The following is a 55,349-nucleotide window of genomic DNA, read 5'->3' as shown; positions in this document are numbered from 1 at the left end:
CGTACCCCGGGGTGGGGGCCCAGCGTTCGTCCACCTCGCCGTCGGGGGCCAGCAGGCCTGCGGTGTAGGCGAGTTCGAGCCAGAAGGCGGTCTGCTGCTCGGTGTTCTCCAGGGCCTGGGCGGTGCGCTTGAGGTCGCGGACGCCGAGGCCGCCGGCGCGCAGGGTCAGCGGCGGGGTGAGGCCCCAGCCGTCCAGCAGCTCCTCGACGGTCTTGACGGCGGTGTGCGCCTGGCCGGCCGCGGCGGCGTCCACGGCCTGCGGGTCGCGCGGGGCGGCGGCGGGCGCGGGCTCGGGCTGGACCGGTTCGACGGTGCGGTGGGTGCGGCCGCCGCGCAGGTGCAGGGCCAGCTCGCGGGGCAGCACGACGCTGCCGGGGCTGCTGGGCAGCAGCAGGCCGCGGGCGAGCAGCCACTCGACGGGGCTCTGCGCGTCCTCGGCGGTGACCGGGCGGGTGGCGTCCGGGACGGTGCCGGTGGGCGGGCCCCAGACCAGCCGCTCCAGCAGCCGCAGCGCGGCCTCGGGCGCGGTGTCGAGCAGTGCGGCGCAGCGGGCGCGGTCGGTGAGCAGCGCGGTGAGCGCGGCGACGGCGCTGACCGGGTCCGGGGTACCGGGCTCCCCGGCCGAGGCGAGCAGCTGCTGCAGCCGGGCCGGGGACATGCCGACGGTGGCGTCGGCGAGGGTGGGGCCGAGGCCGGTGCGGCCCGGGTTGACGGCGGTCGGGGCGAGCGCCTCGCGGACGGCGAGGACCAGCCGCAGCCCGTTGTCCGGGCCCCAGAGCAGCGCCCGGTCGCGCAGGGTGGCGAGCGCGCGCGGCAGGGCGGTGGCGACGGCGGACCGGTCGGCGGGGGTGAGCGGGGTGGCGCCGGGGTGCGGCTTGACCTTCGCCGGGCCGGTCAGCAGGGTGCGGACGGTGCTCAGCGAGGTGCCGTCCGGGGCGGTGGCCAGGGCCTCGGCGACCTGGAGGGTGAAGCGGTCGAGCCGCTCCAGGGCGCGCAGCGCGGAGGCGCGCGAGGAGAGCCGGGCGGACAGCTGGGTGAGGTCGCCGGGGACGGGGTTCAGCAGGTCGGGGCGGGAGCGGAGCAGGGCGGCGAGCGCGTCGTCGGGACGGGCGCGCAACTCCTCGGCGAGGGTGCGCGGGCCGGTGGCGGACCTGCCCCGGCGTTGAGGGCCCTGCTGTGTGGTCATTCGACCTAGGTTAGTCGGGCGCGGGGACGACGGGGTGTCCGTCGTCCGGGCGCACCTCCGGCGCTCCGCCGTACCGGCGGACGGACTCGCGCGGGCGGGGGCGGGGTGGGTAGCGTCACGCCGAGGGCGGTTCGGTGGGCGGCCGGTACGGGCGAGGCGGGGTGGTCGGTGATGACGGACGGCGAGTGGTGGCGCAAGAGCGGGCCGTGGAGCGAGCGTTCGGTCGGCGGCCCGGACGCGGGCCCGGACGCCGCTTCGGACACCGGCTCGGGTTCGGGCTCGGGCGCCGGTTCGGGTGAGGCCGCGTCCGGCGGCGCTCCGGAGGCTCCGTCCGCCGCCGTTCCCGCTCCGGACTTCGACCCCGACAGCGTGTACGACCCGCCGGCGCCGAGCGCGGGCGGCATCCCATCCGTGCCGCTGCACCTGCCGGAGACCGTCGCCGGGGACCGGCCGGACGGGCCCCCGCCGACGACGGTGTCGAGCACCGGCCCGTGGACGATGACGCTCTTCGACTTCTCGGACGGGCCGCGGCCCGCGCCGAAGCCGATCCCCGGGCAGCGCACCGCCGAGGAGGCCGCCGAGCAGGCGGCGGCGGAGGCGGCGGAGGCGGCGGCGCCCGCCGCGGACCTGACGAAGAAGCCGCGCAGGGGCTGGCTCAGGCCGGCCCCCGCCGCCCCTCCCGCGCCGCCCGAGCCCCCGGCCGGGAAGGCCGGGGGCAAGGCCAAGGCGAGAGGGAAGGGGAAGGCCAAGGGGAAGGGCCAGGAGGCGGAGAAGGAGGCGCCCGCCCGCAAGCCCTCCCCGCTGATCCTGCTCTCCTGCGCGCTGCTGGTCGGCGGAGCGGTCTCCGGCTTCCTCCCGGCCATGCTGGCCGGTTGGGGCCTCGGCTACCTGTCCCGCCAGATCTCCGACCTGATGCGGAAGTTCGTGATCCTCGGCATCCCGCTGGTCACGATGAGCGTGTCCACCTTCTACTCCATGCAGCAGGCCAAGCAGGCCGGCGGACAGGGCGGCGGCCTCCAGTCGGGCTCGCCGCTGGGCGCGATCAGCTGGTCGTCCGCCCCGAACGTGCTGCGGCTGTCCGCCGTGCTGTCGGCGGTGGTCCTGCTGCTGCTCGCCCTGCGCCGCCGCCCGCCGCAGCAGCAGGGCTGAGCGCGGGGGCCGGTCCGGTCCGGCCCCGCCGGGCAGGGCTACTTGCGGACGAAGCAGCCGGAGCCGTCCACGACGGCGTGGGCGCCGCCGTTGTGTGACGGTGCCGCCGGGGCGCGGGCGGGGCGTCAGTCGTCGGCGAGGTGGACGAGTCGGCGGAAGGTCGTCGGGTCGCCGAGGTGGTCGACGATCCAGTGGGCGACGGTGGCGCGGGTGGCGGTGCCGGCCCGGGGGAGCGGACGGTCGTACGAGACCTGCGGGCCCGGGGACGGCGGGCCGTCCTTGAGCATCGGCACGCGGACGACCGTCCAGGCGGTGTCGGAGCCGGCGAGCACCGCCTCCATCCGGGCCAGGTCGTGGTGGACCTCCCGGTACAGCCGGTCGACCACCAGCCTGGCCACCACCCGTTGGGCGCGCGGGAGCCGGCTGGTGTCCAGCCCCGCCGAGCTCATCGTGACCAGGTGCCGGGCGCCGCCGTCCCGCAGTGCCGCGGTCAACTCCCGGGCGCCGTCGGAGAAGACGGTGGTGGCGGTCCGGCGGCCGGTGGTGCCGAGGGTGGCGACGACGGCGTCCTGGTCGCTCAGCGGCCCCCGCAGGGAGCCCGGCCGGCCGACGTCGGCCCGGGCGGTGAGCGGGGTGCCGTGCGCGTACTCCGGCAGCCGGGCGGGGTCGCGGGCGACGGCGGTGACGGTGTGTCCGGCGGCCAGTGCGAGGTCGACCACCAGACGGCCGGTGCGTCCGGTGGCACCCACGACTGCGATCCTCATCGGTTCCCTCCTCGGGATGGTTCGGGATGGTTCGGTCTCGGATGGCGCCTTGTTATTCATTCAGACGGACTGTATGAATGAAATCAAGTGAACCACGGCGCACCGCGCGTGCGAACCCGAAGGAGCGATGGAACATGGGAGTTCGGCAGGATCGGTACCCCGACCTGGACGGCCGGGTGGTCGTGGTCGCCGGCGGCAGCCGCGGCATCGGCGCGGAGACCGCCCGCGCCTTCGCCCGGCAGGGCGCGGCCGTCGCCGTCCTCGGGCGCGACGCGCAGGCGCTGGCGGAGGTGGCGGAGGGCCTGCGGGCGGAGGGGGTCCGGGCGCTCGGACTGGTCGCCGACTGCACGGACGCGGCGGCACTCGGCTCCGCCGCCGCCCGGATCGAGCGGGACCTCGGCCCCGTCGACACCCTGGCCGCCTTCGCCGGTGGCGGAGGCTACCCGGTGCCGACCGTCCGCGAGACCGAGGAGCACTGGCGGGCCGTGCTCGACGGCAACCTCACCGCCACCTTCCTCGCCGTCCAGGCCTTCCTGCCCGGCCTGCTGGCCCGCCGCGGCGGTTCGATCGTCACCATGGCGTCCACGGCCGGCCGGCTGGCCGGCGGCGCCTCCGCGGCATACGCCACGGCCAAGGCGGGGGTGCTGATGTTCACCCGGCACCTCGCGCTGGAGGTCGCCGGTGAGGGCGTGCGGGTCAACGCCATCGCACCGGGCGCCGTCCGCACCGAGCGGACCGCCGCGCAGATGCCGCCCGAGGTGCAGGCCGCGGTCGCCGCCGCGCACCCGCTGGGCCGCCTCGGCGAGCCGGCGGACGTCGCCTCGGCCACGCTCTTCCTGGCCTCCGACGCGTCCTCCTGGATCACCGGGCAGACCCTGGACGTCAGCGGCGGGCGGGTCATGATCTGAGCGCCGGGCCCGCTCCGCCGGGCGCCGGGCCTTCCCCGCCCGGGTGAACCGATCGGCGATACTGCCAGTTCACACGGAACGAGTGGAGGCGAGCGGGATGAGCCCCCGGTCCTACCGGATGGGACAGCGGCAGGCGGAGGTCGACGAGACCCGCGCCCGGATCGTCGCGGCCGCCCGCGCGCACCTGGCCGAGACCGGCGGGGTCTCGCTGGACGCGGTCGCCCGCCGCGCGGACGTCGCCCGGGCGACCGTCTACTACCAGTTCGGCTCCAAGGCGGGCCTGCTGGAGGCGGTCTGCGACGCCCTCGCCGAGCAGGGCGGCATGGCCCGGCTCGCCGAGGCCTTCACCCAGGCCGACCCCTGGGCGGCGGTGGACCGCTTCGTCGAGGTGATGGGCGGCTTCTGGGCGGTCGACCGGGTCTGCACCCGCCGCCTGCGCGCCCTCGCCGCGCTCGACGAGGAGGTCGGCCGGGTCATCGCCGACCGCGACGCCCGCCGCCGGGAGGGCGCCGCGGTGCTGGCCGGCCGGCTGCCCGATGCCCCGGCGGACGCGGGGCGCCTGCTGTTCGTGCTCACCGCCTTCGAGACCTACGACGCGCTGGCGGCGGAGGCGGAGGCGGCGGGAGCCGTGGGCGGCGGGGCCGACCTGGCTGTGGCCACCCCGGCGGTCACCCGCCTGGTCCGCGCCGCCCTCGGCGGGCCGGTCGACGGGTCGTAGGCCCCGGGTCAGCCGGCCTGCCGCGCGGCCGTGCCGAGGATGCCGGCGGTGACGGCCGCCGGGTCGTCGGTGGGCAGTGCGTGGCCGGCGCCGGGAACGATCTCGACCCGGGCGGTGGGCACCAGCCGGTGCAGGCGGTCGGCGACGGCCCGGGCGTCGTGCAGGGCGCTGCGTTCGCCGAGGAGGAAGAGGGCGGGGGCGGTGAGCCGGCCGAGTTCCCGGTCGGTGAGGGTGGCGGCCGGGGGCAGGCGGCGGCGGAAGCCCATCGAGGCGCGGACCAGCGCCATCAGTTCGGTCTCCAGGACGGCGCTGTTGCCGACCAGCCGGGCCAGCCGGGGGCGCAGCGGGCGCGGGGCCGTCGCGGCGAGGCCGCCGAGGACGAGCCAGGTGTAGAAGCGGCGGTCCAGGTCGGCGAGGCCCGCCGTTTCGACCAGGGTGAGGGCGGCGGTCCGTCCGGGGTGGTGGATCTGGTGGTTGAGGGCGATCCAGCCGCCGTAGGAGCAGCCGACCAGGTGGGCGGAGGGCAGGTCGAGGGCGGTGAGCAGCTCCTCCAGCCAGGCGGCGGCGTCGCGGCCGTCGGTGACGGGGGCGCTCTGCACGCTGGCGCCCGGTTCGCCGACGGTGTCCACGGCGATCACGGGATGCTGTGCGGCGAGGGCGTCGAGGTGGGCGTGCCACATCAGCGCGTTGCCGCCGGAGCCGGGCAGCAGCACAATCGGCCGGCCCTCGGCGCGGCCGGTGCGGTACACCCGGGTGGTGCCGTAGCCGGTGGGCACGTCGAGCGGTGTCCAGGGCCCCGGCCGGAGTTCGGTCAGCGCGCGCTCGTAGGCGGCGCGGAAGCGGGCTTCGGCCTTGCCGTTCTTGAACTCGCTGATTCGCATGGTACATGTGTATCACATGCATGATACGGGTGTACCAAGTGAAGCGGGACGAACAGACGGAGGCCGGAATGACCGCGAAGGTCGACCACGAGGAACGCCGCCGGCAGATCGCCGAGGCCCTGCTGCGCATCGCCGACACCCAGGGCCTGCAGTCCGCCAGCATGCGGGCCGTCGCCACGGAGGCCGGGGTCTCGCTGCGGCTCGTCCAGTACTACTTCACGACCAAGGAGGGCCTGCTGCTGGACGCCCTGGCCAGGCTCGGCGCCCAGCTCCAGGCCCGGATGGAACGGTGGATCGGCCAGGCCCGGGCCCCCCGGGAGGTGGTGACGGCGATCCTGTCCTGCATCCTGCCGACGGACGCCGAGAGCCGCCGGATCACCAGGACGTACGCGGCGTACTACGCGCTGGTGCTCGGCGACCCCGAGGTGCTGGCGAAGCAGGCCGCGCAGCCGCCGGTCGTCCTGGAGGGCTTCCTAGTCAAGCAGCTCCGGGCGGCGCAGCAGGCCGGGGGGATCGGGCCGGAGCGGGACGTCGAGGCGGTCGCGGCCGGGCTGCTGGCGATGGTCAACGGGCTCGGCTCCAGCGTGCTGGGCGGCCAGCGCACCGGTGAGCAGGCGCTCGCGGTCCTCGCGTACCACCTGGACGAGCTGTTCGGGCGGCCGGAAGCGGGCTGACGGCCGGTGCCGTCGACCGTCGCGACGGCCCTCCGGTCCGCCGGTCCGGCCCGCCGATCGTCGCGGCAGGCGGGCACCCCTCGCGGCAAGGGGGCTAACACCCGTACGGGGCGGGTGCTTTCCCCGTTCCGCTGGAGGGCCTGTCACTGACAGACTCCGGGGTATGTCCGCGCAGCCCGTGATGACGACCGAAGCGCCCGAAGCCCCCTCCTCCCGGTCCGGGAGCGGCGGCAGCGACTTCGCCCAGTTGACCCGCCGAATAGTCGACGAGGGCCTGCTCGACCGGCGCCCCGGCTACTACGCCGCCCGCATGGCCCTGGTGTTCGCCGCCTTCCTCGGCGGCTGGTACGCCCTGTTCGCGCTGGGCGACACCTGGTGGCAGCTCGGCCTGGCGGCGGCGATGTCCGTCGTCTTCGCCCAGATCGGCCTGCTCTCCCACGACCTGGCGCACCGTCAGGTCTTCGACCGGCGGGTGCCGAGCGAGATCGGCGGCCGGATCGCCGCCAACCTGCTGATGGGCATGAGCTACGGCTGGTGGATGAACAAGCACACCCGCCACCACGCCAACCCGAACCACGAGGAGCGGGACCCGGACGTCGCCCCCGAACTCCTGGTGTGGTCCCAGCGGCAGGCCCGGAAGGCGAGCGGCGTCGCCCGGTTCATCGGCCGCCGGCAGGCGTACCTGTTCGTGCCGCTGCTCCTGCTGGAGGGCCTCAACCTCAGCTTCAACAGCTTCCGCGCGCTGCGCGGGCCCGTGGTGAAGCGCCCGGTGCTGGAGGGCGTGCTGCTGGTGGTCCACTTCCTCGCCTACTTCGGCCTGGTGTTCGCCGCGCTCCCGGCCGGCAAGGCCGTCGCCTTCATCGCCGTGCACCAGGCGCTGTTCGGCGTCTACCTGGGCAGCGTCTTCGCCCCGAACCACAAGGGCATGCTGATGGTGACCCCGGAGATGAAGCTCGACTTCCTGCGCCGCCAGGTGCTCACCTCGCGCAACGTCCGCGGCGGGCTGCTCATCGACGCGGTGATGGGCGGCCTCAACTACCAGGTGGAGCACCACCTGTTCCCCAGCATGCCGACCCCGGCGCTCGGGCGGGCCGCCCGGATCACCCGGGAGTTCTGCGCCGAGAAGGGCGTCGCGTACTACGAGACGGGCCTGTTCCGCTCCTACCGGGAGATCTTCACCCACCTGCACCGGACGGGCGAGCCGATCCGCTCCGGCGGGTGACCGTCACGTCCGGCGGGTGACCGTCACGCCCTGGCGCCGGGATCCGTCGCCGGGACGGCCCTTCGGCGGCATCGCCCGTCCGCCGGCGCGTTCGCGCCCGTACGATGCCCGAGCGGGGTGGGTGGAGACCGGGGGTGGGTGTGGTTCGGTTCTGGCTGAGGTGGGCGCTGATCGCGCTCCTGGGAGTGGCGGTCGTGTTCGGCGGCTGGGCCGGGTGGCGGTTCTACCGCGACACGGCCATTCCGGCCCCGCCGGACGTCCCGGGGCTGGCGCGGGCGCCGGAGACCGAGGAGGCCCGCCTGGCGGCCGAGCGGCGGATGGCCGACCGGATCGACCGGCTGCCCGAACTGCTGCCGTGGGCCCAGGGGTTGGGGCGGTCGACGGTCGACGTGTGCCGCACCGACTACCGCGGCGGCCTGTTCCTCCGGGGGCTGTGGCTGCCGGTGGCCTGCGAGCGGACCGTGAACGTGTACCTGGCCTTCGACGGCGGCGACGTCCGCTCCCGGCTGGCCGATCTGGACCGGTACCTGGACGCCGAGGGCTGGCGGAGCTCGCAGCGGTGGAGCGGCCTGGTCGCGGCCGATGAGTACGCCCACCAGCCGCCCGCCGACCCGACCCCGGAGGAGGTGGCGGAGGCGGCGGCCCGGCCGATCGCGCCGTCGGTGGAGTTCAGGCCGGCGACGGACGAGGCGGTGCGGACGGAGCTGGTCGTGAGCGTCTCCCGGCCGCCGGGCCCCGAACTCCTGACCTCCGGCGAGGACTACTGGTACGAGAAGTACGGCGGCCGGCGCTACCGGAACGACGAGGGGCAGCGGTCCGAGTACCTGGCCTGGCAGCCGGTGCGGCCGAGCGAGGTCACCGGGCCGGCCGAGGGCCGGTACGTGGCGGTCCTGGGCTTCACGACCAGGTACGCGGAGCAGCAGGAGGCGCCGTGAGGCCGGGAGCCGCCGTGGCCGGTCAGCCCGCCGTGCCGGGCGGCGGGGAGGGCGGCGGGGAGAGCGGCAGGGTGGCGGTGACCCGGAAGCCCGTGCGGTAGGGCGAGGCGGTCAGCTCGCCGCCGAACAGCGCGATCCGCTCGGCGAGTCCGAGCAGGCCGTGCCCGGTGGACAGTCCCCGGCGGGCCTCGGGGCGGCGGCCCGCGCCGTCGTCGACCACGTCGAGGGTCAGCACCTCGGACCAGCTGATCCGCACCGAGGCGTGGCTGCCGGCGCCGGAGTGCTTGATGATGTTGGTGACGGCCTCCTGGACCAGCCGGTAGGCCGTCAGGTCGACGCTGTCGTCGAGGTGGGCCGGGGTGCCGCGCACCTCCAGGTCGATCAGGATGCCGGCGCGTCGGGCGTCCTCCAGCAGCGGGCCCAGGTCGGCGAGCCCGTGGCGCCCGGTCCCGTCCGTCATGGGGACGTCGGCGGTGCGCAACAGCCGGAGCATGCGGCGCAGTTCGGCCATCGCGTTGCGGCCCAGTTCCTCGATGTCGCGGAGGGTGCCGGCCAGTCGGTCGGCGTCGCCGGGCGCGGTGCAGCGGGCGGTGTCGGCCTGCATGACGATGACGGCCACCGCGTTGGCCACGATGTCGTGCAACTCCCGGGCGATCTGGACGCGTTCGCCGAGGACGGCCTGGCGGGCGCGCGCGAGTTCGCGCTGGTCGCGCTCGGCGGCGAGGGCGGCGGCCCGGACCCGGCGGCCGGCGCCCCAGGCGACGGCGGTGATCGGCAGGAAGTAGGCGATGCCGCTGACGAGGTACGACGCCCGACGGGAGGGAGGCACCGCCCCGTCGGCGATCGGGTACCAGATGGCCAGGGCGATCGGCAGGGCCGTCAGCACGAGGGCGGCGACGGAGGCGGGCCGGCCGCTCAGCCGGGCCGCCGTGTACAGCGCGAGCAGTACGCCGAAGAAGGGGGTGAAGGCGAAGCCGCTGTTCAGGGAGAGCAGGGCCGCGCCCACGGCGGCGGCCCAGACGACGGCGAACACCGCCTCCGGCCACCGTCGGCGGAAGGTCAGCGCGACGGCCTCCGGGACGGCGAACGCGGCCAGCAGCAGCTGGTCGCGGACGTTCGTCCCGGTCGCGAGCGGGGCCGCGTAGAAGAAGACGTCGGGGACGGTGACCGCCAGTGCCAGCGCGGCGTCCGCCGCCGTGACGGTCGGTGACCCCCGGCGGCGGACGCCGTCTGTCGCGACCTCCGTCACAACCGGAGTTCCCGGCAGCACGAGGTGTTCGAGCCGAGGCAGCACCAGTTGTCGTCGAACTCCCGGAACCCCTCCACCGGGATGTCGGACCACCACGGTTCCGGCGGGGCGGCGCGCTCCGGTGGACGGACCGGATAGCCGAGGGCGGCGTGGGCGGCCCACAGGTCGCCGTGGTACTGCCGCAGGGTGTCGTTGAGCCGGTCCCGGGTGACCTCCCCGGGGGCGGGCGCGTGCCGTGACGGCGTGAGCAGGGTCAGGAAGGCCGCCGCGCCGCGGACGTCGTCGGTGGCGAAGGCGGCCAGGCTGATGCCGGCCACGCGCAGGGCCTCGGTGCCGTCGCCCGGGTCGGGGGCGACGGTGATGCGGACGGCGAGGCTCTGCCACGGGTCGCCGACCGTGCGCGGCGGATCGGGCACCAGGAGAGTGCGGGGGCCGATGAGGATGCCGTGGGCGAGGGCCGGACCAGCCTTCCCGTCCGACTCGACGTGGTGCACGGTGGCACCGACGGTGGGCGCGGGGATCGTCGATTCGCTCATGGTGGGGCTCCCGGAGGGGAGTGGGGGCTTTCACCCAGTGGTAGCGCGCCCCGTCCCGCGTCGCCTGCGGGGGATGACTGCTCGGGTGAGTGACCGAGCGGGGTCGGTCGCGGCCCCCGCGCGCGTCCCGCGGGCGGCCGCGAGGCCCCTCAGCCGCCGAAGCCGGCCAGCAGCCCGCGCGGGTCGAAGGTCACCCGGATCCGGCTGATCCGCCCGTCCTCGACGTGCATCCAGTTCGCCGTCGGCGCCGGCGGGGCGATGCTGGTGCGCAGCTCGAACCAGGTGATCACCTCGTCGCCCTCGGCCACCCGGACCTTCACGTCGATCTTCTCCAGCACCTGTCCGAGCCCCTTCAGCCCGGCCAGCGCCTCCTCCACCCCGGAGGCCGTCCCCAGCGCGCCGACGAAGTCGACGTCGTCGGCCAGCAGGCCCCGGACGGTCTCGAAGTCGCCCGCCTCCCAGGCGGTGAAGTAGGTCTCGGCAAGCTCACGCGCGGTCTTCGTCGTCGTCATGCCGCCATCCTCCCGAGCATCCAACCCATCCGTCCAACAGATGGATCGGATGGAGTCCATCTCTTCTGGTTATGCCGCAGGGGTCCGGTCGCCTATCGTCGTCGCCCATGGAGATGCACCAGCTGCGCTACTTCGCCGCCGTGGTCGACGAGGGCACCTTCACCGCCGCGGCCGCCCGGCTGCACGTGAGCCAGTCCGGCGTCAGCACCCAAGTGGCCAAGCTGGAGCGCGAACTGGGCCAGCAGCTGCTCGACCGGACCGGCCGGCAGGTGCGCCTCACCCCGGTCGGCGAGGCGGTCCTCCCGCTGGCGAGGAACGCCCTGGCCACCCTCGACGCCATCCAGCACACCGCCGCCGAGTTCGCCGACGCCGTCCGCGGCCGGGTCCGGCTCGGCATGATCATGGGCTGCTCGATCCCGCCCTTCCTGGACACCGTCGCCGACCTCGGCCGAAGCCACCCCGGCATCGAACTCAGCCTGCACGAGGGGCACTCCGAGGACCTCCAGGCGCAGGTCCTGGCCGGCTCCCTCGACCTGGCCCTGATCGGCTACACCGGCGAGGCCGCCCCGGGGCTGGAGGACACCGTCGTCGTCGACGAGCCGATCGCCGCCGTCGTCCCCGCCGGGCACCCCCTCGACCGGGCGCGGCTCCGCCTCGCCGACCTGCGCGGCGAGAAGGTCCTCTGCCTCCCCCCGGGCACCGGCCTGCGCGCCGCCTACCAGGACTCCTGCCGCCGGCTCGGCCTCGACCCGCGGGTCGACATCGAGGCCAGCTCCCCGGCCGCCCTGCTCCGGCTCGCCGAGCGCGGCGCGGGCGTGGCCGTCCTCAGCGCCTCCTCCGCCACGGGCGCCGGGCTGCGGGCCGTCCCGCTGGCCGACGCCGCCACCTGCGCCCGGCTCGGGCTGGTCGTCCGCCGCGACCAGCAGTCCCCGGCGGTACGGCTGTTGCGCGCGAAGCTCGCCGCGGCGATGCGCCCGGCCTGAGCGCCGCCCGCCGCAGTGATGCGCCCGGCCTGAGCGCCGCCCGCCGCCCGCGCCGTCCCCCCGTACCGGCGCGGGCGGGCCGGCGGGCCCGTCGACCGGAGCTCAGGCCTTCCAGCGCGGATCGCGCCCCGAGACGGCCAGCGCGCGGTCCCACGCGGAGGCGTCCTCCGGCAGCGCCACCGACTCGGCGAAGCCCGCGTACCGGCGGTACAGCTCGGCGTTCTCCGCCACGATCTCCCCGGCCAGCAGGGCGAGTTCCTCGTCGACCCCGATGCGCCCGCCGGTCGCCCGGGCCACGTCCCAGCCGTGCAGCAGCAGCTCCAGGACCAGCATCCGGGCGATCCCGACCGCCGGTACCGGGGCGCCGCCGAGGTCGACGTCCCCCTCCCAGACGGCCGGGTCCGCCCAGGCCGCGACCGCGCGCTCCAGCTGGGCCGCGTAGCCGGAGCGCCAGTCGGCGTCGGCGGTGAAGTCCCGCGCGCCGAGCTCCTCGGGCAGTTCGACCCGCCGGGCCCGGTGCTCCAGGCCGTGCGAGGTGTAGAGCACCCAGTGGTTGATCAGCGCACGGGTGTCGAACTCCGTGCAGGGCGTCGGCGCGTCCAGGGGCTGGTCGGCCGGGACGGCGGTGGCGACAGCGGCGGCGGCGGAGGCGGCGCGGGCCAGGAGCGGGTGCAACGGGTGGGCGGTCATGGCGCCGATTCTGCGCGGGGCCGTACCGGCCGGTCTTGAAGAAACGCGACGGCTAGCCTGGCGGCATGGGCACGGACCCGCTGGACCCCCTGGACCCCCTGGACCCCTTGGACCCCTTGGAACCCCCGGACGCTCCCGGCCTCGGCCGCGGCGTGCTCCACCCCGCCCGGGCGGCGGAGCTGATCACCGTGGACCGGCTCGTCCCCGACCCGGCCGTGGCCCGGTTCGTCGAGTACTACTGGCTGGTCCGCTGGGACCTGTGCGGCCTGCCGCCGTACGAGCAGAAGGTGCTCGCCCACCCGAACGTCCACCTGGTCTTCGAGGCCCCGCGGGCGCGCGTGTACGGGGTGGACCGCTCGCTCTTCGTCCGCCGTCTGGAGGGCGCGGGGCACGTGCTGGGCGCGCGGTTTCGGGCCGGCGCCTTCCGCGCCCTCGCCGGGCACCCGGTGAGCGGGCTGGCCGACCGGTCGGTGCCCGCCGCCGAGTACTTCGGGCCCGGGGCCGACCGGTTCAACGCGGAGGTCCTCGGGGCGTCCGGCAGCCCCGCGGCCCTCGCCGACGCCTTCCTCCGCCCCCGGCTGCCCGAGCCCGACCCGGTCGCCGCCGAGGTCGCCGCGATGGTGGACCGGATCACCGGCAGGCCGGACCTGTGCCGGGTGGACGCGCTGGCCGCCGAGCTGGGCCTGACGGTCCGCCGCCTCCAGCGCCTGTTCGCCGAGTACGTCGGCGCCTCCCCGAAGTGGGTGCTGCGCCGGGCCCGCCTCCACGAGGCCGCCGAACGCGCCGGGACGGACGGCGGGTTGGACCTGGCCGCGCTCGCCGCCGAGCTGGGGTACGCGGACCAGGCGCACCTCACCCGGGACTTCGCCGCCGCCGTCGGCGTCCCCCCGGCCCGCTACGCGGGGGCGGGTCAGGCCCCGAGGAAGCGCTGCAGCTCGTCCAGGACGTAGTTGGCCCCGGTGTACCCGATCCCCTGGAACCACAGCTGGTCGTCCACCGGGAACGCCCGGTGCCCCTTGACCGCCCCCAGCGCCTGCCAACCCGGGCTCGCCAGGGCGGCGTTGGCCCCGGACAGCTCCGGATCGCCGTACGTCGCGTAGAGCAGCAGGTCGCCGTCGGCCTTGGCGAGCTGGTCCGGCGGGATCTCGGTGTCGGACTGGTCGACGTTCTGCGCGTCCGGCCGGCCGACCTGGGCGTCGGCGAGCACCGTGCCGGGGAAGCTCTGCCGGCCGAACAGCCGGATGCCGCCGCCCTCCACGAACCGCACCAGGCTCACCTTGCGCCCGGACAGCTTCGCCGCCGCCAGCGCCTGGGCCACCTGCCCGGCGTGCTTCTGGTACGCGCCGGCGAAGGCCGCCGCGGCCGCCTCCCGGTTGAGCGCCTGGGCGTGCAGCTGGAAGTCGGCCTTCCACGGCGCCCCGGCGGTCTGGGTGAGCACGGTCGGGGCGATCTCGCGGAGCTGCTCGTAGCGGTCGCCGTCGCGGGTCTGGTTGGAGAGGATCAGGTCCGGCCGCAGCGCCCGTACGGTCGGCAGGTCGGGCGAGCCGGCCGGGCCGACCAGCCGGATCCCGGCCGTCCGGGAGGTCGGCCAGTACTCGGGGTAGCGGGTGTCGCGGGCCGGGAGCGCGGCGCCGACCGGGGTGATGCCGAGGGTCAGCGCGGAGTCGAGCACGTCGGTGTCCAGCACGACCACCCGCATCGGCGCGCCCGGCACCACGACGGGGCCGGTGGCGGCGTTCACCGTCACCGGCGGCACCGGAGTCGGGGACGGCGAGGCGCCGGCGGCGGGGCCGTCCGCGGTCGCCGGGGCCGGCCGCCGGGCGGCGGTGCAGCCGGTGGCCGCCGCGAGCGCGCCCGCGCCGAGGCCGGTGAGGAGGGTGCGGCGGGAGATCCGGGGCATCGGCGGTCCTCTGGCGGCGCGGTGGGGTCGGGGCGCCGTCGATTATGTCCGAAATGGCACTTAAAGTGCCGTTAAGCGCGGGCCGTCAGGCGCGAGTGGCGTCCGGGGCGAGCGCCGCCCACGGGGCGCCCGGCACGACCAGCGGCGTGCCGGTCACCGGGTCCGGCACCACCACCGAGTCCAGTCCGAACACCTCCCGCACCAGCTCGGCCGTCACCACGTCCCCGGGCGCGCCCTGCGCCACCACCCGGCCGTCCCGCATCGCCACCAGGTGGTCGGCGTACCGGGCGGCCTGGTTGAGGTCGTGCAGCACCGCGACGACGGTCCGGCCGCGCTCGACGTTCAGTCGGCGGACCAGGTCCAGCACCTCCACCTGGTGCGCGATGTCCAGGTAGGTGGTCGGCTCGTCCAGCAGCAGGATGTCGGTGCCCTGGGCGAGCGCCATCGCGATCCAGGCGCGCTGGCGCTGGCCACCGGACAGCTCGTCCATGCTCCGCTCGGCCAGCTCGGCGGTGGAGGTGCGCTCCAGCGCCTCCGCGACCGCCGCCTCGTCCTCCGGCGACCACTGCTGCCACCAGCTCTGGTGCGGCTGGCGGCCGCGCGCGACCAGGTCCGCCACCGAGATGCCCTCGGGGGCGGACGGCGACTGCGGCAGCAGGCCGAGCCGCTGGGCGATCCGCTTGGTCGGGATCCGCGCCAGCTCCTCGCCGTCCAGCAGCACCGCGCCCCGGACCGGCTTCAGCAGCCGGCCGAGGGCCCGCAGCAGGGTCGACTTGCCGCACGCGTTCGGGCCGACGATCACCGTCACCCGCCCGTCCGGGACGGCCACGTCCAGGTCCTCGACGACCGTGCGCGCCTCGTAGGCCAGGGTGAGGCCCCGGGCCTCCAGGCGGTGTTCGGACATCAGGAACCTCCACGGCGGGATCGGATCAGCAGCCACATCAGGTACGGCGCGCCGACCAGGCCGGTCACCACGCCCACCGGCAGCTCCGTCGGAGCCAGCAGCCGTCGGGCGACCAGGTCGGCGAGGACCACCACCAGCGCGCCGGTCAGCGCCGAGCAGAACAGCGGGACCTGCGCCGAGCGGGCCAGCCGCAGCGCGATCTGCGGGGCCATCAGCGCGACGAAGTCCACCGGCCCGGCGGCCCCGGCCGCGCACGAGGCCAGCACGATGCCGAGCAGCGCCATGCCGAGGCGGATCCGGTCCAGGCGCAGGCCGAGGCCGACGGCGGTGGCGTCGTCGAAGGAGATCGACCGCTGGGCGCGGGCGGCCCACAGCGCGACCGGCACGGCGGCGAGCAGCACCCAGGCGAGCCAGTCGGCCTGGTCGTAGCCGGCGCCGTTCAGGCTGCCGGTCATCCAGACCTTGGCGGCCTGGGCCTGGAAGCCGTCGCCCTTGGTGAGGAAGACGGAGGTGAGCGAGGACAGCGCGACGCTGATGCCGATGCCGATCAGCACGAAGCGCTGCGCGTGCAGGCCGCGCCGCCAGGCCAGCGCGTACACCAGCAGCCCGGCCACCAGGCCACCGGCCACCGCCGCGTACGGGGCCTGGCCGGTCGAGCCGACCACGCCGTACGCCATCAGACCGACCACGGTCGCGGTCGCGCCCCAGGTCACGCCCACCACGTCGGGGCTGGCCAGCGGATTGCGGGCGACGGTCTGGATCAGCGCCCCGGCCAGCCCGAGCGCCAGGCCGACCAGCAGCCCGACCACGACCCGGGGCAGCCGGAACTCGCCGACCACCAGCTCGTGCGGGCTCGGCCGGCCGAGCACCACCTTGACCACCTCGGACGGCGCGACGGTGGACTCGCCCAGGCAGAGCGAGGCCACCACGGTCGCCGCCAGCGCCACCAGCAGCCCGACGGTGACGGCCAGCGAGCGCCGGTGCACCAGGAACGACGCCCGCCCGGCACGGACGACGGTGTAGCCGCGCAGCGAGACCTTGCGGGAGACGGATGCCGTGCCGGGGACGGGAGTCATGCCGCCACCACCTTGCGGCGGCGGACCAGGGCCACCAGCACCGGGACGCCGACCAGCGCCGTCATCACGCCCGCCGGGACCTCGGACGGCGGGAACAGGACCCGGCCGAGGGTGTCGGCGAGCAGCAGCAGCGCCGGGCCGAGGACGGCGGAGAAGGCGAGGATCCAGCGGTGGTCGGCGCCGGCCAGCGCGCGGGCCGCGTGCGGGACGGCGAGGCCGACGAAGGCGATCGGGCCGGCCGCCGCGACCGCCGAGCCGGTCAGGACGGTCGCGCCGAGCGCACCGACCGCCCGGACCAGGCCGGTCTTGGCGCCCAGCCCCTTCGCGGTGTCGTCGCCGAGCGCCAGCGCGTCCAGTCCGCGCGCCACCGCGACCACCAGCACCGTGCCGACGGCCAGGAACGGCAGCAGCTGCCAGGCCACGTCCGAGGTCCGCCCGGAGAGCGAGCCGACGTGCCAGAAGCGGAACTGGTCCATGGTGGCCGCGTCGGTGGTCAGCACCAGGGTGTTGAGCGAGGCGATGAAGGCGGACGTCGCCGAGCCGGCCAGCGCCAGCTTGATCGGCGTGGCCCCGCCCCGGCCGCGACCGGCGAGCCCGTACACCAGCACGGTGGCGATCACCGCGCCGGCGAAGCCGAACCAGACGTACCCGGTGAGGGTGGAGACGCCGAAGCCGGAGATGGCGACCACCACGCCGGCCGCCGCGCCCTGGGAGACGCCGAGGATGCCGGGGTCGGCGATCGGGTTGCGGGTCAGGCCCTGCATGACGGCCCCGGCCAGGCCGAGCGCCGCGCCGACGGCCAGTCCGACGACGGTGCGCGGCACCCGCAGCTCGCGGACCACCACGGCGTTCGCGGTGTCGCCGCCGTGCAGCAGGGCGTCCAGCGTGTCGCCGAACGGGATGGTCCGGCTGCCGACCGCCAGGCTCAGCAGCACCGCGGCGGCCAGCACGACGAGTGCGGCGGCCAGCCACAGTATTCGGCGCCGCGGCGCGCGGTACGGCGCGCGGGGCGCACCGGGCGGTGCGCTGGTGTCGGTCATGGGCCCTCTCCGCTGACAACTCAGGTAAACCTAAGTTCCGCCGTGAAGCCCGGGCAAATCGCCTCGTGGCCCGGGGCACCCGTTGGGTAGCCTGGCGGCATGCCCGCGACCTCACCCGCCCCGCTCACCGTCGGCTTCGACCTCGACATGACGCTGCTGGACACCCGGCCGGGTATCCGCGCCACCTACCTGGCGCTCTCCGCCGAGACCGGCACCCCCATCGACGCCGACCTGGTGGTCACCCGGCTCGGCCCGCCGCTGCTGGACGAGATCCGCAACTGGTTCCCGGAGCACGAGGTGGAGCGGGCCGTCACCCGCTACCGCGAGCTCTACCGCGACCACGCCTTCGCCCCGACCGTGGCCCTGCCCGGCGCCCACGCCGCCGTCGAGGCGGTCCGCGCCCACGGCGGCCGGGTCGCGGTGATCACCGGCAAGTACGAGCCGAACGCCCGCCTCCACCTGGAGCACGCCGGGCTGGCCGCGGACACCGTGATCGGCGACCTGTGGGCGGAGACCAAGGGCGACGCGCTGCGCGAGCACGGCGCGAGCGTCTACGTCGGCGACCACCTCGGCGACATCCGCGGGGCCCGGCACGCCGACGCCCTCGCGGTCTGCGTGCCCACCGGCCCGTACAGCGCGCGGGAACTCCACGAGGCGGGCGCGGACGTGGTGCTGGACGACCTCACCGGCTTCCCGGACTGGCTCGCCGGCCACCTGGCCGACCGCTAGGGCGGGCGCCGGAGCAGGCCCGCGGGCCTCAGGAGCCGGAGGGCCTCAGGACTCGACCGGCTCGATCCGGCGGCGCTGGGCCCGCGCGTTCAGCAGCAGTCCGGTCAGCGCGGCCAGGAAGCCGGCCGGCATCAGCATGCTCAGCCAGTACGCGGCCGTCGGCAGCGGCGTCAGGTGCAGGAACAGCGGGACGAAGGTGACCAGGGTGGCGAGCGCGCCGAGACCGAAGACGATCACCCCGGCCTTGACGTACACGTCGCCGGGGTCGGCGCTCTGGCTGCTCACGTCTACTCACTCCTACGGGCTGGTCGGAACTGCCCCCAGTCTGGCAGAGCGGCCGCCGGGGAGGCCCACCGGAGCGGGCCGGTCACGTTGCGCAGTTTCCCGGCAGCTGAACGTTTTGATCCCTGTTGAGCGGGGGTATGCACGGGGTGCCGAGGGGCGCTACAGGTGCGCCCCGCGTCCTCAGACCCGGGGGTGTGAGCCGATGGACCGCGCGGAGCCGCGCCCCGGCCGTGCCAGTGCCGGGTCGCCCGTGACCGCGAGATCCCGTTCCCGCCGCCCCCACCGGGCCTCGGAACGCGGGTCCCTCGCGGAACGCGGATGAGGCAGTGACGGACGGTTAGTCTGCTCCTGACCGCGTGCCGGCCACGAGCGCCCACGGGCGCCGAGCCGAGGTCGGCCGCCTTTCCCCACCACCCAGTGATCCCCGGCCAGGGCCGGGATCCCTCACACCCATTCGAGGACTGTTCGAGATGCCCACCGGCCAGGTCAAGTGGTTCAACGAGACGAAGGGCTTCGGCTTCCTGTCGCGCGACGACGGCGGGGACGTCTTCGTCCACACCAAGGCGCTGCCCGACGGTGTCACGTCGCTGAAGCCGGGTCAGCGGGTCGAGTTCGGCGTGGTCGCCGGCCACCGCGGGGACCAGGCGATGGCCGTGCAGCTGCTGGACGCACTGCCCTCGGTGGCCGCCGCCCAGCGGCGGAGCGCCGACGACATGGCGCCGATCGTCCAGGACCTGATCACCACGCTGGACGCGGTGCTGCCCGGCCTCCAGCGCGGGCGCTACCCCGCCAAGCCGACCGGCCAGAAGCTGGCCGGCCTGCTGCGCGCGGTGGCCGACAACTTCGACGTCTGACAGGGAGCCGGACAGCCCTGGAGCCGGAACGCGCTGAAGTCGGAACGCTCTAGAACGCCAGCGCACCCGGGTCGAGCGGGGGCACCAGCCCCTCCGCGGCGGCCCGGGTGAGCAGCGCGCGGACGGCCGCGTAGCCCTCCTCGCCGAGGTCCTCGGTGAACTCGGTGACGTACAGCCCGATGTGCTGCTCGGCGACGTCCAGGTCCATCTCCTGGGCGTGCGCCAGCACGTACCCGCGGCTCGCGGCCGGGTCCGCCCAGGCCTGCCGGACGGAGGAGCGGATCGCGTCGGCGATCTCCCGCAGCCGCTCGGCGCCGAGCGAGCGCCGGGCGACGATCGCGCCCAGCGGGATCGGCAGGCCGGTCTCCCGCTCCCAGGCCTCGCCCATGTCGGCCAGGCTGTGCAGGCCGTACTGCTGGTACGTGAAGCGGGCCTCGTGGATGACCAGGCCGGCGTCCACCCGGCCGTCCCGGACGGCGGGCATGATCTCGTGGAACGGCAGGACGACGATCTCGCCGAAGCCGCCCGGCACCGCCTTCGCCGCCCAGAGCCGGAACAGCAGGTAGGCGGTGGAGCGCTCGGAGGGGACCGCGACGGTCTTCCCGGCCAGGTCGGCGGGGGAGTCCACGCCCGGCAGGGTGAGCACCAGCGGGCCGCAGCCGCGGCCCAGCGCGCCGCCGCAGGGCAGCAGCGTGTACTGCTCCAGGACCCAGGGAAGCGCGCCGTAGCTGATCTTCAGCACGTCCAGCTCGCCGCGTTCGGCCTGCCCGTTGGTGATGTCGATGTCGGCGAAGGTCACCTCGGGGGCGTCCGCCCCGGGCACCAGGCCGTGCGCCCAGGCGTGGAAGACGAAGGTGTCGTTCGGGCAGGGCGAGTACGCGATGCTCAGCCGTTCAGCCACGGCCGGCCTCCTCAATCGGTTCGTGGAGCGGATGCCAGCTCGTGGACGGGCAGGGCGGCGAAGGCCCGTTCCAGGGCGGCCAGGGCCTCGCCGATCCGCCAGGCGGCCCGGTCGCGCGGGCCCACCGGGTTGGACACGGTGCGCAGTTCGAGGGCCGGCACGCCGTACCGGGCGGCGGCCTCGGCCACGCCGAAGCCCTCCATCGCCTCGGCGACGGCGCCCGGGTGGCGGGCGGCCAGCGCGGCGGCGCGCTCGGCGCTGCCGGTGACGGTGGAGACGGTCAGCACCGGGCCGGTCACGGCGTCCAGCGCCCGTGCGGCCAGCGCGACGGCGGCCGGCGGCGGGGTGTGCCGGACGGTGCCGAAGCCCAGCTCGGTGACGTCGGCGAAGCCCTCGGGGGTCTCGGCGCCGAGGTCCGCGGCCACGATCGCGTCGGCCAGCACGGTGGCGCCGACCGGGGCGAGCGGGGCGAAGCCGCCGGCGATCCCGGCCGAGACGGCCAGGGCGTACGGGTGGGCCGCCAGCGCGGTGGTGGCGGCGGCCGCGGCGGCGGCCGGGCCGACCCCGGCGGCCAGCACGTCCACCGGCACCGCCAGGGCCCGGTGCAGCGTGCCGCCGGGCAGCGGCAGCGCGGCGGACCCGCCGGGCAGGCCGCGCAGCACCGCCTCGGCCTCGGCGGCGACCGCGACGACGACGAGCAGCCGGGCCCCCGCGGGGTCCGACCGCTCGCCCCGGCCGTCGGCGACGGCGTGCGCGGTCATCGCGGGACCGTCAGCTGTCCTGGGTGTTCAGCTGGAAGTACCAGACGGCGATCGGGGCCTCCTGGTTCGGGTCGCCCTCGACCACGGTCACCACGGTCTTGCCGCTGGAGTTCAGCAGCTTGCCCGCGGCCTGGGCGCCGGACCAGGTCTGGCCCTTGGCGGCCGAGAACAGGCTGTAGCGCCCGCCCTGGTTGGCCGAGCCGCCGTTGGTGAAGGCCCACCAGCCCGTGTCGGCCACGTTCGGCGAGACGCCGACGCCGACCCGGTCGCTGCCCACGACGTCCGAGGAGGGCAGCGAGCCGTCCTTCAGCGCCTTGGTCGCGTCCTCCTGGCACTGCTGCTGCTGGTCCTCGGTGAGCGGGCTGCCGCCGTTCCAGCACAGCGGCTGCGCGACGACCGAGGAGTTGCCCACCGTGAGCGTGGCCTGGTGGGAGATGTGCTCGGTCTGGCCGGCGGCGATGGCGACGGAGGTGCCCACCGTGGCGGCGCCGACCACGACGACGGCGCCGAGGGCGGCGATGGCACGGGAATTGAGGCTCATGCGTCAGAATCTACCGGGCCGGGCCGATCACGCGACGCGGGGGTAGGCACCGCGTGTTGCCGCACCGCCCCGTTCAGGCCACCCGGGGGGTCGCCGGGTGCCGCCGCAGGCCCACCCGGAAGAGCGAGCGGAGCGTCCACAGCAGCGCCAGGCCGACCACCCCGGCGGCGATCGACAGGCCCAGCTCCCCGTTCAGCGGCAGCAGGATGCCGACCGCGCCGCCGGCCACCCAGGACACCTGCATCAGGGTCTCCGACCGGGCGAACGCCGAGGTCCGCACCGCCTCCGGGACGTCCCGCTGGATCAGCGCGTCCAGCGCCAGCTTGCCCAGCGAGGCCGCCATCCCGGCCACCCCGGCGACCAGAACCACCGTCACCACGCCGTACCAGAGCGCGGCCGCCGCCGTCACGCAGGTCGCCAGCAGCAGCATCGCGGCGACCGTCGCCTCCGGGCCCCGGGTGCGCAGCCAGGAGCCGAGCACCGAGCCCAGCGCGTTGCCCGTCCCGGCCGCCAGCGCCACCAGGCCCAGCGCCACCGTCGGCCGCAGCCCGCCGATCGGCTCCTCCCGCAGCAGGAAGGCCAGGAACATCACCAGGAAGCCGACCAGCCACTTCATCGCCGACATCGCCCGCAGCGCCAGGATCACCGAGGGGCCGACCGTGCGCAGCGAGGCCTTGACCGGCGGCGGCCGGTGGTGGATCAGGTGCGAGCCCTCGCCGTGCACCTCGGCGTGCAGGACGGCCCGCTGCTCGCCCTTGGCGGAGTCCACCGTGGGCGGCAGGTGGAAGGCCATCAGGGTGCCGACGACGAACACCAGGAAGGCGCCGCGCAGCGGCCAGCCGGGCCCGATCAGGTGCAGCAGCCCGCCCACCGCGGCGGCCACGCCGGTGGCCAGCAGCCCGGCCAGGGTGACCCGGGAGTTCGCCTTCACCAGGGACAGCCGGCTCGGCAGCAGCCGGGGCACCACCACGCTGCGCACCACCCCGTACGCCTTGGACGCGACCAGCACGCCGAGCGCCTCCGGGTAGAGCGCGATGCCGCCGCCGGCGATCACCCCGGCCATCGTCCAGGCCAGCACGGCGCGGGCCAGCATGGCCATCGCCATGGCCGCCCGGCGGCCGTGCGGGAGGCGGTCCAGCAGCGGGCCGACCACCGGGGCGAGGAGGGCGAACGGGGCCATCGTGATCAGCAGGTAGAGCGCGACCCGGCCGCGGGCCTCGCCGGTGGGCACCGAGAAGAAGATGGTGGACGCCAGCGCGATGGTGATCAGCATGTCGCCGAAGGAGTTGAGCGCGTGCAGCTCGATCAGTTTGGCGAGGCCGGATTCGCCCGCGCCCTCGGCGGCGGTGGCCCGGCGGATCCGCCGGCCGGTGCCGTGCACCACCTTGCCGGTGCGGGAGCCGGCGGCGGAGGCGGTGCGGACCAGGAAGTGCCGGCGGGGCTCGGGGACCTCGTCCCCGAACTCGTCCTCGTCCCCGTGCCCGTCCGGCTGCCGCGCGGTCCGGTCGGGGGCTCCCGGCGTCTCCGGGGCCTCGTTCCCGGGCCGGTCAGGGGGGCCGGCGGGCGCCTCGGGGCCGTCCGCCGGCTGCGGTTCGTCCGCGCCGGGGACCGGGGGCTGCTGTCGCGGCACGGCGTCCGCCTGGTCGGGGCTGCCGGCCTGCGGGGCGCGCAGTGCGTGCTGCGACGGGTCGTGGTCCGCCACAAGCCCATCCTGCCCCAGAAACGCCGAGCCGACGCGGGACCGGACTCCGCTCGGCGCGGCCCCGGAGCGGCCGTGTCCGCCCCGGACTGTGCCGGGGCACCGGCCGACGGGTAGCCTGCCCAAGGTCGACCCGCCGGAGCGCCGGGGCGCCGGCAGGCCGGTCGAGCGGCGCGGCCGGTACCCGAGGGGGCTCCCGGTCGCGCAGAATGGACGAGGGACACCGAGCCGCGACGGAACAGGCAACACGCCGTGGGCGACAGAAGAACTGGGAGAGAATCGACGCCGTGAGTGCTGCGATGCGAAGCCGTACCCCCGACCGGCTCTGTGCCGAGGCCGTCGAACTCGCCCGCCAGGCCGCCGAGGAGGCCGTCGGTGCGGAGGCCGTCGGGCCGCACCTGGGCGTCCAGGCCGACGCCGACCGCGTCGTCACCCACACCTTCGAGTGCCTGGACGCGGCCTACCGCGGCTGGCACTGGGCGGTCACCGTCGCCCGCGCCCCGCGCGCCAAGAACGTGACCCTGGACGAGGTCGTGCTGCTGCCGGGCGCCGACGCGGTGCTCGCCCCCGAGTGGGTGCCGTGGAGCGACCGGCTGCGCCCCGGCGACATGGGCCCGGGCGACCTGCTGCCCACCGGCGCCGACGACCTGCGGCTGGAGCCCGGCTGGACCGGCGAGGACGAGCCGGCGCCGAACTCCGCGGTCGCCCTGGTGGACGACGAGGACCTGGTCGTCACCGACCCGCACGTCCAGCCCGCTCCGGCCCGCGCCCGGATCAACGCCGTCGCCGAGGAGCTGGGCCTCGGCCGCAGCCGGGTGCTCTCCCGGCTCGGCCTGCACCTGGCCGCCGAGCGCTGGGAGAAGTCCCACGGCCCGCAGACCCCGATGGCGCAGGCCGCCCCGGCCTCGTGCGCGAGCTGCGGCTTCCTGGTGCCGATCGGCGGCTCGCTCGGGCAGGCCTTCGGCGTGTGCGGCAACGAGTTCGGCCCGGCCGACGGCCAGATCGTCTCCTTCGCGTACGGCTGCGGCGGGCACTCCGAGGCGGCCGTCATCCCGGCTCCGCCGGCGCCGTCCGAGCTGATCCTGGACGAGCTGGTGGTCGAGCCGCTGCCGCTGCACCCGGACCGCGCCTCCGGCTCCGTCGAGCCCGACGGCCCGGCCGAGGAGCTCGGCCACTCCTGAGCCCCGGGCCTTCCTGAGCCCAGGCTTCCGCGGCCCGCCCGGTCACCGACCGGTGCGGGCCGCGGTGCTGTCCGGACGGTTCCGCGCGGCTCCGGGCGGGTGGCGGGGGGCGCCGTCGGCGCCGTCCCGGGGCCGACGCCGGCGGGGTCCGTGGTCGGGAGCAGTCGGTGGGGCAGGGAAGAATGCCCTACGACGAACAGGGCAGCGGAAGGTGGCAGGTCCAGTGGAACCTCGGATCATCGGCAGCGGCACGGACGAGCACCTCGCGGACCCCTTCGGGAGCGCCGCGCTGCGCCGGCGGGTGCTGGACGCCTGGGCCGCCTCGCCGTCCCGGTTCCGGGAGGACGCCAACGCCGAGGAGGAGCTGGCGCTCGGCGGCTACCGGGACCGCCTGGTGGTCGAGTTGGCGCAGAACGCGGCCGACGCCGCGGTCCGGGCCGGCCACGGCCCCGGCCGGCTGCGGCTGACCCTCGCCGACGGCGTGCTCGCCGCCGCCAACACCGGCGCCCCGCTGGACGCGGCCGCCGTCGAGTCGCTGTCCACCCTGCGCGCCTCCTCCAAGCGCGGCGAGGCGCCCGCCGTGGGCCGGTTCGGGGTCGGCTTCGCCGCCGTCCTCGCGGTCACCGACGAGCCCGCCGTGCTGGGCGCCGGCGGCGGGGTGCGCTGGTCGCTCGGCGAGGCCCGGTCGCTGGCCGGGGCCCAGCCCGAGCTGGCCGAGGAGCTGCGCCGCCGGGACGGCCACGTGCCGCTGCTGCGGCTGCCGTTCGCGGCCGAGGGCACCGCCCCGGAGGGCTACGACACGGTGGTCGTGCTGCCGCTGCGGGACGCCGCCGCCGAGGACCTGACCCGCCGTCTGCTGGCCGGGATCGACGACGCGCTGCTGCTCACCCTGCCCGGCCTGCGCGAGGTCGTGGTGGAGACCCCGGACGGCGTCCGGACGCTCACCCGGGACGCCGCCGAGACCCGCCCGGACGGCGTCACCGAGGTCACCGTCACCGACGACGCGGACGGCCGGCCGCGGCGGACGGTCTGGCAGACCGCCGGCGCCTCCGGCACGCTCGCCGCCGAGCTGCTGGCCGACCGGCCCACCGAGGAGCGCGCCCGCCCGTACTGGACGGTGACCTGGGCCGTCCCGGTCGGCGAGGACGGCGCCCCGCAGCGGCCCCGGATCGCCTCCGTGCTGCACGCGCCCACCCCCAGCGACGAGCCGGTCGGCCTGCCCGCGCTGCTGATCGCCTCCTACCCGCTGGACTCCACCCGCCGGCACGTCGCCCCCGGCCCGCTGGCCGACTTCCTCACCGAGCGGGCCGCCGACAGCTACGCCGAGCTGCTGCGCGCCCGCGGCGCCGACCTCGGCTCGCTCGGCCTCGTCCCGGCCCCGCTCGGCCAGGGCGCGCTGGACAACGCGCTGCGCGCCGGGGTGCTCTCCCGGCTGCCCGACACGCCGTTCCTGCCGCACCCGGCACCGGTCGAGGAGGGCACGCCCGCGCTGCGGCCCCGGGACGCGACGCTGCTGGAGGGCGCGGACGGCTCGGTGGTCGAGGCGCTCTCGCCGATCTTCCCCGGGCTGCTGCCGGCCGGCCTGGAGCGCCGTACCGAGCTGCGGGTGCTGAACGTGCGCCGGGTGCCGCTGGCCGAGGTGGTGGACCAGCTCGGCGGCCTGGACCGCGAGCCCGCGTGGTGGCGCAACCTGTACGCGGCGCTCGGCGCGGCCGACCCGGAGGCGCTCGGCGCGCTGCCCGTCCCGCTCGCCGACGGGCGGACGGTCACCGGGCCGCGGCGCGTCCTGCTGCCCTCCGAGGACGCCGACTGGGCGGCCTTCCCCGGCTACCCCGGTTCGCTCGCGGGCGCGCTCGCGGCGCTCGACCTGCGGCTGGCCCACCCCGAGGCCGCCCACCCGCTGCTGGCCAGGCTCGGCGCCGGCACCGCCACCCCGGCCGGGGTGCTGGACACCCCCGAGGCGCGGGCAGCCGTCGCCCGCTCCTACGAACTGGCCGAGGACGACCTCGACGCGGCGCTCGAACTCGCCGACGCCGTCCTGGCGTTGGTGAAGGCCGCCGCCCCGGAGCCGGGCGCCCACCCCTGGCTGGCCCGGCTGGCGCTGCTCGACGACGAGGGCGAGCCCGCCCGGGCCGGCGAACTCGTGCTGCCCGGAAGCCCGTTCGCCGCGCTCGCCCGCGAGGAGGACGCCGGCTGGGTGGACGACGAGCTGCTGGAGCGCTGGGGGTCCGAGGTGCTCGCCGCGGTCGGCGTGCTGGCCGACTTCGTGCTGGTGCGCGCCGAGGACGTGGTGCTCGACCCGGACGACCTGGAGCGGCTCGACCCGACCGTCCCCGCCGACCGCGCGGCCGGCGGCCACCCCACCGGCCTGCTGGACGAGGCGCCGGACGGGCTCGCCGAGTGGGCCGAGGACGCGCTGGAGGCGCTGCAGGCCGACGAGGCGGTCGGCGTCCCGCCGGTCGCCGCCGAGCTGCTGGCCGTGCGCGACCTCGACCTGGTGGACGACGACGCCTGGCCGGAGGCGCTCGCCGCGCTGGCCCGCCCGCCGTACCGGGAGGCCGTGGTCGGCCCGGTGCGCACCCTGCTGCCGGACGGCTCGTACGCAGACCTGCCGCCGTACACCGCCTGGTGGCTGCGCGACCATCCGGTGCTGGCGGGCCGTGAGCCGGCCGGCCTGCGCGCCGCCGGGGCCGACCCGCTGCTGCGCGGCCTGTACGACGAGGCCCGCACCACCCTGGACGAGCAGTTCCTGCACGCGCTCGGGGTGCGCACCACGCTGGCCGCGCTGCTCGCCGAGCCGCACGGGCCGGACGAGGTGCTGGACCGGATGACCGACCCGGACGCCGAGGTCGGCCACCGCCAGCTGCACGGCATCCACACCGCGCTGGCCCGGGTGGACCGCGAGCGGATCGAGCCGCTGGACGTGGTGCGGGCGCTGCCGCCGATGGACCCGGACACCGGGCGCCGGCCGGCCCACACCGTGGTGGTGGACGCCACCGAGGCGGTCGTCGCCGACGCCCCCGACCTGGTCCAGCTGCTGCACCCGTACCCGCTGCTGCCGGTCGCCCCGGCGCTGGCCGCCGACCTCGCCGAGCGGCTGCACGTGTCGCTGGCCAGCGAGGTGGCGGGCGGCCGGGTGCTGTCCGAGGGCGTGCTGCACCGGGTCCCGGCGGTGGTGCGGGAGCTGCTGCCCGGCTGCCCGGTCGCCTACGAGGAGCACGAGGAGCTGCTGGTCGTCGGGCCGGACGGCGGCGAGGCGGCAGTGGACTGGCGCTGGGACACCGGGGCGGACACCCCGGAGCCGCCGTACGACCCGGAGCTGGCCGAGGCCGGCGACGAGGACGACGAGTTCGAGGTCCCGCCGGTGCCCGGCCTGCTGCACGCGGCGACCCCGGAGGGCCTCGCCGCAGGGCTGGCCTGGTCGGTCGGGCAGTGGCACCGCCGCTTCGAGGTGCTGGCCGCGCTCAGCGAGCCCGACCGCGCCTACGAGCTCTCGGCCGCCCGGGACTTCGAGGGCTGAGCCCCGCGGCGCGCACCGGTCGGCCGGTCGGTGCGCGCCCGCAGCCGCCGGTAGACGGCGGTGGTGGCGGTCAGCCAGACCGCGCCGAGCGTCACCAGCGCGGCGGTCCGCAGCGCGGGCGTGGGCCGGACGGTCAGTCCGACGCCCGCCATCGCCAGGGCGGCCAGTCCGGCCGCCGCCAAGCCGCCCAGGAAGGCGATGAACGCCTCCAGGTCCCCACCCCTGCGTGCCATTCGGCACCCCCTTCCGGGGTCATCATCGGGTGTGCGCGGGGGGCTTGTCACGCGGTGGCGCTGCTGGCCGGCGGCTCCGTCACTCCATGCCGCGGCGCTTCATCACGCGCCAGGCGATCTCCAGGGCGATGCCGCAGACCACCGCGACGGCGACGCCCGTCAGCGGGTCGCGGTAGCCGACCAGGGAGAGGTCGAAGAACGACTTCAGCGGGGGCACCAGCAGGACCAGGGCGAACGCGCCGCCCATGGCGCCGATCAGCAGCAGCCGCCACCAGTTGTACGGGCGGGCGACGATGGCGAGGACCCAGATGGCGATCAGGAAGAGCGTCAGGGTGGCCACGCTGGTGTCGGCCTTGAGGTCGGTCGCGTGGTCGGTGCGGGCGAGCGTGTAGGCGACGAAGGTGCCGGTGCCGGCGATGGCGCCGCCGGGGACCGCTAGCCGCAGCACGCGCTTCACGAAGCCGGTGCGGGCCCGCTCGTTGTTGGGGGCGAGGGCGAGGAAGAAGGCCGGGATGCCGATGGTCAGCGAGGACAGCACGGTGGAGTGCCGGGGCAGGAACGGGTACGGCGAGTGGGTGAAGATCACCAGGAGCGCCAGCAGGACCGAGTAGACGGTCTTCACCAGGAAGAGTGAGGCGACCCGCTCGATGTTGCCGATCACCCGGCGGCCCTCGGCCACCACCGACGGCAGCGAGGCGAAGGAGTCGTTCAGCAGCACGATCTGGGCGACCGCCTTGGTGGCGTCGGAGCCGGTGCCCATCGCCACGCCGATGTCGGCGTCCTTGAGCGCGAGCACGTCGTTGACGCCGTCTCCGGTCATCGCCACGGTGTGGCCGCGGGACTGCAGCGCCCCGACCAGCCGGCGCTTCTGCTGGGGGGTGACCCGGCCGAAGACGCTGGTCCGGTCGGCGGTCTCGGCGAGCTGCTCCGGGTCGGTGGGCAGGGAGCGGGCGTCCAGCGGGTGGTCGGCGCCGGGCAGGCCCAGGTGGCCGGCCACCGCGCCGACCGAGACCGCCGAGTCGCCGGAGATGACCTTGGCCCGGACCCGCTGGCCCTCGAAGTAGCGCAGGGTCTCGGCGGCGTCCGAGCGCAGCCGCTGCTGGAGCACCACCAGGGCGAGCGGGGTGAGGCCGGCCGCCGGGTCGGGGGAGTCCAGCGGGACGGGGGTGCGGCCCAGCAGCAGCACGCGCAGGCCCTGGGCGCCCAGTTCGTCCACCTCGGCCAGGGCCGGGTGCCCGGCGGGCAGCAGCACGTCGGGCGCGCCGAGCAGCCAGCTGGCCTCGCCGCCCTGCGGCTCCAGCAGCTGCACGCCGCTCCACTTGCGGGCGGAGGAGAAGGGCATCGCCTCGATCACCCGCCAGCCGTTCCGGCCGGAGGCGGCGCCGTCGTCGCCGCGCCCGTACGCGTCGATGACCGCCTGCATGGACGGGTTGGGGCGGGCGTCGGCGCCGGCCATCACGGCCAGCGCGTGTTGGACGGTGTCCTTGTCGACGGCGGCGGGCTCCCCGTCGGAGAGCACCCGCAGGTCGACCACGTCCATGCCGCCCTCGGTGAGGGTGCCGGTCTTGTCCAGGCAGACGGTGTCCACCCGGGCCAGGCCCTCGATCGCCGGGAGCTCCTGGACCAGGCACTGCTTGCGGCCGAGCCGGACCACGCCGATCGCGAAGGCGACCGAGGTCAGCAGCACCAGGCCCTCGGGGACCATCGGCACGATGCCGGCCACCATGCGCCGGACGGCCTCGCGCCAGTCCCGGCCCTCGACGGCCAGCTGGCTGATGATCAGGCCGAGGGCGGTGGGGATCAGCAGGTAGGTGATGATCCGCAGGATGCTGTCGATGCCGGTGCGCAGCTCCGACTTCACCAGGGTGAACTTGCTGGCCTCCTCGGCGAGCTGGGCCGCGTAGGCCTCGCGGCCGACCTTGGTGGCGGTGAACGCGCCGGCCCCGGCCACCACGAAGCTGCCGGACATCACCTGGTCGCCGGGCTGCTTGAGGACCGGGTCGGGTTCGCCGGTGAGCAGCGACTCGTCGATCTCCAGGCCGTCCGCCTCGGTGACCTCGCCGTCCACGATCACCTTGTCGCCGATGCCGAGCAGCACGGTGTCGTCGAGGACGATCTCGGAGACGCCGACCTGCCGGGCGGTGCCGTCCCGGCGGACCTGCGGGCGGGCCTCGCCGATCAGGGCCAGGCTGTCCAGGGTCTTCTTGGCGCGCAGCTCCTGGATGATGCCGATCGCCGTGTTGGCCACGATGACCAGGCCGAACAGGCCGTCCTGGATCGGACCGACGATCAGGATGATCCCGAACATCACGCCGATGATCGCGTTGAAGCGGGTGAAGACGTTGGCGCGGACGATCTCCCGGGTGGACCGGCTGGACCGTACGGGGACGTCGTTGACCTGGCCCCGGGCGACCCGTTCGGCGACCTCGGCGGTGGTCAGGCCGCCGCGTCGGCCGGGCAGCAGGCCGAGGGGGTGGGCTCCGTCCGGGCGGTCTCCGTCGGCCGGCTGCTCTTCCGCCGGCTGGGCAGGCTGCGTCATGGCACCGACTCTACGGGCGCCTTATGTCCGGTGCGTGCTACTAAAGGACTATTCAGTCCGACCGAGTGGCCGGGTCCTGGCCGTCGTCGCCGGTCGTCCGTTCGGCCGTGTGCGCGGCCGCCTCGGCCGCCTCGGCGGCGCGGCCGCGGGCGATCGCGTCCCGCCGGGCGCGGCAGTACCAGAGGCCGATCAGGCCGAGCAGGCCGCCGGAGAGGCAGATCCACGGCCAGGTGCCGTGGCCGTGCGCCGAGAGGCTGCCCTGGAAGGGGAGCAGGGCGAGGAAGGCGATGAACCACAGCACCGTGCCGCCGCCGACGATGGCGACGTCGTTGGCCTCCAGCGGAGGGGGCGAGGGGTGCAGTGGCGTCTTGGGCATGGGGCCTAGCGTACGGTGCGGTGGGGCGGCTGCGCGGGTGCCGTGACCCCGCGCGGGCTCTACGCGCGAAGATAGCGCGTGTGCGATCGGGAAACGATACTTGAGGCCCTGCGCCCGGCCACCGTCGCCCCGGGCGTTCCCACCCCCTCCTCAGCTCCCCCACAGAGGACGCACGCATGCCTGTGGTCCAGCCGACCACCGAGTCGCCCGAACCCGCCGACGCCGCGCCGCAGCCCCCCACGAGCGCCGTCGACCGCTTCTTCCGGATCAGCGAGCGGGGCTCCACCCTGCCGCGCGAGATCCGCGGCGGTGTCGCCACCTTCTTCACCATGGCGTACATCCTGGTGCTGAACCCGATCATCCTGGCCAGCGGCACGGACGTCACCGGGGCTCACCTGAACAGCGCCCAGCTGGTCACCGCCACCGCCCTCACCGCGGGTCTCACCACCCTGCTGATGGGCGTCATCGGCAACGTCCCGATCGGCCTGGCCGCCGGACTCGGCGTCAACACGATCGTGGCGCTCCAGCTCGCCCCCAAGATGACCTGGCCGGACGCCATGGGCATGGTCGTGCTGGCCGGTTTCGCGATCATGCTGCTGGTCGCCACCGGGCTGCGCGAGCGGGTCATGAACGCCGTCCCGCTCGGCCTGCGCAAGGCCATCGCGATCGGTATCGGCCTGTTCATCAGCCTGGTCGGCCTGGTCGACTCCGGCTTCGTCAGCCGCATCCCGGACGCCGCCCACACCACCGTCCCGCTCCAGCTCGGCGGCAACGGGCACCTGCTCGGCTTCCCGGTGCTGATCTTCGTGATCGGCCTGGTGCTCACCCTGGTCCTGCTGATCCGCAAGGTGCCCGGCGCCATCCTGATCAGCATCGCGGTCTCCACCGCGCTCGCCGCGGTCATCGACAAGGTGGCCGACGTCCCGGCGCTCAAGTGGGGCCTCACCGTCCCGACCTGGCCGGGCAACCCGGTCTCCGCGCCGGACTTCGGCCTGGTCGGCAAGGTCAGCCTGTTCGGCGGCTTCGAGAAGGTCGGCGTGCTGACCGGCCTGCTGTTCGTCTTCACCGTGCTGATGTCCTGCTTCTTCGACGCGATGGGCACCATCCTCGGCGTGGCCGACGAGGCCCACCTGCTGGACGAGAAGGGCGACCTGCCCGGCATCAACAAGGTCCTGATGGTCGACGGCATCGCCACCGCGGCCGGCGGCGCCACCTCGGCCTCCGCCAACACCTGCTTCGTCGAGTCCACCGCCGGCGTCGGCGAGGGCGCCCGGACCGGCTTCGCCTCGATCGTCACCGGCCTGCTCTTCGTGGTGGCGCTCTTCCTCACCCCGCTCGCCACCATGGTCCCGGCCCAGGCCGCCACCCCGGCCCTGATCACCGTCGGCTTCCTGATCCTGGCCAACTCGATCAAGGAGATCGACTGGGCCGACTACACGATCGCGATCCCGGCCTTCCTGACCATCGTGATGATGCCGTTCACCTACAGCATCACCAACGGCATCGGCATGGGCTTCATCGCCTTCTGCGTGCTGCGCCTGGCCGCCGGCCGCGGCCGCGAGGTCCCCGTCCCCATGTACGCGGTGGCGTCGGTCTTCGCCTTCTACTACCTGATGCCGGCCTTCGGCCTGCTCTGACGGCCCCCGCCGGTTCTCCGACGGCCCCGTCCTCCCGCTCGGGAGGGCGGGGCCGTCGGCATTCGCCGCAGCGGGGCTTCACACCTTCGGGTTGTTCTGCGGACGGGACGGTCGTGGCGCCTTGCCGGCGAGGGAGGTTCCCGGGTAGGAGCGCGGACCCATGACCGCGTACCCATGACCTGAAAGGAACCAGTCGTGAGCCGTACAACGGCTGCCGCGATGATCGGCGGCGCAGTCCTCGCTCTGACCATGACGACGGCCCCGGCCGCCTCGGCGCAGCCCGAGGGCCGGGTCGGGCAGATCCAGAACCTCCACTTCGGGCGGTGTCTGGCGGTGAACCCCGACCAGACCGTCGGGCTGGGCCCGTGCATCCCCGTGCCGCCGTTCCTCTGGGACGTCCCGCGCGAAGGGACGGGGCAGATCCGCAGCCTCGCTGCGAACGCGTGCCTGACGGACGTGGACACCAGCAACCCGTGGGGCCACGCCGTACTCCTCCCGTGCACCGGCGACCTGCGCCAGGTGTGGGAGACCTTCGACTACGACGGTCCGTTCATCAAGAACGTCCTCACCGGCCGGTACCTGAAGGCCAACGACTCCGAGGTCGTCTACGTCGGCAGTCAGACCGGGTCCCACCCGGAGTGGGCCGTCCTCTGACGGACGGCGCCGGGCCGTGCCCGTGGGGCCGGCGGTGGTCGGGGAGTCGACCGCCGCCGGCCCCTTCGCGCGCCGGGGGCGGGTCAGTGGACGCAGAACTCGTTGCCCTCGGGATCCTGCATGACCGTCCAGGCGCCGCCGGGCTCGTCGACGTGGCGGAGGGTGGTGGCGCCGAGGGCGGTGAGGCGGGCGACGGTGGCCTCGCGCTCGCCCGGGCCGGGGTGGACGTCGAGGTGCAGGCGGTTCTTGCCCTGCCGGGGCTCGGGGACGGCCTGGAACAGGACGCGGCGGCCGAGGCCGGTGTCCGAGGCGGGGTCGAACGGGTCCTCGGGGTGGCGGACGGCGGCCAGGGAGCGCCAGGCCGGGTGGCCGTCCACCTCGGTGAGGGCCTCCGGGCCGACCGCGCCGGCGGCGAGCAGCCGGGTGATCAGCGCGCCGTGGTCCTCCGGCGTGTACTCCAGGGCGGCGGCCCAGAAGGCGGCCTGGCGGTGCGGGTCGGCGCAGTCGATGACGAGCTTCCAGTGCAGCGGCATGTAACCGTTTTTACCGGTTGCCCGGGGGTCGGGCAATGGCCGGCCGTCAGAAGTTGTCAAAAAGGCGCCCGTGTAGGCCAGTTGGCGGTGGGAATACTGGCTGGACGGAGAAGGGGGAGGGGACTCGACCGATGGTGCAACAGGATCCGCCGGGGGGCGTCGAGGCGCAGCTGCTGCCGGAGCTGTTCTGGACGACGGACAAGGCCTCGCTGGACGGCCAGCGGGAGACGCTGCGCTGGTACCGCGGCCTGATCGCGATGCTGGTGGTCGCCGCCGTGATCGGGTCGTTCCCCGACCCGGACGACAAGAACGCCCTCGACATCTGGCCGCTGTTCTCGGTCGCCGCCTTCCTGGTGGCCGGCTACTTCTGGTCCCGGCTGCGCCGCGGCAACCCGCAGGGCCGCTGGTACCAGGCCCGGGCGGCGGCCGAGTCGGTCAAGACGCTGGCCTGGAAGTACACCGTCCGGGCCCGGCCGTTCGACGGTGCGGCCGAGTCCGAGGACACCGACCGCGGCTACCTGCTCCAGGTCGAGGACGTGCTGCGGGCCTTCGAGGACCCGGAGATCGTGCCGCCCGGCAGCGTCGCCGAGATCACCCCGGAGATGCGCCGGCAGCGCGCCGAGAGCCTGACCACCCGGCGCACGCTCTACTTGCGCACCCGGGTCGAGGGCCAGCGCACCTGGTACCGCTCCCGGGCCGAGGCCTGCGACTCGCAGGCGGTCTCCTGGGGGCTCGGCGTCGCGGTGCTGATCATCGTCGGTGCTGCGGCGGCCATCGCCCAGGCCACCGGCGCGCTGCCGGTGCACGTCTTCGGCGCCACCTCGGCCGCGGCGGCGGCGATCATCGCCTGGACGCAGCTCAAGCAGCTCGGCCCGCTGGCCGCCGCTTACCAACTGGCCGCGCGGGAGCTGGAGAACGTCGGCAACCAGCTGTCCGACCTCGACCTCAAGGCGCCGGACGCCGAGGCCCGTTGGGCCCGGCTGGCCGCCGAGGCGGAGGACGCGGTCTCCCGGGAGCACACCACCTGGCGGGCCCGCCGGGCGTTCCCGCGCTGAGCCGGGCTCGCGGGACGGGCGGGGGCGGGAGCGGCGCAGAGTACTCGACCGGAGCGGGGACTTGGGGAGATCCGGCGAAACGCGGGGTGCGGGTGTGCGGGGTGCGTGAGAGTAGGGCGCCCAGGTGCGGACCGTAATCGTTACGTGTCCATGCCCTGGTTTCATCGCCTGCGCGCGACCCCAGTTCCCGCCGGAGGCCCTCCTTGCGCATTCTCCTGATCGCCAGCGCGTTCAACAGCCTGACCCAGCGCGTCCACACCGGGCTGCGCGAGCGCGGCCACCAGGTCGCCGTCCAACTCGCCCTCGGTGACGAGCAGATGAGGGCGGCGGTGGTCCGCACCGACCCCGAGCTGATCATCTGTCCGATGCTCACCAAGGCCGTCCCGCAGGACATCTGGTCGACCCGGACCGTCCTGATCGTCCACCCGGGGCCCAAGGGCGACCGCGGCCCCTCCTCGCTCGACTGGGCGATCACCGAGGGGGCCGAGCGCTGGGGCGTCACCGTGCTGCAGGCCGTCGAGGAGATGGACGCCGGCGACATCTGGGCGTCCGTCGAGTTCCCCGTCCCGGCCTGCGGCAAGAGCGAGTTGTACCGGGGCGAGCTCGCCGACGCCGCCGTCGAGGCCGTCCTGCTGGCCGTCCAGCGGTACGAGGGCGGGCTGTTCACCCCCGAACCGCTGGACTACGCCCGGCCGGACGTGCACGGCGAACCGCGGCCCCCGCTGCGCCAGGAGGCCCGCCGGATCGACTGGGAGCGGGACGACACCGCCACCGTGCTGCGCAGGCTGCGCGCCGCCGACTCCCAGCCCGGCGTGCTGGACGAGCTGTACGGACGGGAGTTCTTCCTGCACGGCGGCCACCCCGAGGACGAGCTGCGCGGCCCGGTGCCGGGCGCCGTGCTGGCCACCCGGGACGGCGCCATCTGCCGGGCCACCGTGGACGGCGCGGTGTGGATACCGCAGCTGCGCCCGCGCCGCACCCCCGGCGGGCCGGCCACCTTCAAGCTGCCGGCCGCCACGGTGCTCGCCGACGAGCTGTACCGGGTCCGCGAGGTGCCGGTGAGCCCGGAGCGGGCGAGCGGCCGGGACACCTGGTCGGAGCTGCGCTACCACGAGGAGGGCGAGGTCGGGTTCCTCGAATTCGCCTACGCGGGCGGGGCGATGAGCACCGACCAGTGCCGCCGGCTGCTCGCCGCCTACCGGGAGGCGGCCGAGCGGCCGACCTCGGTGCTGGTGCTCGGCGCGCCCCGGGACTTCTTCTCCAACGGGATCCACCTCAACGTCATCCAGGGCGCGGCCTTCCCGGCGCTGGAGTCCTGGGAGAACATCAACGCGATGGACGACGTCGTCGAGGCGGTGCTGACCACGACGGACAAGGTGACGGTGGCGGCCCTGGCCGGGAACGCGGCGGCCGGCGGGCTGATGGCGGCGCTCGCCGCCGACGAGGTGTGGTGCCGGGACTCGGCCGTGCTCAACCCGCACTACCGGCTGATGGGCCTGTACGGCTCCGAGTACTGGACGTACACCCTGCCCCGCCGGGTCGGCGCCGAGCAGGCCGGGCGGCTCACCGCCGAGGCGCTGCCGGTCGGCGCGGACCACGCCCGCCGGATCGGCCTGGTGGACCGTACGGTCGGCGGGGACGCGGCCGGGTTCCGCCGCTGGGTGGCCCGGGAGGCGGCCCGGATCGCCGCCTCGCCGGAGCTCACCGGGCGGCTGGTGGACAAGAAGCGCCGCCGCGCGGCCGACGAGGAGGCCAAGCCGCTGGCCGAGTACCGGGCGGAGGAACTGCGCCGGATGCACGCCGACTTCTACCGGGCGGGCGAGCCGTACCACGCGCTGCGGCGGGACTTCGTGCACAAGGTCTGCCCGGTGGCCACGCCGGAGCACGTGGCGGGGCTGCTCGGGCGGCCGGCTCAGTCGTAGGCGGACCGCGGAGCGGTACGCGGCCTGTGCGGTCGTAACGGCCCGCGCGGGCACAGGGGTTCGCGCGGGCCGGCCGAGCTGCGGCGGGTCGCGCGTCGTACGGGGAGGGCAGGAGCGGGACGGGCGGCGCCCGGCCGGGGTGGGGGGCCCGGCCGGACGCCCGCTCGGGCCCCGCTCCCGTACCCGGCGTCAGTGCCGGGCCGCCCCGCCCAGCGGCTGTCGCCGCTGCGGGACGAACTGGCCGTCCGGGTCGCCCGGGGTGCGCGCGGCCCGCGGGGGCAGCGGGGCGGCCGGACCGGCCAGCAGGGGTTGGGAGTCGGGTCGGCTCGGGGAGACGGCGAAGGCCAGCGAGCCGAAGAAGACGTAGCAGCCGAGCCCGACCCCGAGCGGGAAGATGAACTGGAGCGCCATCACGCCGCCTTCGGTGGAGCGCGAGAAGTCCAGCTGGACGGAGAGCGCCGCCATGCCGGTGTAGTGCATCGCGCAGACCGCCACGCCCATCACCGGCGCCGCCGCCAGGACGGCGAGCGTGCCCCGGATGTTCAGCGCGGCCCAGAGCGCGGCGGTGGCGGCGACCACGGCGATGGCCACCGAGGCCGCCACGACGGTCCGGTCGTAGCCGAGCCGGCCGGGCAGGACCATCGCGGCCATGCCCAGGTAGTGCATCGCGGCGACCCCGAGGCCGGTGGTCAGCCCGCCGACCAGCAGGGCCGGGGCGCGGCGGCGCCAGTACCCGACGGTGAAGAGCCCGATGCCGACCACGGCGACGGCGACCAGCAGGCTGAGCACGGTGAGCAGGGGCCGGTAGCTGATCTCGGCGCCGGTCACGGAGAAGCCGAGCATCGCGATGAAGTGCATCGACCAGATCCCGGCGCCGAGCGAGGTGGAGGCGAACAGCAGCCAGACGACCCGGGTGCGGCCCTGGGAGACGAGCGCCCAGCGGGCGCTGCGCAGCGCGACGAAGGCGCCGAGGCAGGCGACGAAGTACGAGACCGCCGGGGTCACCCAGCCGTGGTCGGCATGGTGGATCGCACCCAAGAGAGCTCCCTGGACGAGGGTTGAGGGCACCGGGGCGCGGGAGGGCGCGGCTGGTCGGGGAAGGCGCGCGGCGAACGGGCACCGGAGCGGGAACGCCGTCCCGCGGGGAGGAGCCTGGCGTGTGGTGCCCCTGACAAGGGGGAGATTAGCCATCGACCGGCAGTCGCACAATGTTCGCGTTTTTCGTGAAGTCCCAGGTCAGGATGGGCCTTTACGCGGCCTGCATGATCCCGGCACCAACCCCTGACACCGCCTGCGCACCGTCCCCGGCCGCCTTTGGTGCTTACTCCAAGGGGGCTAGTCCGAACGGGTGGCCGGCCGGGTCGATCAGCACCCGCAGCGTGCGGCCGTGCTGGTAGGCGGGCTCGGTGGCGCCGAGCGCGAGGGCCTTGGCGGTGGCCTCGTCCAGGTCGTCGACGTAGAAGTCGAGGTGGAAGTGCTTGCTGCCGTCCGGCTCCGTCCACGGCTCCGGCCGGTAGCCGGTCACCCGTCCGAAGCCCAGCGGGCTGCCGCCCTCGGGGTTGTCCAGGATGGCGAAGTGGTCGTCCGCGTGCCTGGTCTCCCACCCCAGCAGTTCGCCGTAGAACGAGGCCAGCGCGACCGGGTCGGCGCAGTCGATGGTGACCATGGCGAGCCGGCCGAAGCCGGTGTCGGCGGGCCCGGTCGGCCCGGTCGGCTGGGGCTGCTCGGACGACCGGGGCCGGTCGGACCGTTCGGACGACTGCGGCCGTCCGGACGGCTCGGACCGCTCGGACCGCTCGGTGGCGAGGTCGGACATGGCAGGTCGGCCCTTCTGGGAGTCGAGAGCTGGGGCCCATCACCAATATGGCACCGGGGTGACCCTCCGGCACGGCGGCGGATCTCATTTTCCTTAGCGAGAGTAATGACGTAAGCTAAAGAGATGCCCGAGATGTCCGAGCAGGACCTCGCAGCGATCAGTCAGCTGCGATCGTCCACGATGCGCCTCTCCCGACGACTCAAACACCAGAGGGTGGAGGAGTCGCTGAGTCCCACCGAGATGGGAGTGCTGGGCACCCTCGCCCGGTGCGGGAAGGCGACGCCGGGTGAGCTCGCCCGGAAGGAGCACGTGCAGCCTCCTTCGATGACCAGGATCGTCGCGATGCTGGAGGAGAAGGGGCTGGTGCGGCGCGAACCGCACCCCGAGGACCGCCGACAGGTGGTCGTCAGCAGCACCGAGCAGGCCGAGACGATCCTCGCGGAGAGTCGTCGGCGCCGGAACGTCTGGCTCGCCGAGCTCGCCCAGGGGCTCGACGAGGAGGAGTGGGCCGTCCTCAGGGAGGCCGCGCCCGTGCTCTACAAGCTCGCACACCTGTAGCCGTACACCCGCGGTCCGTACGGCCGCAGCTCGTACACCTCTGAGGCACACCGACCCCGGCCGGCCGCCGGGAGAACAAGGAGCCCGCATCACCGCAGGACCGACCACCGACACCAGGAGCGCGACGGCCACCGCCAAGGCCGTCGCGCCGCGAGGGGAGACCAACGTGACACCGACGGCCGCAGCCAGCGCCGCCATCCGCACCGACGAGCCCACCACCGACCCCGCCGCGGCCAGTGCCGCGGCCGCCGAAGCCCAGGCACCCGCCCCCACGGGACTGCCCGGCAACGGCGACGACGACCCCGACGAACGCACCGCGGCGGACCCCGCCGCTCCCGGCCGATCCCACCCGTCGCCCACCACCACCCTTCCTTCGGCGAGCTCCGCTCGGCCCCTCTCGTCGGCCACATCTCCCGCAGGCGCCCGCTTCACGAGGCCCGGGGGGATGTTCTCCTCCCTTCGCGTTCGCAACTACCGCTACTACTTCGCCGGCCAGGTGGTGTCCAACACCGGCACCTGGATGCAGCGCATCGCCCAGGACTGGCTGGTGCTGAGCCTCACCGGCAGCCCGCTCGCGGTCGGCATCACCACCGCCATGCAGTTCCTGCCGATGCTGCTGCTCGGACTGTTCGGCGGCGTGCTCGCCGACCGGATGCCCAAGCGCCGGCTGCTGATCTACACCCAGGGCGCGATGGGCCTGCTGGCCGCCGGCCTCGCGGTGCTGACCGTCGGCGGCGTGGTGACGCCGTACTACGTGTACGCCTTCGCGCTGCTGCTCGGCCTGGTCACCGTGGTGGACAACCCGACCCGGCAGGCCTTCGTCTCCGAGATGGTCGGCCCGAAGGACCTCGCCAACGCCGTCAGCCTGAACGCCGCCAACTTCCAGACCGCCCGGCTGGTCGGCCCCGCCGTCGCGGGCCTGCTGATCGCCGCGGTCGGCAGCGGCTGGGCGTTCGCCGTCAACGCGCTGTCCTTCGCCGCCGTGATCGGCGGGCTGCTCGCGATGCGGGAGTCCGAACTGCGCCCGACCGCGCCGATCGCCCGCGAGAAGGGGCAGTTGCGCGAGGGCCTGCGGTACGTCAAGGAGCGGCCCGAGCTGCTCTGGCCGATGGTGCTGGCCGGGTTCATCGGCACCTTCGGCTTCAACTTCCCGACGCTGCTCTCCGGTTTCGCGTACGACACCTTCAAGGTGGGCGCCGGCCAGTACGGCCTGCTGAACACCGCGATGGCGATCGGCTCGCTGGCGGGTGCGCTGCTCGCCGCCCGCCGGGGCGTGCCGCGACTGCGCCGGCTGGTCGGCGCGGCGCTGGCCTTCGGAGCGCTGGAGGTGGTCGCCGCGTTCGCGCCCGACTACTGGACCTTCGCGCTGCTGTTGATGCTCATCGGGGTGTTCGGGCTGAGCTTCAACACCTCCGTCAACTCCATGCTGCAGTTGTCCACCGACCCCGAGATGCGCGGCCGGGTGATGGGCCTGCTGGTGCTGGTCTTCACCGGCGGCACGCCGATCGGTGCCCCGGTCGTCGGCTGGGTGACCGCCTCGTACGGGCCCCGGCTCGGCCTGCTGGCCTGCGGACTGGTCTCCGCGGCGGCGGCCGGCGCGGTCGGCCTGGTGCTGGCCCGCAGCGCGGACCTGCGGGTGCGGTTCGACCTGCACCCGGGCCGCGGCGGCCGGGTGGTGGCCTTCGTGTCGCGGACCGGTGCGGCGAGCAAGTCGGAGCTGGCGGCGGCCTGCTGATGCCGTGTCAGGCCCCCGGGAGTGCCCCGGGGGCCCGGATGGTTCAGGAGCCCGGACGGTTCAGGGGCGGGCGGGTCAGAGCCGGATCTCCAGCACCTGGCCGGGCCAGAGGCCGTGCGGCTGCTCGACCTCGAACGTCACGGTCTCGGTGAAGCCGAGCGCCCGGTAGAGCCCGACCAGCTTGCGGTCGGCGCCGCCGTAGCAGTCCACCCGGAGCAGGCCGATGCCGCGCCGGCGGGCCTCCTCGATCGCGTCGGCGATCAGCGCGGCGCCGATGCCGGAGCCCTTGCGGGTGCGGTCGGTGACCAGGTTGCGGACGTACAGCTCGCGCTCGTCCACGGCGGGGATCCACCGGCCGCGGTCCTCGGAGACCACGCAGCAGCCGACCGTACGGCCGTCCTCGTCCACGGCGAGGCGGATCAGGAACGGCTCCTCGGCGTACGAGGAGACCTGGTCGATCCGGGCCTGGTTGGTGCTGAACGGCTGGTCGCCCCACTGGCCGGTACGGCCCTGGGCGGTCAGCCAGGAGACGGCGCCGTCGAGCAGGGACAGGATGTCGGGGACGTCCGCGGACCCCCCGTTGCGGATCTTCATGGAAGACCGTTCTACCCCAGACGGCCGGTCGCGGGAAGATTGATCCATGAGGTTGTTCGTGGCGGTGCTGCCGACGACCGAGGCGCTGCAGGGGCTCGCGGACGCGGTCGCGCCGCTGCGGGAGCTGCCGGGGGCGGAGCGGCTGCGCTGGACCGGCGCCGAGGGCCGGCACCTGACCCTGGCCTTCCTGGGCGAGGTGGCCGCCGAGCGGCTGCCCGAGCTGGCGGCGGGCCTGGCCGCCGTCGCCGAGGTCAACCCGGTGCACCGGCTGCGGATCGCGGGCGCGGGGCGGTTCGGCGACCGGGTGCTCTGGGCCGGGGTCGAGGGCCAGGCCTGGGCGCTGCGCAGGCTGGCCGAGGCCGTCACGGAGGCTACCGCCGAGGTCACCGGGGCGACCGACGACTTCGCCTTCCACCCGCACCTCACCCTCGCCCGGGCGGGCTCCTCGCGCGGGCACCGGCGGGCCGTGCGGCGGGTCGCGGCGGCCGAGCTGGACGGCCTGGTGGCGGCGCTGGCCGACTACCGGGGGCCGGAGTGGGAGGCCGCCGAGCTGCACCTGGTGCGCAGCGACCAGGGCGGCGGCTCCGCGCGCTACGTGACGCTGCGCACCTGGGCGCTGGCCGACTGGGGCTGAGGGCTGAGGGCTGAGGGCTGAGCGCCGCGGGGCGGGCCGTGGGGGCGGTGGGGCAGGGGCCCGGCGGAGTCCGGGGTGAGCCGGAGGTACGCTCGTTGACCGTGGATCCCAAGACTCGTATGCGCATCGTCTCCGGCACCCTGGTGCTGATGCTGGTCGTCGTGCTGATCAGCTCGCTGGTCGGCCGCTGAGGCCCGCCTGAGGCCTGTCCGAGGGCTGCCTGAGCCTGCCGGAGGCCCGTCCGGGCACAGACACGCCCCAGGACCCCGGGAACGGCGAGAGGGCCACCGCCCGTCGGCGGTGGCCCTCGGCCGTGTCCTCGGGGGACCGGGTCAGACCTGCGCGAGCTGCTCGACCACGTAGTCGACGCAGTGGGTGAGCGCCTCGACGTCCGCCGGGTCGATCGCCGGGAACATCGCGATGCGCAGCTGGTTGCGGCCCAGCTTGCGGTACGGCTCGGTGTCCACGATGCCGTTGGCACGCAGTGCCTTGGCGACCGCGGCGGCGTCCACCGACTCGTCGAAGTCGATGGTGCCGACCACCTGGGAGCGCTCGGCCGGGTTCGCCACGAAGGGGGTCGCGAACGGGGACTTCTCGGCCCAGGAGTACAGCCGGGACGAGGAGTCGGCGGTGCGGGCGACCGCCCAGTCCAGCCCGCCGTTGCCGTTCAGCCACTCCAGCTGGTCGGCCAGCAGGAAGAGGGTGGAGAGCGACGGGGTGTTGTACGTCTGGTCCTTCGACGAGTTGTCGATGGCCGTCGGCAGCGAGAAGAACGGCGGGATGTAGCGGCCGGAGGCGGCGATCTCGGCGGCGCGCTCCAGGGCGGCCGGGGAGAAGGTGGCCAGCCACAGGCCGCCCTCGGAGGCGAAGGACTTCTGCGGGGCGAAGTAGTAGACGTCCGTCTCGGTGATGTCCACCGGCAGGCCGCCGGCGCCCGAGGTGGCGTCCACCAGGACCAGCGAGCCCTCGTCGGCGCCGGCCGGGCGCGCGATCGGCATCGCGACGCCGGTCGAGGTCTCGTTGTGGGTGAGCCCGTAGACGTCCACGCCGGCCTCGGCGACCGGCAGCGGGTGGGTGCCCGGGGCGGTCTTGATCACGGTCGGCTCGCCGAGCCACGGCGCGGCCTTGACCGAGGAGGCGAACTTCGAGGAGAACTCGCCGAAGTCCAGGTGCTGGGACTTCTCCCGCACCAGGCCGAAGGCGGCGATGTCCCAGAAGGCGGTGGAGCCGCCGTTGCCGAGGACGACCTGGTAGCCGTCCGGCAGCGAGAACAGGCTGCTCACGCCCTCGCGCACGCGCTTGACCACGTTCTTGACCGGGGCCTGGCGGTGCGAGGTGCCGAGCAGGGAGGTCTGGGTGGCGGCGAGGGCACTCAGGGCCTCGGGGCGCACCTTGGACGGTCCGCAGCCGAAACGGCCGTCTGCGGGCTTGATGTCAGCGGGGATCTGGATCTGAGCCACGCGCGCAGCCTACCGGCCGGGGGCCCGGCGGGGTACGGCCGTCCGCCCGCTGAGACCGCGGTCACGGCTGCTCGGGGAGCCGCCCGGAAACGTGCGGCAGCGGGCCCGGCCGGAGCCGGACCCGCTGCTCAGGGGCACTGACCGGACGCTCGTCCGGTATTCGCCGACCGGGGGGTCAGCGGGCGATGGCGTCCCAGCCCTCGATCTCCTCGGGGCGGCGCGGGCCGGGGCCGATGTAGCGCGCGGAGGGGCGCACGAGCCGGCCCGTGCGCTTCTGCTCCAGGATGTGCGCCGACCAGCCGGCCGTCCGGGCGCAGGTGAACATCGAGGTGAACATGTGCGCCGGGACCTCGGCGAAGTCCAGCATGATGGCGGCCCAGAACTCGACGTTGGTGGCCAGCACGCGGTCGGGGCGGCGGTTGTGCAGCTCCTCCAGCGCGGCCTTCTCCAGCGCCTCGGCGACCTCGAAGCGCGGCGCGCCGAGCTCCTTGGCGGTGCGGCGCAGCACCCGGGCGCGCGGGTCCTCGGCGCGGTAGACGCGGTGGCCGAAGCCCATCAGCCGCTCGCCCTTGTCCAGGGCGTTCTTGACCCAGGCGGTGGCGTCGCCGGTGCGCTCGATCTCCTCGATCATGCCGAGCACGCGGGACGGCGCGCCGCCGTGCAGCGGGCCGGACATCGCGCCGACCGCGCCGGAGAGCGCGGCCGCGACGTCGGCGCCGGTGGAGGCGATGACCCGGGCGGTGAAGGTGGAGGCGTTCATGCCGTGCTCGGCGGCGGAGGTCCAGTAGGCGTCGACGGCCTTGACGTGCTTCGGGTCCGGCTCGCCGCGCCAGCGGATCATGAACCGCTCGACGACCGTCTCGGCCTTGTCGATCTCGCTCTGCGGGACCATCGGCAGGCCCTGGCCGCGGGCCGACTGGGCGACGTAGGAGAGTGCCATCACGGCGGCCCGGGCGAGGTCGTCGCGGGCCTGCTCGGCGTCGATGTCCAGCAGCGGCTTGAGGCCCCAGACCGGGGCGAGCATGGCGAGCGCCGACTGCACGTCGACCCGGATGTCGCCGGAGTGCACCGGGATCGGGAACGGCTCCGCGGCCGGCAGGCCGGGGTTGAACTTGCCGTCCACCAGCAGGCCCCAGACGTGGCCGAAGGAGACGCTGCCCACCAGGTCGTCGATGTCGACACCGCGGTACCGCAGGGCGCCGCCCTCACGGTCGGGTTCGGCGATCTCGCTCTCGAACGCGACGACTCCCTCAAGCCCGGGTACGAAATCGGACATGCGACGGCTCCCTCAGTTCTGTGATCGGCGCTCCGCCGTGGTGGGGCGGCGCGCCAGTGACCGAATGGTGTTTGGCACTCGGTGCCAGGGTGACAGGCACGGGGTGCATTGCGCCATACACCACCATGGTGATGTTTCCCGTCGACCCGTTTGACTTTCCCCGTCGGAGGCGCCGGCCGGGCCCGTGGCGCCCCCGGAACCCCTGGAACCGCCGGAACCAAACGTCCGGTTCCGGACAATTCCTCGCAGGGCGGGCGGCCGAGCGGTGGAGGGTCACCTGATCTCCCACCGGGGTTTGTCCGGAGGTAGCGGTGCCCGCTGCTTGTCGTACGGGATGATGTTGGCGTGCAGACCCCGGATCGCGCCCAGTCGACGCCCCCGAGCCCCGCCAACCGGACCCTGGCCGACGAGGCCCGCCCCGGCCCGGACCTCACCGTGATGCGCAAGCACTACAGCCACGAGGGCCTGGTCGAGGAGCAGCTCGCGCCCGAGCCGATCGGCCAGTTCACCCGCTGGTTCCACGACGCCGACGACGCCGGGGTGGTGGAACCCAACGCGATGGTGCTCTCCACCGCCGACGCCGAGGGGCGGCCCAGCTCGCGCACCGTCCTGCTCAAGGGCTACGACCTGCGCGGCTTCGTGTTCTTCACCAACTACGGCTCCCGCAAGGGCTCCGAGCTGGCCGCCAACCCGCATGCCGGGCTGCTGTTCCCGTGGATCGCGCTGGCCCGCCAGGTGATCGTCCAGGGCCGGGTGGAGAAGGTCGGCCGGGACGAGACCGCCGCCTACTTCCGCACCCGCCCGCACGGCTCCCAGCTGGGCGCCTGGGCCAGCGAGCAGTCCAGCCCGGTCGGCGGCCGGGAGGTCCTCGAACAGCGGTACGCCGAGCTGGAGCGCCGCTACCCGGAGGGCGAGGGTGTGCCCGTCCCGCCGTTCTGGGGCGGGTACCGGGTGGTCCCGCGGAGCGTCGAGTTCTGGCAGGGCCGGGAGAACCGGCTGCACGACCGGCTCCGCTACGTCGTCGACCCGTCCAGCCCGACGGGGTGGCGGGTGGAGCGGCTCTGCCCGTGATCCCCGTTCGGCCCACAGGCTCCGCGCGGCGCCCGCGCGGAGCTGATGGGGGCCGAACGGCCCCGCATCCCCCCAACTCGCCGGTACCGTGGGCGGGTCGGCAGGCCAGGGTGATGTGGTCGGGGGCGCGATGGAACCGTTGTTCTTCTTCAGCTACGCCCGCCGGGACCAGCTGGCCGGCAGTACGTTCGTGGACCAGTTCTTCAGCGACCTCAAGGACGAGCTGGCCCGACTCGAACCCGCCGTCGGCCCGGCCGGGCTCGGCTACCGGGACACCGAGCGGCTGCGGGTGGGCGACGACTGGGAACGGCAACTGTCCGACAACGTCGCCTCGTGCCGGACCCTGGTGGCGCTGTACTCCCCGGCGTACTTCGCGAGTCCGTACTGCGGCAAGGAGTGGACGGCCTTCGACGAAAGGATGTGCCGCCACCAGGAGTTGACCGGTCGCTCGGTGCCGGCGCTGATCCCGGTGCTCTGGGAGCCGCTGCCAGAGGGCCTGCCGTCCCGTGTGCTGCGGATCCAGTACGTCCAGCGCGACATGGGCGAGGCCTACGCGGCCGGTGGACTGCGGTCCCTGCTGCGGGCAGACCCGTACGGGCCGGAGTACCTGCGGATCGTCAGGAAGATCGCCGAGCGCGTGCGGGAGGCCGCTGGGCAGTTCCTCGGCGAGCTGCCGAAGCTCGAACTCGGCGCGGTCCAGGGCTGTTTCCCGCTCTCCGGTGAGCAGCCGTCCCCCGTCCGGCCGGGGATGGTCCGTTTGTTCGTGGCGGCCGGACGGGCGCGGGAAAGCGGCGGATCGTCACCGGACGGGACGGAGTCGGCGGCCCGGGCGCCCGGGGGCGGGTGGTACGGATCGCAGCCCTGGGACTGGGCGCCGTACCACCCGCCGAGTGTCCCCTCGCTGGTGGTCGGGGCCCAACGGGCGATCACCCGGGCCGGTCATATCACCACACTGGACGAGATCGGCCCGGGCCTCGCGGTCGACCTGGACCGGGCCCGGGAGAACAATCAGGTCAGTGTGTTGCTCGTGGATCCGTGGGCGGCCAGGCAGGAGCCGTACCGGGAGGCGCTGCGCGAGTTCGACGACCAGAACCATCCGGTCACCGGGGTCCTGGTGCCGGCCGGCACCGGCGACCCGCCGGACGGGCCGGCCCGCGACCGGCTCTGGGGCGGGGTGCGCGCGGTGTTCCCGCGCAACTGGCTGCACCGCTCGGGGCCGGAACCACTCTTCCGGGTGAGAGTTACCCGGGAGCGTTTCGAGAGCGAGTTATTGCGCACCGTGACCGTTGCGCAGAACCGGTTGTTGGACGAGGTGGACGAGGGCGAGGACGGTGATCCGGAGGCCATCCGGGCCTCGTTCGGACTCGGCCCGGTGGCGCGGGCGCTCCCCAGGCTGGCGATCCCGGCCCGGCCGGCACCACGGGCGCATCCGGGTCCCGTTACCGCCACGCCGCCTGACGACGAGGCGCAGAGCCGAGGGGACTCAGCGTGATGCCGGCCGACCGGACCCCGCCGACAGCCGACGATGCCGCCGCTCCGTCGGCGACCGGCTCGATCGTGACCTTCTACTCCTTCAAGGGCGGCACCGGCCGGACCATGGCCTTGGCCAACCTGGGCTGGATCATGGCGAGTCAGGGACTGCGGGTCCTGGTGGTGGACTGGGACCTCGAAGCCCCGGGCCTGCATCGCTACTACCACCCGTTGCTGATTGATCCCGAGCTCTCCGGCACACCCGGCCTGATCGACCTGTTGCGCGGCTACGTCGATCAGGCCCTGCCCCGCGCGGGTGAAGCGCCGGGGCTCGGACCGCGGGAGTGGCTCGCCGAGCCCGGACACCTGGACAGGTACCTCTGCGGCCTCGCCCTCGATCTGCCTGCCGGAGGCCGCCTCGACCTGATGCCTGCCGGACGGCAGGACAGCGCCTACTCGGCGGCCGTCACCAGCTTCAACTGGCGCAGCTTCTACACCCGGAACGACATCCGAGGGGCGGAGTTCCTGACGGCCCTGCGTGAGCAGTGGACGAGCTCGTACGACTACGTACTGATCGACAGTCGGACCGGGGTCAGCGACACCTCCGGCATCTGCACCGTGCTGATGCCCGACACCGTGATCGACTGCTTCACCATGAGCGCCCAGAGCATCCGCGGCGGCGTCGACGCGGCCCACTCCATCGCCGACTCGGACGTGCGGGACATTCGGGTGTTCCCGGTGCCGATGCGGGTGGAGGAGGCCGAGCGGTCGGGCCTCGCCGCCGGACGGGACTTCGTCCGGGAGGCGTTCGCCCCCTACCTGGAACGCTGGCTCTCCGGCGAGCGGGCGGAGACGTACTGGCGCGATGTGGAGGTGCCCTACAAGCCCTTCTACGCCTACGAGGAGGTGCCGGCGACCGTCGCCGACCGGCCCCGCCAACATCGCAGCCTGCTCAGCGCGTACGAGAGGCTGGCCGCCTGGCTCACCGACGGGCGGGTGCGCGAGCTGAGACCCGTCCCGGACCGGGTCCGGCGCCGGCTCTACGCGGCCTACCTGCGGCCCGGGCGGACCAGGTCCCGTCAGGTGTACGTGAGTTACGCACCGGGGGACCGTATGTGGGCCGAGTGGGCCGTTGCGGCGCTGACCGGGTTCGGCTACGTGGCCACGCTGCACAGCGCTGCGACCCCGACGGAGCCGTCCGGCGCCCTGCCGGAGGTCGACGGGCCCTTGGACGGGGACGGGCGGATGCTGGCACTGCTGTCGCCGGAGTACTTGGCACTGCCACGGGCGGGAGAGCTGTGGCGCCGCTCCGGAGAGGGGGAGGAGGGCGCGCTGGCGGCCCTGTCCGTGGCAGCCGTACCGCTCCCGGCTCCCTTCGACAGCCGGGCGGTGGTCGAACTGGCCTCCTGCCAGGCCGAATCGGCGGAGTCCCGGTTGTTCGAACTGCTCGGGCCGCCGCCCGGCGCAGGCCGTTGGGTCGAGGCCGAGGAGTCGGCCGCGCCGTCGGCCCGTTTCCCTGGCAGTCGGCCGGTGGTGTGCTCGCTGCCTCAGCGTGACCCCGCTTTCACCGGTCGCGCCGTGTTGCTCGACCGGTTGCGTGACGGATTCACCGGGAGGCCCGCCGGCACACCCGTCCAGGTGCTGTACGGGATGGGCGGGGTCGGCAAGTCGCAGACCGCGGTCGAGTACGCGCATCGCTTCGCTGCGGGGTACGACGTCGTCTGGTGGGTCCGGGCCGAGCAGCCCGCCGACATCCCGCAGCAGCTCGCCGACCTCGCCGAGGTGCTCGGACTGCCTGTGGACGGGGACGTTCAGCAGGCGGCCCGGGGCCTGCTGGACCACCTCGCCCACGCGCGTCCGCACGCGCGGTGGCTGCTGGTCTACGACAACGCCGAGGATCCGGACCAGCTGACGTCCTGGCTGCCCGCCGGTACGACGGACGGACACGTGCTGGTTACCTCCCGGAACCGGCGCTGGGCCCGGCATCCGGGCCGTGTCGAGGTCGAGGTGTTCGACCGGGTGGAGAGCGTGCGACTGGTGGGGCGCTTCAACCCCGCGATCGACCCCCTGGACGCCGGCCGGATCGCCGAGCGGCTCGGCGACCTGCCGCTCGCTGTCGGCCAGGCGGCGCGGTGGCTCCAGGAGACGCCGATGCCGGTCGCCTCCTACCTGCAACTGCTGGACGAGGAACTCACCGAGGTACTGGACCGACCGATCCCCGGTGGCGGCCAGGCCGCTGTCGCCGCCACGGCACGGATCGTCGGTACCGATCTGCGCCGGGTCAGTCCTCCGGCTGTGCGGCTGCTGGAACTCTGCGGCTTCCTCGGGCCGGACGCGATTCCGATCGAGCTGTTCTACAGCGGGCCGGCCATCAAGGCGATCGGCCCCCCGCAGGGGGAGGACGAGCGTCTGGCGATCGGGGACATCCTGCGGATCGTCGACCAGTACGGGATGGTCCGCTACGACGCGAGGGGCGGCGGGACACTCGGGGTCCACCGGATCGTCCAGGCCGTGCTGCGCGACCAGGTGGACCCGGCGGACCGGCCGTCCGTCCGTGCCGCCGTGCACCGTGCGTTGGCACTGGTCGGGGCCGGCGACCCGGACCAGGCCGCGGACTGGCCGCGGTTCGCCATGCTGCTGCCGCACCTGGGCCCGTCCGGAGCGGTGGAGAGCGCCGACCCGGACGTGCGGCAATGGATCCGCGGGTCCGTTCGCTACCTGTGGCAGCGAGGGCTGCTGGAGGCCGCGCGGGACCTCGCGACGCGGGCGCTGGAACACTGGGACGAGGCGGGCCTGCCGACGTTGTTCCTGCGGGTCGAGCTGGCCAATGTGCGGCGGCTCCAGGGCGCCGCACAGGACGCGTACCGGATCGACCGGGCAGTGTGGGAGCAACTGACGGCCCTGCTCGGCCCGGAACACCTGAAGACCATCGCGGCCGCCGGCGGTCTGGGTGGTGACCTTCGCCAACTCGGCCGCTACCGCGAGGCGCAGGAGCTCGACCGCCGGACGCTCGCGGCTGCCGAGCGATCCCTCGGGCCGGCGCACCCGCGCACCACGATGATGATCAACAATCTGGCGCTCTCCGACTTCCTGGCCGGGGACCTCCACGGTGCGTTGGCTCGGCACGCCGAGGCGTTGCGCCGCCAGCGTGCGGTGCTCGGCGGGGACAGCCTGTACACCCTTTCCTCCGTCGTCAACCATGCCCGCGACCTGCGGGAACTCGGTCGGTACGAAGAGGCGCTGACCCTGCTCACGGATGCGGTCGAGCGCTACCGGGCCCGCTACGGCGAGGACCACGACGGCACGCTCAAGGCCCTCCGCCACCTTGGTGCGGTCCTGCTGCGGCTCGGACGGCACGAAGAGGCGCGGGCCGCTGACGAGGAGGCGCACCGGCGGCTACTGGCCCGCCACGGGGCGGACCACCCGGAGACCGCGGCTGCCGCCGGGCACCTGGCCGCCGACCTCGCGGCGTCGGGCGAGACGGACCGGGCCATCGCGTTGGCGCGGGAGGTGTCCGGCTATCACCGTGCACGCCTCGGGGATGAGCACCCCACGACGCTGCTCGCCGCCGGAAACCTGGCGGTGCTGTTGCGGCGGAGCGGTCGTGCGGAGGAGGCCGCGGAACTCTCCGGACGGGCGCTTGAGGGGCTTCGGGCGCAGTTGGGCGGTCGGCACCGGTACGTCGGGGTGACGATGCTGAACCACGCCAACTCGCTGGTGGATGCGGGCGATCCGGCCACGGCGCGAGAGTTGGGCGAAAGGGCTGCGGCAGTGCTGGCGGAGTCGCTGGGGTCGGACCACCCCTACAGTCGGGCGGCAGTCAGGAATCTGACACTAAATCAGGAGATCGGTGGTGTCGGTGCTCCAGGTGCGGCCGAACGAGTGGACATCTTCGTCGAAACGCCGCCGGTGTGACCCGGTCGCCCAGGGTTGAGCAGCTGGTGCGGGCCGTCCGGGCGCTCGGCGGGTCGGGGGAATGAATCCGGCTTGCCGGATGCTTGGCCCGGCGGGGCGATTGTTCCGGTGCTTCCCGGGGCACTCCCGGGGTGTGACCAGGGGCTGGTCCGTGTGGTTGTTCGGGCACGGGCCACGGCGACGCGCTTCGGCGCGCGCCACGGCGAAGTGCGCGACCGCTGAACGGGTGAATTCTGGGGGCCCAAAGCGCTGTCGTACGACGTCGGCAGCCCGGGGAGCCCAACGTGAGTCCGCAAGGTGCCGCGCGGAGTCTTCGCGGGCACTACATTGGTCGCAACCGGGTGGGCTTACCCACCCTCGGCAGGTCCTAACCGCGCCTAAGGAAACGAATATGACTCCGGTAACCAGCACCAGGCCGGCCGGCAAGCTCACTGACCCTCAGGAGACGCCGGAACGCCCCTCGCTCGCCGACCTCGCCGCACTCGGCGCGGAAGAGCTCGCCTCCCGGCTCCAGCGCGCGCTCCCCGGCGCGGACTCCGGCCTCGTGCCGGTCGCAGCCTTCAACTCCTCGATCTGACCCGGCCCGGAACTCCCGGCGGAGCCCAGGCCGAGCAGACCGAGCCGATCGAAGCGAACCGGACAGTTCCATGACGACGTCGATTCCGCTGCCGTTGACACAGTTCGTGGTCAAGATGCACAGCAGGTGCGATCTGGCCTGCGACCACTGCTACGTCTACGAACACGCGGACAGCAGCTGGCGGTCCCGGCCGAAGGTCATCGCGGACGGGATCCTGGCCAAGGCCGCCGAGCGCATCGGCGAGCACGCGGCCGCCCACCGGCTGCCCGCCGTCCGGGTCGTCCTGCACGGGGGAGAACCCCTGCTCGCCGGCCCGGACCGCTTGCGCCGCGCCGCCGAGGCGCTCCGGGCGGCACTCCCGCCCGGCTGCGCCCTCGACCTGCGCATCCACACCAACGGCGTGCTGCTGAACCGGGACTTCTGCGCGCTGTTCGCGGAGCAGGAGATCAAGGTCGGCATCTCGCTGGACGGCGACAAGGCCGCCAACGACCGCCACCGGCGGTTCGCCGACGGACGCAGCAGCCACCCGCAGGTGCTGCGGGCCGTCGCGCTGCTGAACGAACCCGGATACCGGCACCTGTTCGCCGGGCTGCTGTGCACGATGGACGTCCGGAACGACCCGGTGGCCGTGTACCGGGCGCTGGCCGAACTCCGGCCGCCCGCCGTGGACTTCCTGCTCCCGCACGCCACCTGGGACGAGCCGCCCGGGCGCCCCGCCGAGCTGGGTGCCACCCCGTACGCCGACTGGCTGCTGACCGTCCACAAGCTGTGGGACGCGGACGGGCGGCCGTTCGCCGTACGGACCTTCGAGTCCGTGCACCGGACCCTGCGGGGGTTCTCCAGCCTCACCGAGTCGCTCGGACTGGAGCCCTCCGACCTGGCCGTCCTGGAGACGGACGGGACCTTCGAGCAGGCCGACAGCCTGAAGACCGCGTACGACGGCGCGCCCGCCACCGGGATGAACGTTTTCGCGCACAGCCTCGACGACCTCGCCCGCCACCCCGGCATCGCCGCCCGGCAGTCCGGCCTGGCCGGACTGAGCGAGGCCTGCCGCGCCTGCTCCGTGGTCCGCTCCTGCGGTGGCGGGCTGTACGCCCACCGCTATCGGAGCGACGATGGGGGAGGCAGTTTCGACCATCCCTCCGTCTACTGCGGTGATCTCATGACGTTCATCAAGGGCATTGCGGGGAGCGGGAGTTCCGGCGGCGGTGTGCCCGCGCAGCCGGCCGGGGTGCCCGGGGTGCCCGGTGCGCCCGGTGCGCCGTCGCCGGAGGCCGAACCGCTGCTGCCCGGCGCGCTCGCCCCGTCGCAACTCGACGAACTCGCGCGCGGATACGGGAGCGCGGAGACCGTCGCCGCGCTCGGCCGCTCCCAACTCGCCCTCACCCGGGCGATGCTGGCCGCCGCCTGGGACGCCTCCGGACAGGGGCGGGCCGAAGCGTGGACCCTGCTGGCCGAGCTCGACACGGCGGCCCCCGCCGCCGTGGACGCCGTCCTCGGCCACCCGTACGCCCGCGCCTGGGCGGCCCGCCGCCTCGCCGGGGACCTCCAGGCCGGACTCGGCCCGCTGGCCGCGCTCGCCGCGGCGGCCGCCGTGCGGGCCGGCCGGGGCGACGCGGTGGCCGTGCCCGTACGCGGCGGGTGGCTGCACCTGCCGACGCTCGGCCGGATCGCCGTACCCGACGGCGAGGCCGTGGTCACCGGGCGGGCGGGCGGCCTCGCGGTCCGGGCGTCCGACGGCACGGTGCGCACCGAACTGGACGAACCGCTGCGGCGGGTCCGGCTGGCCGGCGGCTGGACGGTCGCCCTGGAGGACGCCGACCCGCTGCGCGACTGCCACGACCACCCCGTCGCGGACCACCTCTCCGAGAGCGAACTGCTCGACTGGACGGGCGCGTTGCGCGAAGCCTGGGAGCTGCTCGGGCGCGACCTGCCCGGGTACGCGGAAGGCATCCGGGCCGGCCTGACGACGGTCACCCCGTTGCGGCCGGGCCCGACCGGCCGGGACGTCAGCTCGGCGGCCCGGCAGGCGTACGGCGCCGTCGGCATCGCCCGGCCCGCCACCGCGCCGACCCTCGCCCTGCTGCTCGCGCACGAGTTCCAGCACGTCAAACTCGGCGCGGTGCTGGACCTGACCGACCTGTACGACCGCGCCGACCCCACCCTGTACTTCGCCCCCTGGCGGCCCGACCCCCGGCCGCTCGAAGGGCTGCTCCAGGGCACGTACGCCCACCTGGCCGTCACCGAGTACTGGGGCACCCGCACCCTCGCGTACGACGGACTGCCGGGCACGGCCGCCGACCGGGCGCGGGAGCAGTTCGCGCTCTGGCGGCGGTACACCGCCGAGGCCGTGGAGCGGCTGGCGACCTCCGGAGCCCTGACCGGGACCGGCTTGCGCTTCGCCGACGGCATGCGTGCCACCGTGGCACCCTGGCTCGACCTGTCGCTGCCCGCCGCCGCCGAGCAGGCGGCCGACCGGGTACGGCGGGAACGGGCCGGGGTCTGACCTCCCACCCGCGCCGCCCCGGGACCTCCCCCGCCCGGGGCCCTCACCCCCCGGGAGACGCCATCCTCACCGAACCCCGCGCCGGCGGCGGCGTCGCCGTCGCCTCCCCCGTCCACCCCCTCGTCCGCGACCTCGCCGACCTCGGGGTCCGTCCCGGCACGGTGCTGCACGTCCAGGCATCGCTGCGCTCCCTCGGACCGGTGCCCGGCGGGGCGGCCGGGGTGGTCGAGGCCCTGCTCGACGCCCTGGGCCCCGACGGCACCCTCGTCGCCTACACCGCCACGCCCGAGAACTCCGCCACCTCCCGCATCCACCAGTCCGCCACCGCCGGTCTCTCCCCGGCGGAGGTGGCCGACTACCAGGCCCGGATGCCCCGCTTCGACCCGGCCACCACCCCGGCCTCGCCCTCCATGGGGGCGCTGTCGGAAGCCGTCCGCTCCTGGCCGGGCGCCCTGCGCAGCCGGCACCCGCAGACCTCCTGGGCCGCCGTGGGCCGGCTCGCCCACGAGGTCACCGCCCACCACCCGCTCACCTCCCACCTCGGCCCGGAGTCGCCGCTCGGACGGCTCTACGACCTGGACGCCCGGGTGCTGATGCTCGGCGTCCCGATGGACCGCTTCACCGCCTTCCACCTCGCCGACCTGCGCATGCCCGACGTGACCGTGCGCGAGTACCGCTGCGTCGGCGTGGACGGCTGGACCACCTTCCGGGCCCCCGACCTGGACGACCTCCACTTCGGCCGCCTCGGCGCCGAGGTCCTGCGCACCGCCCGCGGCGTCACCACGGCCCGCATCGGCACCGCCGACTGCCGGCTGGTGCCGGTGCGGGAGGCCGTCGACCTGGCCGAGGCCGTCCTGCGCCGCGGCCGCCCCTGAACCCCGCTCCTCGTTCCTACCGCTGACAAGAGACCCCGCCGTTTCCCACCCCCCGCCCCCACACCCACCCCTCCGCCCCACCCCGCCCCCGTGGCCGCTTCGGCTCCGCCGAAGC

50 protein-coding genes (1 of these 50 running past the window's edge) are annotated in these 55,349 nt (G+C 74.7%); 25 read left to right on the top strand and 25 right to left on the bottom strand.

What is annotated here, in order from left to right:
* Window positions 1-1,186, bottom strand: the 5' portion of a protein-coding gene (locus ACFY4B_RS28955; protein ID WP_387972757.1) for a helicase-associated domain-containing protein. It extends 1,316 nt beyond the left edge of the window; 1,186 of the gene's 2,502 nt are visible here — the first part of the coding sequence; the start codon lies at window positions 1,184-1,186; the stop codon falls past the left edge of the window.
* A 171-nt stretch (window positions 1,187-1,357) separates the two neighbouring features.
* Here ACFY4B_RS28955 and ACFY4B_RS28950 point away from each other — a divergent pair, with 171 nt between their 5' ends.
* The gene (locus tag ACFY4B_RS28950; RefSeq protein ID WP_387972754.1) at window positions 1,358-2,335 is read left to right on the top strand and encodes a hypothetical protein; all 978 of its coding nucleotides are present in this window, start codon (window positions 1,358-1,360) and stop codon (window positions 2,333-2,335) included.
* A 125-nt stretch (window positions 2,336-2,460) separates the two neighbouring features.
* Here ACFY4B_RS28950 and ACFY4B_RS28945 read toward each other — a convergent pair whose 3' ends face one another.
* Window positions 2,461-3,099 (bottom strand): NAD(P)-dependent oxidoreductase, encoded by a 639-nt coding sequence (locus ACFY4B_RS28945; protein WP_063780391.1) that lies wholly within the window; start codon window positions 3,097-3,099, stop codon window positions 2,461-2,463.
* A 134-nt stretch (window positions 3,100-3,233) separates the two neighbouring features.
* Between ACFY4B_RS28945 and ACFY4B_RS28940 the strand changes: the two genes are divergently transcribed.
* Together ACFY4B_RS28940 and ACFY4B_RS28935 are read left to right on the top strand one after the other, a co-directional pair.
* The gene (locus ACFY4B_RS28940; RefSeq protein WP_387972751.1) at window positions 3,234-4,007 is read left to right on the top strand and encodes an SDR family NAD(P)-dependent oxidoreductase; all 774 of its coding nucleotides are present in this window, start codon (window positions 3,234-3,236) and stop codon (window positions 4,005-4,007) included.
* 97 nt (window positions 4,008-4,104) lie between these two features.
* Entirely contained in the window at window positions 4,105-4,725 is a 621-nt protein-coding gene (locus tag ACFY4B_RS28935; protein ID WP_387972748.1) for a TetR/AcrR family transcriptional regulator, read from the top strand.
* Window positions 4,726-4,733: 8 nt separating this feature from the next.
* On the opposite strand, the gene ACFY4B_RS28930 is transcribed toward ACFY4B_RS28935, so the two are convergent.
* A complete protein-coding gene (locus tag ACFY4B_RS28930; RefSeq protein ID WP_074005455.1) occupies window positions 4,734-5,606 on the bottom strand; it encodes an alpha/beta fold hydrolase in 873 nt (290 codons plus the stop codon).
* A 68-nt stretch (window positions 5,607-5,674) separates the two neighbouring features.
* Between ACFY4B_RS28930 and ACFY4B_RS28925 the strand changes: the two genes are divergently transcribed.
* From ACFY4B_RS28925 to ACFY4B_RS28915, 3 genes are all read left to right on the top strand, one after another.
* Window positions 5,675-6,280, top strand: a complete 606-nt coding sequence (locus tag ACFY4B_RS28925; protein ID WP_387972744.1) for a TetR/AcrR family transcriptional regulator — start codon at window positions 5,675-5,677, stop codon at window positions 6,278-6,280.
* A 163-nt stretch (window positions 6,281-6,443) separates the two neighbouring features.
* A complete protein-coding gene (locus ACFY4B_RS28920; protein ID WP_079272734.1) occupies window positions 6,444-7,502 on the top strand; it encodes an acyl-CoA desaturase in 1,059 nt (352 codons plus the stop codon).
* Between the two features lie 134 nt (window positions 7,503-7,636).
* Entirely contained in the window at window positions 7,637-8,437 is an 801-nt protein-coding gene (locus ACFY4B_RS28915; RefSeq protein ID WP_387972742.1) for a hypothetical protein, read from the top strand.
* Between the two features lie 22 nt (window positions 8,438-8,459).
* Here ACFY4B_RS28915 and ACFY4B_RS28910 read toward each other — a convergent pair whose 3' ends face one another.
* The 3 genes from ACFY4B_RS28910 to ACFY4B_RS28900 form a co-directional block, all read right to left on the bottom strand.
* Window positions 8,460-9,686, bottom strand: coding sequence for a sensor histidine kinase (locus tag ACFY4B_RS28910; protein ID WP_387972739.1), 1,227 nt, complete (start codon window positions 9,684-9,686; stop codon window positions 8,460-8,462).
* Window positions 9,683-10,222, bottom strand: coding sequence for a hypothetical protein (locus ACFY4B_RS28905; protein ID WP_387972736.1), 540 nt, complete (start codon window positions 10,220-10,222; stop codon window positions 9,683-9,685). The genes ACFY4B_RS28910 and ACFY4B_RS28905 overlap by 4 nt, the downstream gene beginning before the upstream one ends.
* A 149-nt stretch (window positions 10,223-10,371) precedes the next feature.
* A complete protein-coding gene (locus tag ACFY4B_RS28900) occupies window positions 10,372-10,734 on the bottom strand; it encodes a nuclear transport factor 2 family protein (protein WP_387972733.1) in 363 nt (120 codons plus the stop codon).
* 107 nt (window positions 10,735-10,841) lie between these two features.
* Here ACFY4B_RS28900 and ACFY4B_RS28895 point away from each other — a divergent pair, with 107 nt between their 5' ends.
* On the top strand, window positions 10,842-11,717 hold the full coding sequence (locus ACFY4B_RS28895; RefSeq protein WP_380776396.1) for a LysR family transcriptional regulator: 876 nt from the start codon (window positions 10,842-10,844) through the stop codon (window positions 11,715-11,717).
* Window positions 11,718-11,819: 102 nt separating this feature from the next.
* Here ACFY4B_RS28895 and ACFY4B_RS28890 read toward each other — a convergent pair whose 3' ends face one another.
* On the bottom strand, window positions 11,820-12,407 hold the full coding sequence (locus ACFY4B_RS28890) for a TIGR03086 family metal-binding protein (RefSeq protein ID WP_387972730.1): 588 nt from the start codon (window positions 12,405-12,407) through the stop codon (window positions 11,820-11,822).
* Window positions 12,408-12,472: 65 nt separating this feature from the next.
* Between ACFY4B_RS28890 and ACFY4B_RS28885 the strand changes: the two genes are divergently transcribed.
* Window positions 12,473-13,357: a DUF6597 domain-containing transcriptional factor gene (locus ACFY4B_RS28885; RefSeq protein ID WP_387972727.1), complete on the top strand. Its 885-nt coding sequence runs from the start codon at window positions 12,473-12,475 to the stop codon at window positions 13,355-13,357.
* Here ACFY4B_RS28885 and ACFY4B_RS28880 read toward each other — a convergent pair.
* The 4 genes from ACFY4B_RS28880 to ACFY4B_RS28865 all read right to left on the bottom strand — a co-directional run bounded on the left by ACFY4B_RS28880 (window position 13,318) and on the right by ACFY4B_RS28865 (window position 17,327).
* Window positions 13,318-14,307: an ABC transporter substrate-binding protein gene (locus ACFY4B_RS28880; RefSeq protein WP_387972724.1), complete on the bottom strand. Its 990-nt coding sequence runs from the start codon at window positions 14,305-14,307 to the stop codon at window positions 13,318-13,320. The two genes, ACFY4B_RS28885 and ACFY4B_RS28880, sit on opposite strands and share 40 nt — an antisense overlap.
* 85 nt (window positions 14,308-14,392) lie before the next feature.
* Window positions 14,393-15,211 (bottom strand): ABC transporter ATP-binding protein, encoded by an 819-nt coding sequence (locus ACFY4B_RS28875; RefSeq protein WP_074005463.1) that lies wholly within the window; start codon window positions 15,209-15,211, stop codon window positions 14,393-14,395.
* Window positions 15,211-16,287, bottom strand: a complete 1,077-nt coding sequence (locus ACFY4B_RS28870) for an iron chelate uptake ABC transporter family permease subunit (protein ID WP_049658477.1) — start codon at window positions 16,285-16,287, stop codon at window positions 15,211-15,213. The genes ACFY4B_RS28875 and ACFY4B_RS28870 overlap by 1 nt, the downstream gene beginning before the upstream one ends.
* Window positions 16,284-17,327 carry an iron ABC transporter permease gene (locus ACFY4B_RS28865; protein ID WP_049658474.1) on the bottom strand — a complete coding sequence of 348 codons (1,044 nt, stop codon included), beginning with the start codon at window positions 17,325-17,327 and terminating at the stop codon, window positions 16,284-16,286. Before ACFY4B_RS28865 ends, ACFY4B_RS28870 begins: the two co-directional genes overlap by 4 nt.
* Before the next feature lie 99 nt (window positions 17,328-17,426).
* Between ACFY4B_RS28865 and ACFY4B_RS28860 the strand changes: the two genes are divergently transcribed.
* Window positions 17,427-18,056 (top strand): HAD family hydrolase, encoded by a 630-nt coding sequence (locus ACFY4B_RS28860; protein WP_049658472.1) that lies wholly within the window; start codon window positions 17,427-17,429, stop codon window positions 18,054-18,056.
* Between the two features lie 45 nt (window positions 18,057-18,101).
* Here the strand turns inward: ACFY4B_RS28860 and ACFY4B_RS28855 are convergent, their stop codons facing one another.
* Window positions 18,102-18,341 (bottom strand): hypothetical protein, encoded by a 240-nt coding sequence (locus ACFY4B_RS28855; protein WP_049658468.1) that lies wholly within the window; start codon window positions 18,339-18,341, stop codon window positions 18,102-18,104.
* A gap of 470 nt (window positions 18,342-18,811) precedes the next feature.
* Between ACFY4B_RS28855 and ACFY4B_RS28850 the strand changes: the two genes are divergently transcribed.
* On the top strand, window positions 18,812-19,195 hold the full coding sequence (locus ACFY4B_RS28850) for a cold-shock protein (protein ID WP_049658465.1): 384 nt from the start codon (window positions 18,812-18,814) through the stop codon (window positions 19,193-19,195).
* A gap of 49 nt (window positions 19,196-19,244) precedes the next feature.
* Here the strand turns inward: ACFY4B_RS28850 and ACFY4B_RS28845 are convergent, their stop codons facing one another.
* The 4 genes from ACFY4B_RS28845 to ACFY4B_RS28830 form a co-directional block, all read right to left on the bottom strand.
* On the bottom strand, window positions 19,245-20,096 hold the full coding sequence (locus ACFY4B_RS28845) for a 1,4-dihydroxy-6-naphthoate synthase (RefSeq protein ID WP_387972721.1): 852 nt from the start codon (window positions 20,094-20,096) through the stop codon (window positions 19,245-19,247).
* An 11-nt stretch (window positions 20,097-20,107) separates the two neighbouring features.
* Complete coding sequence (locus ACFY4B_RS28840) at window positions 20,108-20,857, bottom strand: futalosine hydrolase (RefSeq protein WP_375876449.1); 750 nt, start codon at window positions 20,855-20,857, stop codon at window positions 20,108-20,110.
* Window positions 20,858-20,867: 10 nt separating this feature from the next.
* Window positions 20,868-21,398, bottom strand: coding sequence for a hypothetical protein (locus ACFY4B_RS28835; RefSeq protein ID WP_049659504.1), 531 nt, complete (start codon window positions 21,396-21,398; stop codon window positions 20,868-20,870).
* Between the two features lie 73 nt (window positions 21,399-21,471).
* On the bottom strand, window positions 21,472-22,824 hold the full coding sequence (locus ACFY4B_RS28830; RefSeq protein WP_049659510.1) for an MFS transporter: 1,353 nt from the start codon (window positions 22,822-22,824) through the stop codon (window positions 21,472-21,474).
* 572 nt (window positions 22,825-23,396) lie between these two features.
* Between ACFY4B_RS28830 and ACFY4B_RS28825 the strand changes: the two genes are divergently transcribed.
* On the top strand, window positions 23,397-24,278 hold the full coding sequence (locus ACFY4B_RS28825; RefSeq protein WP_049659506.1) for a DUF3027 domain-containing protein: 882 nt from the start codon (window positions 23,397-23,399) through the stop codon (window positions 24,276-24,278).
* Window positions 24,279-24,501: 223 nt separating this feature from the next.
* Window positions 24,502-27,798, top strand: a complete 3,297-nt coding sequence (locus tag ACFY4B_RS28820) for a sacsin N-terminal ATP-binding-like domain-containing protein (RefSeq protein WP_380740368.1) — start codon at window positions 24,502-24,504, stop codon at window positions 27,796-27,798.
* Here the strand turns inward: ACFY4B_RS28820 and ACFY4B_RS28815 are convergent.
* From ACFY4B_RS28815 to ACFY4B_RS28805, 3 genes are all read right to left on the bottom strand, one after another.
* On the bottom strand, window positions 27,762-28,031 hold the full coding sequence (locus ACFY4B_RS28815) for a hypothetical protein (protein WP_049655012.1): 270 nt from the start codon (window positions 28,029-28,031) through the stop codon (window positions 27,762-27,764). The two genes, ACFY4B_RS28820 and ACFY4B_RS28815, sit on opposite strands and share 37 nt — an antisense overlap.
* Before the next feature lie 79 nt (window positions 28,032-28,110).
* On the bottom strand, window positions 28,111-30,570 hold the full coding sequence (locus ACFY4B_RS28810) for an HAD-IC family P-type ATPase (RefSeq protein WP_387972718.1): 2,460 nt from the start codon (window positions 30,568-30,570) through the stop codon (window positions 28,111-28,113).
* 52 nt (window positions 30,571-30,622) lie between these two features.
* Window positions 30,623-30,946, bottom strand: coding sequence for a DUF2530 domain-containing protein (locus ACFY4B_RS28805; protein ID WP_074005466.1), 324 nt, complete (start codon window positions 30,944-30,946; stop codon window positions 30,623-30,625).
* Between the two features lie 176 nt (window positions 30,947-31,122).
* On the opposite strand from ACFY4B_RS28805, the gene ACFY4B_RS28800 reads away from it, so the two are divergent.
* Together ACFY4B_RS28800 and ACFY4B_RS28795 are read left to right on the top strand one after the other, a co-directional pair.
* Window positions 31,123-32,583 (top strand): NCS2 family permease, encoded by a 1,461-nt coding sequence (locus tag ACFY4B_RS28800; RefSeq protein ID WP_049655021.1) that lies wholly within the window; start codon window positions 31,123-31,125, stop codon window positions 32,581-32,583.
* A 195-nt stretch (window positions 32,584-32,778) separates the two neighbouring features.
* Window positions 32,779-33,237 carry a ricin-type beta-trefoil lectin domain protein gene (locus ACFY4B_RS28795; protein ID WP_387972714.1) on the top strand — a complete coding sequence of 153 codons (459 nt, stop codon included), beginning with the start codon at window positions 32,779-32,781 and terminating at the stop codon, window positions 33,235-33,237.
* Between the two features lie 83 nt (window positions 33,238-33,320).
* Here ACFY4B_RS28795 and ACFY4B_RS28790 read toward each other — a convergent pair whose 3' ends face one another.
* Complete coding sequence (locus ACFY4B_RS28790) at window positions 33,321-33,770, bottom strand: VOC family protein (protein ID WP_117489107.1); 450 nt, start codon at window positions 33,768-33,770, stop codon at window positions 33,321-33,323.
* A 131-nt stretch (window positions 33,771-33,901) separates the two neighbouring features.
* On the opposite strand from ACFY4B_RS28790, the gene ACFY4B_RS28785 reads away from it, so the two are divergent.
* Together ACFY4B_RS28785 and ACFY4B_RS28780 are read left to right on the top strand one after the other, a co-directional pair.
* The gene (locus ACFY4B_RS28785; RefSeq protein WP_387972711.1) at window positions 33,902-34,825 is read left to right on the top strand and encodes a DUF4231 domain-containing protein; all 924 of its coding nucleotides are present in this window, start codon (window positions 33,902-33,904) and stop codon (window positions 34,823-34,825) included.
* Window positions 34,826-35,028: 203 nt separating this feature from the next.
* Window positions 35,029-36,747 carry a hydrogenase maturation protein gene (locus ACFY4B_RS28780; RefSeq protein WP_074005468.1) on the top strand — a complete coding sequence of 573 codons (1,719 nt, stop codon included), beginning with the start codon at window positions 35,029-35,031 and terminating at the stop codon, window positions 36,745-36,747.
* Between the two features lie 189 nt (window positions 36,748-36,936).
* Here ACFY4B_RS28780 and ACFY4B_RS28775 read toward each other — a convergent pair whose 3' ends face one another.
* Entirely contained in the window at window positions 36,937-37,785 is an 849-nt protein-coding gene (locus ACFY4B_RS28775) for an MHYT domain-containing protein (RefSeq protein ID WP_375876453.1), read from the bottom strand.
* Between the two features lie 283 nt (window positions 37,786-38,068).
* Window positions 38,069-38,563: a VOC family protein gene (locus ACFY4B_RS28770; protein ID WP_234348557.1), complete on the bottom strand. Its 495-nt coding sequence runs from the start codon at window positions 38,561-38,563 to the stop codon at window positions 38,069-38,071.
* 123 nt (window positions 38,564-38,686) lie between these two features.
* Between ACFY4B_RS28770 and ACFY4B_RS28765 the strand changes: the two genes are divergently transcribed.
* Together ACFY4B_RS28765 and ACFY4B_RS28760 are read left to right on the top strand one after the other, a co-directional pair.
* Window positions 38,687-39,121, top strand: a complete 435-nt coding sequence (locus ACFY4B_RS28765; RefSeq protein ID WP_030235202.1) for a MarR family winged helix-turn-helix transcriptional regulator — start codon at window positions 38,687-38,689, stop codon at window positions 39,119-39,121.
* Window positions 39,122-39,209: 88 nt separating this feature from the next.
* Window positions 39,210-40,856 (top strand): MFS transporter, encoded by a 1,647-nt coding sequence (locus ACFY4B_RS28760; RefSeq protein ID WP_387972782.1) that lies wholly within the window; start codon window positions 39,210-39,212, stop codon window positions 40,854-40,856.
* 75 nt (window positions 40,857-40,931) lie between these two features.
* Here the strand turns inward: ACFY4B_RS28760 and ACFY4B_RS28755 are convergent, their stop codons facing one another.
* Window positions 40,932-41,450 carry a GNAT family N-acetyltransferase gene (locus tag ACFY4B_RS28755; RefSeq protein ID WP_082345996.1) on the bottom strand — a complete coding sequence of 173 codons (519 nt, stop codon included), beginning with the start codon at window positions 41,448-41,450 and terminating at the stop codon, window positions 40,932-40,934.
* 46 nt (window positions 41,451-41,496) lie between these two features.
* Between ACFY4B_RS28755 and thpR the strand changes: the two genes are divergently transcribed.
* Window positions 41,497-42,084, top strand: coding sequence for an RNA 2',3'-cyclic phosphodiesterase (thpR, locus tag ACFY4B_RS28750; RefSeq protein WP_063780281.1), 588 nt, complete (start codon window positions 41,497-41,499; stop codon window positions 42,082-42,084).
* 332 nt (window positions 42,085-42,416) lie between these two features.
* On the opposite strand, the gene serC is transcribed toward thpR, so the two are convergent.
* Window positions 42,417-43,544: a phosphoserine transaminase gene (gene serC / locus ACFY4B_RS28745; protein ID WP_049656082.1), complete on the bottom strand. Its 1,128-nt coding sequence runs from the start codon at window positions 43,542-43,544 to the stop codon at window positions 42,417-42,419.
* 175 nt (window positions 43,545-43,719) lie between these two features.
* Entirely contained in the window at window positions 43,720-44,820 is a 1,101-nt protein-coding gene (locus ACFY4B_RS28740) for a citrate synthase 2 (RefSeq protein ID WP_049656080.1), read from the bottom strand.
* A 438-nt stretch (window positions 44,821-45,258) separates the two neighbouring features.
* Between ACFY4B_RS28740 and pdxH the strand changes: the two genes are divergently transcribed.
* From pdxH to ACFY4B_RS28710, 6 genes are all read left to right on the top strand, one after another.
* Window positions 45,259-45,891, top strand: a complete 633-nt coding sequence (gene pdxH / locus ACFY4B_RS28735; protein ID WP_074005541.1) for a pyridoxamine 5'-phosphate oxidase — start codon at window positions 45,259-45,261, stop codon at window positions 45,889-45,891.
* Between the two features lie 130 nt (window positions 45,892-46,021).
* Window positions 46,022-47,383, top strand: a complete 1,362-nt coding sequence (locus tag ACFY4B_RS28730; protein ID WP_387972706.1) for a TIR-like protein FxsC — start codon at window positions 46,022-46,024, stop codon at window positions 47,381-47,383.
* Window positions 47,383-51,276 (top strand): FxSxx-COOH system tetratricopeptide repeat protein, encoded by a 3,894-nt coding sequence (fxsT, locus tag ACFY4B_RS28725; RefSeq protein ID WP_387972704.1) that lies wholly within the window; start codon window positions 47,383-47,385, stop codon window positions 51,274-51,276. The genes ACFY4B_RS28730 and fxsT overlap by 1 nt, the downstream gene beginning before the upstream one ends.
* Before the next feature lie 391 nt (window positions 51,277-51,667).
* The gene (locus tag ACFY4B_RS28720; protein WP_049660424.1) at window positions 51,668-51,853 is read left to right on the top strand and encodes a hypothetical protein; all 186 of its coding nucleotides are present in this window, start codon (window positions 51,668-51,670) and stop codon (window positions 51,851-51,853) included.
* A gap of 70 nt (window positions 51,854-51,923) precedes the next feature.
* Window positions 51,924-54,359 (top strand): FxsB family cyclophane-forming radical SAM/SPASM peptide maturase, encoded by a 2,436-nt coding sequence (locus tag ACFY4B_RS28715; RefSeq protein ID WP_387972701.1) that lies wholly within the window; start codon window positions 51,924-51,926, stop codon window positions 54,357-54,359.
* Window positions 54,360-54,520: 161 nt separating this feature from the next.
* Window positions 54,521-55,234: an aminoglycoside N(3)-acetyltransferase gene (locus ACFY4B_RS28710; RefSeq protein ID WP_049660863.1), complete on the top strand. Its 714-nt coding sequence runs from the start codon at window positions 54,521-54,523 to the stop codon at window positions 55,232-55,234.
* Window positions 55,235-55,349: the final 115 nt, after the last annotated feature.

This window comes from Kitasatospora sp. NPDC001261 (assembly GCF_042896795.1).
Classification (GTDB): domain Bacteria; phylum Actinomycetota; class Actinomycetes; order Streptomycetales; family Streptomycetaceae; genus Kitasatospora.
The sequence above is the reverse complement of the archived record's forward strand: the minus strand, read 5'-3'. Positions and strand labels throughout refer to the sequence as shown.

Bases quoted from the DNA above. Each gene is read 5' to 3' on its own strand.
- ACFY4B_RS28850 (WP_049658465.1), top strand. From the start codon at position 18,812: ATGCCCACCGGCCAGGTCAAGTGGTTCAACGAGACGAAGGGCTTCGGC.
- ACFY4B_RS28835 (WP_049659504.1), bottom strand. From the start codon at position 21,398: ATGAGCCTCAATTCCCGTGCCATCGCCGCCCTCGGCGCCGTCGTCGTG.
- ACFY4B_RS28895 (WP_380776396.1), top strand. From the start codon at position 10,842: ATGGAGATGCACCAGCTGCGCTACTTCGCCGCCGTGGTCGACGAGGGC.
- ACFY4B_RS28720 (WP_049660424.1), top strand. From the start codon at position 51,668: ATGACTCCGGTAACCAGCACCAGGCCGGCCGGCAAGCTCACTGACCCT.
- ACFY4B_RS28875 (WP_074005463.1), bottom strand. From the start codon at position 15,211: ATGTCCGAACACCGCCTGGAGGCCCGGGGCCTCACCCTGGCCTACGAG.
- ACFY4B_RS28810 (WP_387972718.1), bottom strand. From the start codon at position 30,570: ATGACGCAGCCTGCCCAGCCGGCGGAAGAGCAGCCGGCCGACGGAGAC.
- pdxH (WP_074005541.1), top strand. From the start codon at position 45,259: ATGCGCAAGCACTACAGCCACGAGGGCCTGGTCGAGGAGCAGCTCGCG.
- ACFY4B_RS28870 (WP_049658477.1), bottom strand. From the start codon at position 16,287: ATGACTCCCGTCCCCGGCACGGCATCCGTCTCCCGCAAGGTCTCGCTG.
- ACFY4B_RS28765 (WP_030235202.1), top strand. From the start codon at position 38,687: ATGCCCGAGATGTCCGAGCAGGACCTCGCAGCGATCAGTCAGCTGCGA.
- ACFY4B_RS28890 (WP_387972730.1), bottom strand. From the start codon at position 12,407: ATGACCGCCCACCCGTTGCACCCGCTCCTGGCCCGCGCCGCCTCCGCC.
- ACFY4B_RS28950 (WP_387972754.1), top strand. From the start codon at position 1,358: ATGACGGACGGCGAGTGGTGGCGCAAGAGCGGGCCGTGGAGCGAGCGT.
- ACFY4B_RS28880 (WP_387972724.1), bottom strand. From the start codon at position 14,307: ATGCCCCGGATCTCCCGCCGCACCCTCCTCACCGGCCTCGGCGCGGGC.
- ACFY4B_RS28740 (WP_049656080.1), bottom strand. From the start codon at position 44,820: ATGTCCGATTTCGTACCCGGGCTTGAGGGAGTCGTCGCGTTCGAGAGC.
- ACFY4B_RS28715 (WP_387972701.1), top strand. From the start codon at position 51,924: ATGACGACGTCGATTCCGCTGCCGTTGACACAGTTCGTGGTCAAGATG.
- ACFY4B_RS28730 (WP_387972706.1), top strand. From the start codon at position 46,022: ATGGAACCGTTGTTCTTCTTCAGCTACGCCCGCCGGGACCAGCTGGCC.
- ACFY4B_RS28925 (WP_387972744.1), top strand. From the start codon at position 5,675: ATGACCGCGAAGGTCGACCACGAGGAACGCCGCCGGCAGATCGCCGAG.
- ACFY4B_RS28945 (WP_063780391.1), bottom strand. From the start codon at position 3,099: ATGAGGATCGCAGTCGTGGGTGCCACCGGACGCACCGGCCGTCTGGTG.
- ACFY4B_RS28860 (WP_049658472.1), top strand. From the start codon at position 17,427: ATGCCCGCGACCTCACCCGCCCCGCTCACCGTCGGCTTCGACCTCGAC.
- ACFY4B_RS28790 (WP_117489107.1), bottom strand. From the start codon at position 33,770: ATGCCGCTGCACTGGAAGCTCGTCATCGACTGCGCCGACCCGCACCGC.
- ACFY4B_RS28815 (WP_049655012.1), bottom strand. From the start codon at position 28,031: ATGGCACGCAGGGGTGGGGACCTGGAGGCGTTCATCGCCTTCCTGGGC.
- ACFY4B_RS28800 (WP_049655021.1), top strand. From the start codon at position 31,123: ATGCCTGTGGTCCAGCCGACCACCGAGTCGCCCGAACCCGCCGACGCC.
- ACFY4B_RS28905 (WP_387972736.1), bottom strand. From the start codon at position 10,222: ATGAGCGAATCGACGATCCCCGCGCCCACCGTCGGTGCCACCGTGCAC.
- ACFY4B_RS28755 (WP_082345996.1), bottom strand. From the start codon at position 41,450: ATGAAGATCCGCAACGGGGGGTCCGCGGACGTCCCCGACATCCTGTCC.
- ACFY4B_RS28885 (WP_387972727.1), top strand. From the start codon at position 12,473: ATGGGCACGGACCCGCTGGACCCCCTGGACCCCCTGGACCCCTTGGAC.
- ACFY4B_RS28805 (WP_074005466.1), bottom strand. From the start codon at position 30,946: ATGCCCAAGACGCCACTGCACCCCTCGCCCCCTCCGCTGGAGGCCAAC.
- ACFY4B_RS28770 (WP_234348557.1), bottom strand. From the start codon at position 38,563: ATGTCCGACCTCGCCACCGAGCGGTCCGAGCGGTCCGAGCCGTCCGGA.
- fxsT (WP_387972704.1), top strand. From the start codon at position 47,383: ATGCCGGCCGACCGGACCCCGCCGACAGCCGACGATGCCGCCGCTCCG.
- ACFY4B_RS28920 (WP_079272734.1), top strand. From the start codon at position 6,444: ATGTCCGCGCAGCCCGTGATGACGACCGAAGCGCCCGAAGCCCCCTCC.
- ACFY4B_RS28840 (WP_375876449.1), bottom strand. From the start codon at position 20,857: ATGACCGCGCACGCCGTCGCCGACGGCCGGGGCGAGCGGTCGGACCCC.
- ACFY4B_RS28865 (WP_049658474.1), bottom strand. From the start codon at position 17,327: ATGACCGACACCAGCGCACCGCCCGGTGCGCCCCGCGCGCCGTACCGC.
- ACFY4B_RS28900 (WP_387972733.1), bottom strand. From the start codon at position 10,734: ATGACGACGACGAAGACCGCGCGTGAGCTTGCCGAGACCTACTTCACC.
- ACFY4B_RS28825 (WP_049659506.1), top strand. From the start codon at position 23,397: ATGCGAAGCCGTACCCCCGACCGGCTCTGTGCCGAGGCCGTCGAACTC.
- thpR (WP_063780281.1), top strand. From the start codon at position 41,497: ATGAGGTTGTTCGTGGCGGTGCTGCCGACGACCGAGGCGCTGCAGGGG.
- ACFY4B_RS28935 (WP_387972748.1), top strand. From the start codon at position 4,105: ATGAGCCCCCGGTCCTACCGGATGGGACAGCGGCAGGCGGAGGTCGAC.
- ACFY4B_RS28940 (WP_387972751.1), top strand. From the start codon at position 3,234: ATGGGAGTTCGGCAGGATCGGTACCCCGACCTGGACGGCCGGGTGGTC.
- ACFY4B_RS28930 (WP_074005455.1), bottom strand. From the start codon at position 5,606: ATGCGAATCAGCGAGTTCAAGAACGGCAAGGCCGAAGCCCGCTTCCGC.
- ACFY4B_RS28785 (WP_387972711.1), top strand. From the start codon at position 33,902: ATGGTGCAACAGGATCCGCCGGGGGGCGTCGAGGCGCAGCTGCTGCCG.